General features: G+C 62.0%; 50 protein-coding genes (1 of these 50 cut by a window edge). 28 read left to right on the forward strand and 22 right to left on the reverse strand.

Annotation, left to right across the window (positions count from 1 at the left end):
- A protein-coding gene (locus J3A98_RS18885) for a multicopper oxidase family protein (protein ID WP_209967767.1) crosses the window boundary here: on the reverse strand, positions 1 to 2 show a 2-nt sliver of it. Its footprint begins 1,378 nt before the window's first position; a 2-nt sliver of its 1,380-nt coding sequence is all that appears in the window; only part of the start codon is in view: it crosses the left edge, with 2 bases visible at positions 1 to 2; the stop codon falls past the left edge of the window.
- Positions 3 to 301: 299 nt separating this feature from the next.
- Here J3A98_RS18885 and J3A98_RS18890 point away from each other — a divergent pair, with 299 nt between their 5' ends.
- Complete coding sequence (locus J3A98_RS18890; protein WP_176683689.1) at positions 302 to 2,182, forward strand: sulfatase-like hydrolase/transferase; 1,881 nt, start codon at positions 302 to 304, stop codon at positions 2,180 to 2,182.
- A gap of 93 nt (positions 2,183 to 2,275) precedes the next feature.
- Here the strand turns inward: J3A98_RS18890 and guaA are convergent, their stop codons facing one another.
- From guaA to J3A98_RS18910, 4 genes are all read right to left on the reverse strand, one after another.
- Positions 2,276 to 3,853 (reverse strand): glutamine-hydrolyzing GMP synthase, encoded by a 1,578-nt coding sequence (gene guaA / locus J3A98_RS18895; protein ID WP_021781918.1) that lies wholly within the window; start codon positions 3,851 to 3,853, stop codon positions 2,276 to 2,278.
- Positions 3,854 to 3,931: 78 nt separating this feature from the next.
- Positions 3,932 to 5,401, reverse strand: a complete 1,470-nt coding sequence (gene guaB, locus J3A98_RS18900) for an IMP dehydrogenase (RefSeq protein WP_003255025.1) — start codon at positions 5,399 to 5,401, stop codon at positions 3,932 to 3,934.
- A gap of 86 nt (positions 5,402 to 5,487) precedes the next feature.
- Entirely contained in the window at positions 5,488 to 6,045 is a 558-nt protein-coding gene (locus tag J3A98_RS18905) for a sugar ABC transporter ATPase (RefSeq protein WP_103463198.1), read from the reverse strand.
- A 47-nt stretch (positions 6,046 to 6,092) separates the two neighbouring features.
- Positions 6,093 to 6,848 carry a sulfite exporter TauE/SafE family protein gene (locus J3A98_RS18910; protein WP_209967769.1) on the reverse strand — a complete coding sequence of 252 codons (756 nt, stop codon included), beginning with the start codon at positions 6,846 to 6,848 and terminating at the stop codon, positions 6,093 to 6,095.
- A gap of 97 nt (positions 6,849 to 6,945) precedes the next feature.
- Here J3A98_RS18910 and J3A98_RS18915 point away from each other — a divergent pair, with 97 nt between their 5' ends.
- The 4 genes from J3A98_RS18915 to leuA all read left to right on the forward strand — a co-directional run bounded on the left by J3A98_RS18915 (position 6,946) and on the right by leuA (position 12,211).
- Positions 6,946 to 7,824: a LysR substrate-binding domain-containing protein gene (locus J3A98_RS18915; protein ID WP_209967771.1), complete on the forward strand. Its 879-nt coding sequence runs from the start codon at positions 6,946 to 6,948 to the stop codon at positions 7,822 to 7,824.
- Positions 7,825 to 7,904: 80 nt separating this feature from the next.
- Positions 7,905 to 9,284: an exodeoxyribonuclease VII large subunit gene (xseA, locus tag J3A98_RS18920; protein ID WP_004575640.1), complete on the forward strand. Its 1,380-nt coding sequence runs from the start codon at positions 7,905 to 7,907 to the stop codon at positions 9,282 to 9,284.
- A 3-nt stretch (positions 9,285 to 9,287) separates the two neighbouring features.
- Positions 9,288 to 10,115, forward strand: a complete 828-nt coding sequence (locus tag J3A98_RS18925) for a M23 family metallopeptidase (protein ID WP_209967773.1) — start codon at positions 9,288 to 9,290, stop codon at positions 10,113 to 10,115.
- Between the two features lie 422 nt (positions 10,116 to 10,537).
- Complete coding sequence (leuA, locus tag J3A98_RS18930) at positions 10,538 to 12,211, forward strand: 2-isopropylmalate synthase (RefSeq protein WP_209967775.1); 1,674 nt, start codon at positions 10,538 to 10,540, stop codon at positions 12,209 to 12,211.
- A gap of 401 nt (positions 12,212 to 12,612) precedes the next feature.
- Here the strand turns inward: leuA and J3A98_RS18935 are convergent, their stop codons facing one another.
- From J3A98_RS18935 to zwf, 3 genes are read right to left on the reverse strand one after another with little or no spacing between them, the layout of a single operon-like run.
- On the reverse strand, positions 12,613 to 13,293 hold the full coding sequence (locus J3A98_RS18935) for a bifunctional 4-hydroxy-2-oxoglutarate aldolase/2-dehydro-3-deoxy-phosphogluconate aldolase (protein ID WP_176683694.1): 681 nt from the start codon (positions 13,291 to 13,293) through the stop codon (positions 12,613 to 12,615).
- Positions 13,294 to 13,310: 17 nt separating this feature from the next.
- Positions 13,311 to 14,024, reverse strand: coding sequence for a 6-phosphogluconolactonase (gene pgl / locus J3A98_RS18940; protein ID WP_209967778.1), 714 nt, complete (start codon positions 14,022 to 14,024; stop codon positions 13,311 to 13,313).
- Entirely contained in the window at positions 14,011 to 15,480 is a 1,470-nt protein-coding gene (gene zwf / locus J3A98_RS18945) for a glucose-6-phosphate dehydrogenase (RefSeq protein ID WP_176683696.1), read from the reverse strand. Before zwf ends, pgl begins: the two co-directional genes overlap by 14 nt.
- Before the next feature lie 211 nt (positions 15,481 to 15,691).
- Between zwf and hexR the strand changes: the two genes are divergently transcribed.
- Positions 15,692 to 16,555, forward strand: coding sequence for a MurR/RpiR family transcriptional regulator (hexR, locus tag J3A98_RS18950; protein WP_209969915.1), 864 nt, complete (start codon positions 15,692 to 15,694; stop codon positions 16,553 to 16,555).
- On the opposite strand, the gene J3A98_RS18955 is transcribed toward hexR, so the two are convergent.
- The 11 genes from J3A98_RS18955 to edd all read right to left on the reverse strand — a co-directional run bounded on the left by J3A98_RS18955 (position 16,548) and on the right by edd (position 29,834).
- On the reverse strand, positions 16,548 to 17,402 hold the full coding sequence (locus tag J3A98_RS18955) for a D-hexose-6-phosphate mutarotase (protein WP_103463202.1): 855 nt from the start codon (positions 17,400 to 17,402) through the stop codon (positions 16,548 to 16,550). The genes hexR and J3A98_RS18955 overlap by 8 nt on opposite strands.
- A 117-nt stretch (positions 17,403 to 17,519) precedes the next feature.
- Positions 17,520 to 18,863: a carbohydrate porin gene (locus tag J3A98_RS18960; RefSeq protein WP_209967780.1), complete on the reverse strand. Its 1,344-nt coding sequence runs from the start codon at positions 18,861 to 18,863 to the stop codon at positions 17,520 to 17,522.
- A gap of 41 nt (positions 18,864 to 18,904) precedes the next feature.
- Positions 18,905 to 20,059 carry a sn-glycerol-3-phosphate ABC transporter ATP-binding protein UgpC gene (gene ugpC / locus J3A98_RS18965; RefSeq protein ID WP_209967782.1) on the reverse strand — a complete coding sequence of 385 codons (1,155 nt, stop codon included), beginning with the start codon at positions 20,057 to 20,059 and terminating at the stop codon, positions 18,905 to 18,907.
- Between the two features lie 3 nt (positions 20,060 to 20,062).
- Positions 20,063 to 20,908: a carbohydrate ABC transporter permease gene (locus tag J3A98_RS18970; protein WP_103470107.1), complete on the reverse strand. Its 846-nt coding sequence runs from the start codon at positions 20,906 to 20,908 to the stop codon at positions 20,063 to 20,065.
- On the reverse strand, positions 20,901 to 21,809 hold the full coding sequence (locus J3A98_RS18975; protein ID WP_021781907.1) for a sugar ABC transporter permease: 909 nt from the start codon (positions 21,807 to 21,809) through the stop codon (positions 20,901 to 20,903). The genes J3A98_RS18970 and J3A98_RS18975 overlap by 8 nt, the downstream gene beginning before the upstream one ends.
- Positions 21,810 to 21,942: 133 nt before the next feature.
- Positions 21,943 to 23,229, reverse strand: a complete 1,287-nt coding sequence (locus J3A98_RS18980) for an ABC transporter substrate-binding protein (protein ID WP_176683700.1) — start codon at positions 23,227 to 23,229, stop codon at positions 21,943 to 21,945.
- 104 nt (positions 23,230 to 23,333) lie between these two features.
- Positions 23,334 to 24,584, reverse strand: coding sequence for an AGE family epimerase/isomerase (locus J3A98_RS18985; protein WP_209967784.1), 1,251 nt, complete (start codon positions 24,582 to 24,584; stop codon positions 23,334 to 23,336).
- Positions 24,585 to 24,812: 228 nt separating this feature from the next.
- Positions 24,813 to 26,267, reverse strand: coding sequence for an ATP-binding protein (locus J3A98_RS18990; protein ID WP_209967787.1), 1,455 nt, complete (start codon positions 26,265 to 26,267; stop codon positions 24,813 to 24,815).
- A complete protein-coding gene (gene gltR / locus J3A98_RS18995) occupies positions 26,248 to 26,973 on the reverse strand; it encodes a response regulator transcription factor (protein ID WP_209967789.1) in 726 nt (241 codons plus the stop codon). Before gltR ends, J3A98_RS18990 begins: the two co-directional genes overlap by 20 nt.
- Positions 26,974 to 27,051: 78 nt before the next feature.
- Positions 27,052 to 28,011, reverse strand: coding sequence for a glucokinase (locus J3A98_RS19000; protein ID WP_209967791.1), 960 nt, complete (start codon positions 28,009 to 28,011; stop codon positions 27,052 to 27,054).
- Positions 28,008 to 29,834, reverse strand: coding sequence for a phosphogluconate dehydratase (gene edd, locus J3A98_RS19005; protein ID WP_176683705.1), 1,827 nt, complete (start codon positions 29,832 to 29,834; stop codon positions 28,008 to 28,010). Before edd ends, J3A98_RS19000 begins: the two co-directional genes overlap by 4 nt.
- A 264-nt stretch (positions 29,835 to 30,098) precedes the next feature.
- Here edd and gap point away from each other — a divergent pair, with 264 nt between their 5' ends.
- The 6 genes from gap to J3A98_RS19035 all read left to right on the forward strand — a co-directional run bounded on the left by gap (position 30,099) and on the right by J3A98_RS19035 (position 37,046).
- The gene (gap, locus tag J3A98_RS19010; RefSeq protein WP_019750573.1) at positions 30,099 to 31,100 is read left to right on the forward strand and encodes a type I glyceraldehyde-3-phosphate dehydrogenase; all 1,002 of its coding nucleotides are present in this window, start codon (positions 30,099 to 30,101) and stop codon (positions 31,098 to 31,100) included.
- 257 nt (positions 31,101 to 31,357) lie between these two features.
- Complete coding sequence (locus tag J3A98_RS19015) at positions 31,358 to 31,870, forward strand: sigma-70 family RNA polymerase sigma factor (RefSeq protein WP_021781899.1); 513 nt, start codon at positions 31,358 to 31,360, stop codon at positions 31,868 to 31,870.
- Positions 31,871 to 31,958: 88 nt separating this feature from the next.
- Positions 31,959 to 32,921 carry a FecR domain-containing protein gene (locus J3A98_RS19020; RefSeq protein WP_209967794.1) on the forward strand — a complete coding sequence of 321 codons (963 nt, stop codon included), beginning with the start codon at positions 31,959 to 31,961 and terminating at the stop codon, positions 32,919 to 32,921.
- A 126-nt stretch (positions 32,922 to 33,047) separates the two neighbouring features.
- Entirely contained in the window at positions 33,048 to 35,636 is a 2,589-nt protein-coding gene (locus tag J3A98_RS19025; RefSeq protein WP_176683708.1) for a TonB-dependent receptor, read from the forward strand.
- A gap of 348 nt (positions 35,637 to 35,984) precedes the next feature.
- Positions 35,985 to 36,578, forward strand: coding sequence for a biliverdin-producing heme oxygenase (locus tag J3A98_RS19030; RefSeq protein ID WP_176683709.1), 594 nt, complete (start codon positions 35,985 to 35,987; stop codon positions 36,576 to 36,578).
- Between the two features lie 54 nt (positions 36,579 to 36,632).
- The gene (locus J3A98_RS19035) at positions 36,633 to 37,046 is read left to right on the forward strand and encodes a YbaN family protein (protein ID WP_021781895.1); all 414 of its coding nucleotides are present in this window, start codon (positions 36,633 to 36,635) and stop codon (positions 37,044 to 37,046) included.
- On the opposite strand, the gene arcD (J3A98_RS19040) is transcribed toward J3A98_RS19035, so the two are convergent.
- Entirely contained in the window at positions 37,026 to 38,453 is a 1,428-nt protein-coding gene (gene arcD / locus J3A98_RS19040) for an arginine-ornithine antiporter (protein WP_021781894.1), read from the reverse strand. The two genes, J3A98_RS19035 and arcD (J3A98_RS19040), sit on opposite strands and share 21 nt — an antisense overlap.
- 435 nt (positions 38,454 to 38,888) lie before the next feature.
- Here arcD (J3A98_RS19040) and arcD (J3A98_RS19045) point away from each other — a divergent pair, with 435 nt between their 5' ends.
- The 6 genes from arcD (J3A98_RS19045) to J3A98_RS19070 all read left to right on the forward strand — a co-directional run bounded on the left by arcD (J3A98_RS19045) (position 38,889) and on the right by J3A98_RS19070 (position 45,851).
- Entirely contained in the window at positions 38,889 to 40,316 is a 1,428-nt protein-coding gene (gene arcD / locus J3A98_RS19045; protein ID WP_176683711.1) for an arginine-ornithine antiporter, read from the forward strand.
- Positions 40,317 to 40,349: 33 nt separating this feature from the next.
- Positions 40,350 to 41,603 carry an arginine deiminase gene (gene arcA / locus J3A98_RS19050; RefSeq protein ID WP_021781892.1) on the forward strand — a complete coding sequence of 418 codons (1,254 nt, stop codon included), beginning with the start codon at positions 40,350 to 40,352 and terminating at the stop codon, positions 41,601 to 41,603.
- A gap of 69 nt (positions 41,604 to 41,672) precedes the next feature.
- Positions 41,673 to 42,683, forward strand: a complete 1,011-nt coding sequence (locus tag J3A98_RS19055) for an ornithine carbamoyltransferase (RefSeq protein WP_003255074.1) — start codon at positions 41,673 to 41,675, stop codon at positions 42,681 to 42,683.
- Positions 42,684 to 42,847: 164 nt separating this feature from the next.
- On the forward strand, positions 42,848 to 43,777 hold the full coding sequence (gene arcC, locus J3A98_RS19060; protein ID WP_209967796.1) for a carbamate kinase: 930 nt from the start codon (positions 42,848 to 42,850) through the stop codon (positions 43,775 to 43,777).
- A gap of 56 nt (positions 43,778 to 43,833) precedes the next feature.
- On the forward strand, positions 43,834 to 44,202 hold the full coding sequence (locus tag J3A98_RS19065; protein ID WP_176683713.1) for a DUF5064 family protein: 369 nt from the start codon (positions 43,834 to 43,836) through the stop codon (positions 44,200 to 44,202).
- A 140-nt stretch (positions 44,203 to 44,342) separates the two neighbouring features.
- On the forward strand, positions 44,343 to 45,851 hold the full coding sequence (locus tag J3A98_RS19070; protein ID WP_021781889.1) for a sigma-54-dependent transcriptional regulator: 1,509 nt from the start codon (positions 44,343 to 44,345) through the stop codon (positions 45,849 to 45,851).
- Positions 45,852 to 46,181: 330 nt separating this feature from the next.
- Here J3A98_RS19070 and J3A98_RS19075 read toward each other — a convergent pair whose 3' ends face one another.
- Positions 46,182 to 46,823: a DUF1109 domain-containing protein gene (locus J3A98_RS19075; RefSeq protein ID WP_209967799.1), complete on the reverse strand. Its 642-nt coding sequence runs from the start codon at positions 46,821 to 46,823 to the stop codon at positions 46,182 to 46,184.
- Positions 46,813 to 47,397: a sigma-70 family RNA polymerase sigma factor gene (locus J3A98_RS19080; protein ID WP_021781886.1), complete on the reverse strand. Its 585-nt coding sequence runs from the start codon at positions 47,395 to 47,397 to the stop codon at positions 46,813 to 46,815. Before J3A98_RS19080 ends, J3A98_RS19075 begins: the two co-directional genes overlap by 11 nt.
- A gap of 224 nt (positions 47,398 to 47,621) precedes the next feature.
- Between J3A98_RS19080 and J3A98_RS19085 the strand changes: the two genes are divergently transcribed.
- The 10 genes from J3A98_RS19085 (at position 47,622) to J3A98_RS19130 (ending at position 57,364) form a co-directional block, all read left to right on the forward strand.
- Positions 47,622 to 47,909 carry a DUF2282 domain-containing protein gene (locus J3A98_RS19085; protein WP_209967801.1) on the forward strand — a complete coding sequence of 96 codons (288 nt, stop codon included), beginning with the start codon at positions 47,622 to 47,624 and terminating at the stop codon, positions 47,907 to 47,909.
- 16 nt (positions 47,910 to 47,925) lie between these two features.
- The gene (locus J3A98_RS19090; RefSeq protein ID WP_209967803.1) at positions 47,926 to 48,759 is read left to right on the forward strand and encodes a DUF692 domain-containing protein; all 834 of its coding nucleotides are present in this window, start codon (positions 47,926 to 47,928) and stop codon (positions 48,757 to 48,759) included.
- Entirely contained in the window at positions 48,756 to 49,529 is a 774-nt protein-coding gene (locus J3A98_RS19095; RefSeq protein WP_209967806.1) for a DNA-binding domain-containing protein, read from the forward strand. The genes J3A98_RS19090 and J3A98_RS19095 overlap by 4 nt, the downstream gene beginning before the upstream one ends.
- Positions 49,522 to 49,989 (forward strand): DoxX family protein, encoded by a 468-nt coding sequence (locus tag J3A98_RS19100; RefSeq protein ID WP_209967808.1) that lies wholly within the window; start codon positions 49,522 to 49,524, stop codon positions 49,987 to 49,989. The genes J3A98_RS19095 and J3A98_RS19100 overlap by 8 nt, the downstream gene beginning before the upstream one ends.
- Positions 49,990 to 50,291: 302 nt before the next feature.
- A complete protein-coding gene (gcvH, locus tag J3A98_RS19105; protein ID WP_003255087.1) occupies positions 50,292 to 50,675 on the forward strand; it encodes a glycine cleavage system protein GcvH in 384 nt (127 codons plus the stop codon).
- An 11-nt stretch (positions 50,676 to 50,686) separates the two neighbouring features.
- Positions 50,687 to 53,542: an aminomethyl-transferring glycine dehydrogenase gene (gcvP, locus tag J3A98_RS19110; protein WP_209967809.1), complete on the forward strand. Its 2,856-nt coding sequence runs from the start codon at positions 50,687 to 50,689 to the stop codon at positions 53,540 to 53,542.
- 150 nt (positions 53,543 to 53,692) lie between these two features.
- A complete protein-coding gene (locus J3A98_RS19115; protein ID WP_176683720.1) occupies positions 53,693 to 55,069 on the forward strand; it encodes an L-serine ammonia-lyase in 1,377 nt (458 codons plus the stop codon).
- A 27-nt stretch (positions 55,070 to 55,096) separates the two neighbouring features.
- Positions 55,097 to 56,218 (forward strand): glycine cleavage system aminomethyltransferase GcvT, encoded by a 1,122-nt coding sequence (gene gcvT / locus J3A98_RS19120; RefSeq protein WP_209967811.1) that lies wholly within the window; start codon positions 55,097 to 55,099, stop codon positions 56,216 to 56,218.
- A gap of 357 nt (positions 56,219 to 56,575) precedes the next feature.
- Entirely contained in the window at positions 56,576 to 56,785 is a 210-nt protein-coding gene (locus tag J3A98_RS19125; protein WP_014589840.1) for a cold-shock protein, read from the forward strand.
- A 90-nt stretch (positions 56,786 to 56,875) separates the two neighbouring features.
- Entirely contained in the window at positions 56,876 to 57,364 is a 489-nt protein-coding gene (locus J3A98_RS19130; RefSeq protein ID WP_003255094.1) for an RDD family protein, read from the forward strand.
- Positions 57,365 to 57,420: the final 56 nt, after the last annotated feature.

The following is a 57,420-nucleotide window of genomic DNA, read 5'->3' on the forward strand; positions in this document are numbered from 1 at the left end:
ATCGGTGCGGGTACCTCGTTTCTGCGCAATCAGTCTGCCAGCAGGGGCTGGCGATGAAGGGCGAATACGATACACCTGCATTTGCGAAAGATTAAGTGAAGTCTTGTCGCACGACCGGTTATTGGCCGCGATCGCCAGTGGCAACCCGCTCCCCCTCGGTACCAAACCAACGCCCTGGGGCTGACTTGCCGGATTCAGGGCGGGCTGCTTAAGTCTAAAAACGGGGTGCGCAGGTGCTGGCCTTCTGCCCGCCTATCGCTTCAGACAAGACGCCTGCTCTTTGAATGCGAAGGTAGACAGCATGTGGCACAAAAACTCATTACTGCATATCTCGCTCCTGCTCGCTGCAGGCCTGCTGCTGGCACCGAAGATCATCCTGATCGAGTTTTTCTCCCATCGATGGGTGGAGACGGGTATTTTCGATATTGCCCTGTACTTGCTTCAAGACGTGCTGCTTGTGGTCGCCCTCTATGTGATTGCCGCCAACACCATTACCAGAAACAAATTCAACTTCTATCTGTTGAGCATCGCCTCAGGCGCCTTGCTGCTGTTCCTGCTGGTGGACATGCGTGTTCGGGAGCTATGGCTGAAGCCACTGGACTGGCAACTGATAAGCTACAGCCTGCAAAACGCAAGCAACCTGACCTCCGGGGCCGAGGTGTTTCTCAAGCAAGCGGCCGGTTTCGGGCACACATTCAGGTTCATTGTCTTTGTGCTTTTTCTGGCTTACCTGGCGACCTGGTCTTTCGCTGGGCTGGCAACCTGCATCGCTTATAAAGAACAGCGCACCCGCACAGTAAAGAAAAGACAACACCTCTGGGCATCACTGCTGGTGATCGGCGCCCTGCTCTTCGGCTCCATCCATGCCAAAGATGCGCGCTATCACCTGAACGAAAACATTGTCATCAGCCCGCTGGTCACGACACTCAGAAACACCACTTCCTTGACCGCAGCTCCGCATAGACCGCCCCTGCCATTCGAACAACCCGCCTACCCGCTGACCAACGTCAACGAAATCCGAAAACTTCAATCTCACCCCACGCCAGACTTCAAGAACCTGGTCTTCATCGTTCTGGAGTCGGTGCGCTGGAACAGCGTTTTTGCTCCCGGCATCAAAACCGCCGAGCGGTACCCCACCTTCGATAAGCTCGCTCGGGAGGGCATGCTCTTCAAAGCGTACGTCTCAGTGCCTCACTCGTCCAAAGGCTACCACGCGATCCTGACGGGGCTGCATGCCTACCCAGACATTGAAATCAAAGAGGCCATGTACCTGCTACAACCCAGCGTCATCCATGAGCTGAAGAACAGGAAAAACATGGAAGCCGTCGCCTTCAGCTCGCTGTACCTGCAGTTCGAAAACATGGAGGGCTTCCTGAAATCCATCGGTGTGTCGAATGCTTACGCAGTTTCGGAGCTCATTCCCGCCGAGAGTCGCTCACGAAATGCCAGTAGCTTCGGTGAAAGTGATGAACAGCTGTTTTCGTCCAGCATCTCTTACCTGGAAAACATCAAAAAGAATGGCAAAGGTTTCATCGCGCTCTACTTCCCAAGCGCAGCCCACTACCCCTACCAATGCAGCCAAGGCCCCCCATTACGGAGCGAGCTGGAAAAGTATGAAGACTGCATAGCCAAAACAGACAGCGTGCTGGGTGAAATGCTGACATCCTTCGACAAGCAAGGCCTTCTGGACTCGACATTATTCGTGCTCGTGGGTGACCACGGTGAGTCATTTGGTGAGCACGGTCTGTTCATTCACAACGCGTCCATGCACGAAGAGGAAGTGAGCGTACCCCTGATTTTCTGGAGTAACGGAAAGTCACTGCCCAAACCCGCCTCAACCACCAGTCACCAGATCGATATTGCACCCACGGTTGCCGATTTTTTTGATGTGACCGAATCCCCCCTCTCTGTACAAGGCATCAGCTTGTTGAGGGAACAGGGGAAACGCACATTCTTCATGTCCACGTTCTTTGACCAACTGGCGTCAGCCTTGGTGGAGCACCCGTACAAATACATATACGAATTCAGTTCGGACACCCTGACTAAATACAATCTTGAGGATGACCCGCAGGAAAAGCACCCGCAACGCGTGGAGGGTGATGAGTTCATCGCAGTGAGGAGCAGGCTGCTTTCCTATAACGCCTACCAGAAAGCGCTATTTGCCAGAAAGCCAGAAGAATAAGCAATCTGAACGAACAAGAACCAGAAAGCCCGCAATCATGCGGGCTTTCTGGTGTATCCGTCCTGCGGGTGCCAGCCTGAGCTGGCTACCCGATCACTCCCACTCGATAGTGGCAGGCGGCTTGCTCGACACGTCGTAGGTAACGCGCGAGATACCGTCGATTTCGTTGATGATACGACCGCTGACGGTTTCCAGCAGCTCGTACGGCAGGTGTGCCCAACGCGCGGTCATGAAGTCCACTGTCTCGACGGCACGCAGGGCCACGACCCAGGCGTAGCGACGGCCGTCGCCGACGACGCCGACCGACTTGACCGGCTGGAACACCACGAACGCCTGGCTGGTCTTGTGGTACCAGTCGGCCTTGCGCAGTTCTTCGATGAAGATGTGGTCGGCGCGACGCAGGATGTCGGCGTATTCCTTCTTCACTTCACCGAGGATACGCACACCCAGGCCAGGGCCCGGGAACGGGTGGCGGTAGACCATGTCGTACGGCAGGCCCAGCTCCAGGCCGATCTTGCGCACTTCGTCCTTGAACAGTTCACGCAGCGGCTCGACCAGCTTGAGGTTCATCTCCTCCGGCAGGCCGCCGACGTTGTGGTGCGACTTGATCACGTGGGCCTTGCCGCTCTTGGCGCCAGCCGACTCGATCACGTCCGGGTAGATGGTGCCCTGGGCGAGGAACTGGATGTTTTCCAGCTTGCTGGCTTCGGCATCGAACACGTCGATGAAGGTGCGGCCGATGATCTTGCGCTTCTTCTCCGGGTCGGCTTCGCCGGCCAGGTTGTCGAGGAACTGCTTTTCAGCGTCGGCGCGGATCACCTTGACGCCCATGTTCTCTTTGAACATGGCCATCACCTGGTCGCCTTCGTGCAGGCGCAGCAGGCCGTTGTCGACGAATACGCAGGTCAGCTGGTCGCCGATGGCACGGTGCAGCAGCGCGGCAACCACCGAGCTGTCGACGCCGCCGGACAGGCCCAGCAGAACGTTGGCCGAACCGACTTGCGCACGCACCTGGGCGATGGCGTCTTCAACGATGTTGGACGCCGTCCACAGGGCTTCACAGCCGCAGATGTCCTGCACGAAACGGGACAGGATGCGACCACCCTGCTTGGTGTGGGTCACTTCCGGGTGGAACTGCACGCCGTAGTAGCCGCGGGCGTCGTCGTACATCCCGGCGATCGGGCAGCTTGGGGTGCTGGCCAGAATGCTGAAGTTGGAAGGCATCTGGGTGACCTTGTCACCGTGGCTCATCCACACGTCCAGGCCCAGCACGCCATCGTCGTCAACGTGGTCTTCGATGCCATCGAGCAGGCGGCTCTTGCCGACAACGTCCACGCGGGCATAACCGAACTCACGCAGGTCGGAACCTTCTACCTTGCCGCCCATCTGCTCGGCCATGGTCTGCATGCCGTAGCAGATACCCAGCACAGGCACATTCAGGTCAAACACGGCCTGCGGAGCGCGCGGGCTGTTGGCTTCGTGAACCGACTCGGGGCCGCCGGCGAGGATGATGCCGCGCGGGTTGAATTCGCGGATCGCTTCATCGTCCATGTCGAACGGGTGCAGTTCGCAGTACACGCCGATTTCGCGCACGCGGCGGGCGATCAGCTGGGTGTACTGGGAACCGAAATCGAGGATCAGGATGCGGTGAGCGTGAATGTCGAGGGCCATGACTCAATCTCGTCAGTGGAAATCGGAAACGACGCGGGGCTGTCATGACAGCCCCGCTTTATGTAGTAGCTGGAAGCCTCAGCCTACGCGGTAGTTAGGGGCTTCTTTGGTGATTTGCACGTCGTGCACGTGGGACTCGGCCATGCCGGCACCGGTGATACGCACGAACTCCGGCTTGGTGCGCATTTCTTCGATGGTTGCGCTGCCGGTGTAGCCCATGGACGAACGCAGGCCGCCCATCAGCTGGTGGATGATCGCGGCCAGGGCGCCTTTGTAAGGAACGCGGCCTTCGATGCCTTCCGGCACCAGCTTCTCGGCGCCGGCCGAGGAGTCCTGGAAGTAACGGTCGGACGAGCCCTGCGCCTGCGCCATGGCACCCAGCGAGCCCATGCCGCGGTAAGCCTTGTAGGAACGGCCCTGGAACAGTTCAACTTCACCCGGGGCCTCTTCGGTACCGGCGAACATCGAGCCCATCATCACGCAGGACGCACCGGCAACGATGGCCTTGGACAGGTCGCCGGAGAAGCGGATACCGCCGTCAGCGATCAGTGGCACGCCAGTGCCTTCCAGTGCTGCGGCGACGTTGGCGATGGCGCTGATTTGCGGCACGCCGACACCGGCAACGATACGGGTGGTGCAGATAGAGCCAGGGCCGATACCGACCTTGACCGCATCGGCACCCGCTTCGGCCAGGGCCTTGGCGGCAGCGCCGGTGGCGATGTTGCCGCCGATCACCTGCACTTGCGGGTAGGTTTCTTTCACCCAGCGTACGCGGTCGATCACACCTTTGGAGTGGCCGTGGGCAGTGTCGACGACGACGACATCAACGCCAGCCGCCACCAGGGCAGCAACGCGCTCGCCGGTGTCCTTGCCGGTGCCGACGGCGGCGCCGACGCGCAGACGACCCTGGTCGTCCTTGCTGGCCAGCGGGTAAGCCTTGGCCTTTTCGATGTCCTTGACGGTCATCATGCCCTTGAGGTTGAACTTGTCGTCAACGATCAGGACTTTTTCCAGGCGATGCTTGTGCAGCAGCTCGCGAACTTCGTTCTTGTCGGCGCCTTCGCGGACGGTGACCAGACGCTCTTTCGGCGTCATCACGTCGCGGACCTTGGCGTCCAGGCGATTTTCGAAGCGCACGTCACGGGAGGTGACGATGCCGACCAGGTCGCCGTTGGCCAGTACTGGCACACCGGAGATGTTGTTCAGGCGGGTCAGCTCGAACAGGTCGCGCACAGTGGCATCAGCGTCGATGGTGATCGGGTCCTTGACCACGCCAGCCTCGAACTTCTTGACCTTGCGCACTTCGCCGGCCTGTTGTTCGATGGTCATGTTCTTGTGGATGATGCCGATACCGCCTTCCTGAGCCATGGCAATGGCCAGACGCGCTTCGGTCACGGTATCCATGGCAGCGGAAACCAGCGGAATGTTCAGCTCGATGCCACGGGTCAAACGGGTCTTGAGACTGACTTCATTGGGCAGTACCTCGGAATAGCCAGGTACAAGGAGGATATCGTCGAAGGTCAGGGCTTCTTGGCTGATACGCAGCATCGCGGGGGCTCCCGGGCGGGAAAAATGGAAGCGCGCCATTATACTCATGCATGGCGCGCCGCTCAATGCAAAATAAGGGCCTTCGGTCAGGCTTGTGGCAGTTTTACCTGCACCACGGCCACTGGCTGGTCGAGCCAGTCGGCGAAGCTGTCGAGAAAGGCCTGGGTGAACCCGGCCTCGCCCCAGTTGTTGAAGATGAACCCCAGGTTGGAAAAGGCACATGGCTGCAGGTAAATGAAGCCATTGATGTCATCTTCGAAGCCGCACAGCGGGCAGGTAAAGTTGTCGCTCACCGCCGGCATCCACTCTTCCAGGCTTTCGAACAACGGCTCGCCCACCTCGCGCCGGCACTCCGGGCAACCGGCTTCTTCGAGGAAGCCTTCGGTGGGGGTGTAGATGCAGCGCTTGAGCATCACTTCCAGGCCGTTGACCGGCTCGCCGAAGGGCAGTTTTTCCGGGTGCAGGGCCACTTTGCGCGCCCCTGCCGCCAGGGCATGGCCCATGCGGTTGCCGGTGCGACCGCAGGTGGTCAGTTGCTCCTCGACGACTTTTTCGCGCACCAGCCAGCGCAGGATGGCGCGGGAGCGGGCTTCATGCACCGGGACGGTAGACAGCTTTGGAACGATGATGCTCTGGGTGTTCATGAACGGGACAAGCCTGAAAAACGCCGGTGATGACGCAATTCTACCGCTCAGGCGCTCAGGTAGCGACCAATCAACGCCAGGCCGCTGGCCAGCACCAGCCAGGTGACCAGCCGTACGAACGCTTCGCGGGACAACCGGTGGGTCAACCGACGCCCTACCCAAAGGCCAATGAACATGACAGGCAGCAGGCAGGCGGCGAGCAGCAGCAGACTTTGGTCGGCATAGACACCGGCGATAAGGAACAGCGACAGACGCACTATCGTACTGCAGCTGATCAGCGCGCTCTGGGTGGCGCGTACCTGTTCCTTCACCTCCAGCCGTGCACTCAGGTAAAGGGCATAAAGAAACCCGCCGCTGCCGAACAAAGCCCCGAACAACCCGCCTGCCGTGCCCATCGGCACCGCCCAGAAGCCGGACAGGCTGGCTGGCCTCACTTTCACTGCCAGCCCGTAAAGTGCATAGGCGGTCACGAATAGCCCCATCAACAGCAGCAACAGGTCGGACTTCAGCTGGAGCAGGAACACCACGCCCAACGTACAACCCAAGGCCATGAAGGGCAGCAGCCGCAGCAATTCACTGCGTACCACATCCCGGCGTGACGGCAGCAGGTTGCCGAAGGCGGCCGCGAAATCCAGCAGTACCAGCAGCGGGATGATGCGTGTCAACGGCATGAAGTGAATCAGCACCGGCCCGGCCACGAGTGCAGTACCGAAGCCGGCGATACCGAAAACGATGTAGGCCGCAGCGATGGCGAACAAGATCGGCAGCCAGTCAAGGCCGGAAAACGACAGTTGGGCAAGCATGGCAGCAGTTCCTGGGAAGACAGGCAAAGGTTAGCCAGCCATGAGCCATGCCGACTAATATGCCTTTATCCCAAGAGCCATCTCAAAAAGGCATAACATGACGTCGATCCGACAGTTGCGTTACTTCGTGGAAATCGCCGAGTGCGGCAGTTTCAGCAGCGCAGCCGAGCGACTGTACGTCGCCCAGTCGGCCCTTAGCCGGCAGATCAAGGAGCTGGAGCAGCAACTGGGCACGCCGCTGTTCGAACGCACGGCGCGCCTGCCTCGCCTGACGCTGGCCGGTCAGGCCTTTCTTGAACGGGCGCGACGCTTGCTGGCTGACCTGGCACAGGCTGAGCGGGTTACCCGTGACATTGGCCAAGGGTTGCAAGGCAGCTTGCGCCTGAATCATTCCAGCACCGTGCCGCTGACCGGCGGGCTTCTGGCTCGCCTGGGGAACTACCTGAAGCACAACCCAGGGGTTTCGCTGGAGATTGCGCAGCAGTCATCGGAGGCACAGCTGGAAGACATTGCTGCCGGACGGCTGGATATCGGTCTGTTGCGCTTGCCGGTGCTGCGCCAGCATGAAGGCGTGGTGCTGCATGAATTGTTCGACGAACCCTTGTTGCTGGCGGTCGCCGCTGGACACCCCTTGGCGGGTACTCAGCACGTGCAACTGGAGCAACTGAAGGAAGAACGCTTCATTTCCATCCCGCACCGGGATCGCGGTGGCTTGAGCTACCTGTCTGCCTCGTTGTGCATGGGGGCAGGATTCTTCCCGAAGGCGGCGCAGGTACTGTCGCGCAAGACCACGCAATTGCAGCTGATACAGGCGGGGTTTGGGGTGGCGTTGTTGCCAGCGTGCATGCGGCAGATCGCACCCGCTTCGGTCAGTTTCGTGGCGCTGCAAGGGGATTGCCAGAGCACAGTGGCGCTGGCCTGTCGCCGCGATGCGGGGCAGATAGCCAGGCAGTTCGTAACGGCCCTGCAGGGCTGAACCTTGTTCTTCGCCGGTGCACCCGCTCCAACAGGGCCCGGGACAGACAACCGGGGCCGATGTCATTTATGATGCCTGCCATGATCAAAGACCCTTTCGAACGACTCGGGCTGGACCGCGAGGTCCTTACCGTCAGCCAACTCAACGGCCGCGCCCGCGTGCTGCTGGAAGACGTTTTCCGCAGCGTGTGGGTGGAAGGCGAAATCTCCAACCTCGCCCGCCCGGCGTCCGGCCACATGTACTTCACCCTCAAGGACAGCGGCGCCCAGGTGCGTTGCGCGTTGTTCCGGCAGAACGCCACGCGGGTACGCCAGGCGCTGCGCGACGGCCTGGCGGTGCGGGTGCGTGGCAAGGTTTCGCTGTTCGAGGGGCGTGGCGACTACCAACTGATTCTCGACACCGTCGAGCCCGCCGGTGATGGCGCGTTGCGCCTGGCTTTCGAGGCCCTGAAGGAAAAGCTCGGTGCCGAGGGGCTGTTCAGCACCGAACGGAAGAAGCCGCTGCCGGCTCACCCGCAGCGCATCGGCATCATCACCTCGCCCACTGGCGCGGTGATCCGCGACATCATCAGCGTGTTCGGCCGCCGCGCGCCGCAGGTGGAGCTGAACCTGATCCCTACAGCGGTACAGGGCCGCGAAGCCATCGCGCAGATCGTACGCGCCATCCGCCTGGCCGACAGCCTCGGCTTCGATGCGCTGATCCTGGCGCGTGGTGGTGGCTCGCTGGAAGACCTGTGGTGTTTCAACGAGGAAGCCGTGGCGCGTGCCGTGGCCGCCTGCGTCACACCAATTGTCAGCGCCGTGGGCCATGAAACCGACGTGTCGATCAGCGACTTCGTGGCTGACGTGCGCGCGCCCACACCGTCTGCTGCCGCCGAGCTGCTGGCCCCTGACAACAGCGGCCTTCGGCAACGCCTGGATGGCCTGCAACGGCGCCTGCTGCTGCGCATGCAGAACCGCCTGACCCACGACCGCCTGCGCCTGGAGTCACTCACCCGCCGCCTGCGCCACCCAGGCGAGCGTTTGCGCCAGCAGGCCCAACGCCTGGACGACCTGGACATGCGCCTGCGCCGCGCGTTCATGCTCAACCTCAACCAGCGCCGCGAACGCCTGGCACGCCTGGACGCCCGCCTGGCCGCGCAGCATCCGGGGCGTAACCTGAAGCTGCTGAACCAGCGCCTGGACAGCCTGGCCGAGCGCCTGCCACGGGCCATGCGCGAGGTGCTCAAGGACCGTCGCCAGCGGTTCCAGGCCCAGCTGCAGACACTGCAAGTGGTCAGTCCGCTGGCCACCCTGGCCCGCGGATACAGCATTTTGCTGGATGAACAAGGCCAGGCCATTCGCAGCGCCGAACAGACCCGCAACGGCCAACGCCTGACCGCCCGCCTGAACGAAGGCGAGCTGCTGGTGCGCGTCGAAGACAACCACCTGACCCCGGTCACCCTCTCACTACTGGACTGACACATGCCCCGCATGCTCGCGCCCCTGCTTGCCCTTTCCCTGCTGCTGCTGGCCGGCGGCGCCCAGGGCAGCTACATCACCCGCACACTGAACAAACCGGTACCCGGCGGTGTGGCAGTCGTCGACCTGGGCCCTGCCGCCAACGCACCCAGCGCCCGTTTCGACGGCAAGCCGGTGCTGGTGGTGAAGGAGCAGGACAACTGGCTGGCCATCGTCGGCATCCCGCTGACCCAGAAGCCCGGCACCGCAGTGCTGAGCCAGGGCGGGCGCACCCTGCCTTTCAGCGTAGGCAGCAAGAAGTACCCTGAGCAGCGCATTACCCTGAAAAACACGCGCCAAGTCAACCCGAACCCGGCCGACCTCAAGCGCATCGAACGCGAGCTGGCCGAGCAGATCAAGGCCTACCGCAGCTTCAGCCCGAACCTGCCGAGCAACCTGATTCTCGACAAGCCGGTCAACGGCCCGCTGTCGAGCAAGTTCGGCGTGCGCCGCTTCTTCAATGGCGAAGAACGCAACCCGCATGCCGGGCTGGACTTTGCGGTGCCGGCAGGCACGCCGATCAAGACACCCGCCAATGGCAAAGTGATTCTGGTGGGGGATTATTTCTTCAACGGCCGCACGGTGTTCGTCGACCATGGGCAGGGCTTTATCAGCATGTTCTGCCACATGTCGAAGATCGATGTGCAGGTCGGGCAGCAACTGCGTCGTGGCGAGGTGGTCGGGCGCGTGGGCTCGACCGGGCGGGCGACCGGGCCGCATATGCACTGGAACGTCAGCCTGAACGATGCGCGGGTGGACCCGGCGATTTTCATTGGCGCGTTCCAGCCCTGAACGTTGCGCTGCCTGGGCCGGCCCATTCGCGGGTAAACCCGCTCCTACAAGGGGCCGCGTACCTGTAGGAGCGGGTTTACCCGCGAATGGGCCAGCACTGCTGGCATTAATTCGATTGTGTTGCGCCATCGAAAAATACCGCGCAAAAGCAACGAAGCACTCAGCCAAATAAAGCCATAAAATCTCGCTTTATGGCTTTTTTTAAGCATTCCTCTCAATTTTCCCCGAACGCTTGCCATCCCCCACCCCACTGGTTAAGTTTGAAGGCATGAAAACCTTCAGCACCCTCATCCTGCTCCGACAACATCGCAGCCTCTGCCTGGTCAGCGCCCGACTACCAGGCTGAATCGCGTCGCCTCGCCTCTTCATATCGTTATCGCTCGGCAGGCCCGATCTCGGCCGCACACAAAAGGATTGCTTCCATGACCATGCTCAAAGACCCTTCGAAGAAATACCGCGCTTTCCCGACCATCGACCTGCCTGACCGTACCTGGCCGTCGAAGACCATCACCCAGGCACCTATCTGGTGCAGCTCCGACCTGCGTGATGGCAACCAGTCGCTGATCGAGCCGATGGATTCGGAGAAGAAACTGCGCTTCTGGAAGACCTTGGTGCAGGTTGGCGTGAAGGAGATCGAAGCCTCGTTCCCGTCTGCCTCGCAAACCGATTTCGACTTCGTGCGCACCCTGATCGAGGACGGCCACATCCCGGATGACACCACCATCCAGGTGCTCACCCAGGCACGTGAAGACCTGATTGCCCGCACCTTCGAGTCGCTGCGCGGTGCGAAGAAGGCCATCGTCCACCTGTACAACGCCACCAGCCCGTCGTTCCGCCGCATCGTCTTCAATCAGGACAAGCAAGGCGTGAAGGACATCGCGGTGAACGCGGCCAAGCTGTTCGTCAAGTACGCCGCCCAGCAGCCGGAAACCCAGTGGACCTTCCAGTACTCGCCAGAAACCTTCAGCGCCACTGAAATGGAGTTCGCCAAGGAAGTCTGCGACGCGGTCATCGAGGTGTGGAACCCTACCCCTGAACACAAGATCATCCTCAACCTGCCGGCCACCGTGGAAGTGTCCACGCCAAATATCTACGCCGACCAGATCGAGTGGTTCTGCCGCAACATCAGCCGCCGCGACAGCGTGATCATCAGCCTGCACTGCCACAACGACCGTGGCACCGGTATCGCTGCCACCGAACTGGGCCTCATGGCCGGCGCCGACCGTACCGAAGGCTGTCTGTTCGGCAACGGCGAGCGTACCGGTAACGTCGACCTGGTGACCTTGGCTCTGAACCTCTACACCCAGGGCATCGACCCGTTGCTGGACTTCTCCGACATCGACGGCGTGCGCAAGGTGGTCGAAGAGTGCAACCAGTTGCCGGTACACCCACGTCACCCGTATGTGGGCGACCTGGTCCATACCGCGTTCTCCGGCTCGCACCAGGACGCCATCCGCAAGGGCTTCGCCAAGCAGCAGGATGGGGAACTGTGGGAGGTGCCTTACCTGCCAATCGATCCGGCCGACATCGGCCGCAGCTACGAAGCGGTAATCCGCGTCAACAGCCAGTCGGGCAAAGGCGGTATCACCTACCTGCTCGAGCAGGAATATGGCATCAGCCTGCCGCGTCGCATGCAGATCGAATTCAGCCAGGTGGTGCAGGGTGAGACCGACCGCCTGGGCCTGGAAATGACCGCCCAGCAGATCTACAGCCTGCTGCACAAGGAGTACCTCCAGGCCAACGCGCCATACGCACTGGTCAGCCATCGCCTGCAGGAAGAAAACGGCCACAGCGCCGTGGAAGTGGAAGTTGCCGGTGAAGGCGAAACCACCCTGCACTGGCGCGGCAAGGGCAACGGCGCCCTGGAAGCACTGGTGGCCGGCCTGCCGGTTGCCGTAGAGATCATGGACTACAACGAGCACGCCATTGGTGCGGGGACCAACGCCAAGGCCGCGGCCTACATCGAACTGCGCGTGGCCGGTGGCCGTCCGGTGCATGGCGTGGGTATCGATGAGAACATCACCACGGCCAGCTTCAAGGCCCTGTTCAGCGCGCTGAACCGCTCGCTGAGCCAGCAGGAAGCCAAGGCGGCCTGAAGCCTGGAATGAGGAACGAGAAAGCCCGCATCGTTTGATGCGGGCTTTTTTTGTGGGCCTGGACTGGCCTTTTCGCGGGTAAACCCGCTCCTGCAACGGCCTGCGCCCAATCACCAGTGTGTGTGTCCACCACCGATCAGGTGTAGGAGCGGGTTTACCCGCGAATACGGAGGCCACGGCAACGGTGAACGGCCAGGGATATTGGCCCGCAGACCCGGCCCATTCGCGGGTAAACCCGCTCCTGCAACGGCCTGTGTCCAACCCCCCGGTGCGTCCACCGCAGATCAGTGTGTAGGAGCGGGTTTACCCGCGAAAAGGCCAGCACAACCAATGCAAATATCCCAGGCAAAAAAAAGGGGCGCCGACCAAGCGCCCCACAAGCCGTAAAGCACACAACTGATTCAGTTGGCGTCCAGCAGCGCCATCGCCTCAGCACTGCACGCTTCGATCCGCGCCCAGTCACCGTTCTTGATCCAACTGCTGTCGAGCATCCAGGTCCCCCCGACGCACATCACGTTTGGCAGTGCCATGTAGTTGCGCACGTTGGCCGGGTTTACACCGCCGGTGGGACAAAAACGAATATCGCCGAATGGGCCACCAAAGGCCTTGATCGCCGCTACGCCGCCACTGATCTCCGCCGGGAACAACTTGAACCGGCGGTAACCCAAGGCATAGCCCATCATGATTTCGGACGGCGTACTGATGCCCGGCAACAGCGGAATTTCACTGTCCACGCCCGCTTCGAGAATGTCCTGGGTAATGCCTGGAGTAACGACGAACTGCGCGCCCGCAGCTTCAACCGCTGCGAACATGCTGCGGTCGAGCACGGTACCGGCACCGACACACAGCTCCGGGCGCTGCTCGCGCAGCACCTGAATGGCCTTGAGGCCATGCTGTGAGCGCAGGGTCACTTCCAGGGTACGGATGCCGCCGGCGGCCAGGGCGTCAGCCAGCGGCAGGATGTCTTCCTCACGAGCAATGGTGATTACCGGCAGGATGCGCGCATTTTTGCAAATGGCGTCGATCCGCGCGGCTTTATCAGCCATCGAGAGCTTGGGCTGTGGGCGTTCAAGGGTGGTCATGACTGTGGATCCTTGGCTCATGGGCACCAGTAGATGTCCAGGGGGTCGTGAAGAAAAGCGCGAATCGGCATTTCAGTAAGGTCGTTGCCCGCCAGCGCGGCGCGCAGGGTAGCGAGTTTGCTCTGGCCTTGCACAGACAGCGCGATGAAGGCAGCACTGGCCAGCAGCGAACGGGTCATCGACAGGCGCTGGTGCGGCACGCTCGGCGCCAGCAACGGCAGGCAGCGGCGTGGGCCGGCCGGGTCCAGGCCTGCTTCCAGGTTGGGACTGGCGGGGAACAGCGAGGCGGTATGGCCATCGTCGCCCATGCCCAGCACCAGCACGTCGATCGGCGGTAGCTCGGCCAAGGCCTGGTCAGCTTTGAGCGCAGCTGCATCGAGGTTCTCCGCCTGCTGATACAGGCCAACGAAACGGGCCTTGGCCGCTGCGCCCTTCAACAGGTGGCGGACCAGCAGGCCGGCATTGCTGTCGGCGTGCTCTACCGGCACCCAGCGTTCATCAGCCAGGCTGACGATGACCTTGGACCAGTCCAGGTGCTCGCTGGCCAGCTTCTCCAGGAAAGGCACCGGGCTGCGACCGCCAGACAACACCACACAGGCCTGCCCCTTGGCGGCAATCGCGCCACGCAGGCGCTCAGCCACATCATGAGCCAAGGACACGGACAGTGCCTTGGCATCCGCCAGTTCATGAGCCTTCACGGCCGCTGGCAGTTTCAATTCAGATATCCCCATACCACGCCCTCCCATCGCGTGTGATCAGTGCAATCGAGCTCATCGGCCCCCAGGAGCCCGCCGCGTATGGCTTGGGCGCGTCGCCCGCATTACGCCAACCGGCGATCAACTGGTCGCACCACTTCCAGGCATACTCGATTTCGTCCTTGCGCACGAACAGGTTCTGGTTGCCACGCATCACTTCGAGCAACAGCCGCTCGTAGGCATCCGGAATTCTTGCACTGCGCCAGGCATCGGAAAAATTCAGCTGCAATGGGCCACTGCGCAGTTGCATGCCCTTGTCCAGGCCCTGCTCCTTGGTCATCACCCGTAAAGAAATGCCTTCGTCCGGTTGCAGGCGGATGATCAGCTTGTTACCGATCTGCAAACGCTGTTCCGGGGCGAAGATGTAGTGCGGCGTTTCCTTGAAGTGAATGACGATCTGCGACAGTTTTTGCGGCATGCGCTTGCCGGTTCGCAGGTAGAACGGCACGCCCGACCAGCGCCAGTTACGGATGTCGGCGCGCAGGGCGACGAAGGTTTCGGTGTCGCTCTGGGCGTTGGCGTTGTCTTCTTCCAGGTAACCGGGCACCGGCTTGCCTTCGCTGTAGCCGGCAATGTACTGGCCGCGCACCACACTGGTGCTCAGGCCGTCGCCGGTGATCGGTGCCAGGGCCTTGAGCACTTTCACCTTCTCGTCACGGATGGCATCGGCAGACAGTTCGCTGGGCGGGTCCATGGCGATCAGGCACAGCAACTGCAGCAGGTGGTTCTGGATCATGTCGCGCAGCTGGCCGGCCTTGTCGAAATAGCCCCAACGGCCCTCGATACCGACCTTTTCCGCCACGGTAATCTCCACATGGGAGATGGAATTCTGGTTCCACTGGGTTTCGAACAGGCTATTGGCGAAGCGCAGGGCAATCAGGTTCTGCACCGTCTCTTTGCCCAGGTAGTGGTCGATGCGGTAGACCCGGCTTTCTGGGAAGAACCGCGCCACGGCATCGTTGACCCGGCGCGACGACTCCAGGTCGTGGCCAATGGGTTTCTCGAGCACTACCCGGGTACGCGCAGCCAGCCCGACCTTGTCGAGGTTTTCGCAGATGGCCCCATACACCGCCGCCGCCGTGGCGAAGTAGGCGATCAGCGGCAGCTCGCCCGGCAGTTGCTCGGCAAGGGCCTGATAGCCCTCGGGCTGCAGGAAGTCCAGATGCTGGTAATTCAGGCGGGCGAGGAAGCGACCCAGCGCGGCAGGCTCGATATCGGCCTCGGGCACGTGCCGGCGCAGGTGGGCTTCGATGCTGTCCAAGTGCTCCTGCGCACTGCCGGCCTCGCGGGCCAAGGCCAGCAGGCGGGTGTCCGGGTGCAACAGGTTGGCCCGGTCGAGCTGGTAGAGCGCAGGAAACAGCTTGCGCAATGCCAGGTCGCCGAGGGCGCCAAACAGGGCAAAGGTGCAAGGTTCGACACTGATTGCAGCCATGATGTTGGTTCTTTCCTAAAGTTGGTCTAGGAATACCGCTTTCACACACGGTTTTCAAGGGATAATGTAGTAAAAACCACAACATTACACACAAGTGTTACAGACAAGTGGTACGCCAACCGCACCGACAGTACGATAGACGACCGTGCAAAAAGCCTGCTGCTCCCACAGCCGGCTGTCTTCCCGACCCAAGGACACACCCATGGACCGCGTGCGAAACCTCCTGGAACAGATCCAGGGCCGCCTCGACGAGCTGAACAAGGCCGAACGCAAAGTCGCCGAAGTCATCCTGCTCAACCCGCAACAAGCCACCCGTTTCAGCATCGCTGCGCTGGCCCAGGCGGCCAAGGTCAGCGAACCGACCGTCAACCGCTTCTGCCGCTCGTTCGGCGTCAGCGGCTACCCCGAGCTCAAACTGCAACTGGCGCAGAGCCTGGCCAGTGGTGCCGCCTATGTCAGCCGCGCGGTGGAGGCCGACGATGACCCGGCCGCCTACACCCAGAAAATCTTCGCCAGCGCCATCGCCTCGCTTGACAGCGCCTGCCAGCAACTGGACCCGCAGCAGGTCAGCCGCGCCGTGGACATGATGATCCAGGCCCGACAGATCCACTTCTTCGGCCTCGGAGCCTCGGCCCCGGTGGCCCTGGATGCGCAGCACAAGTTCTTCCGCTTCAACCTGGCCGTGTCGGCCCACGCCGATGTGCTGATGCAGCGCATGCTGGCCTCGGTCGCCCACACCGGCGATCTGTTCGTGATCATTTCCTACACCGGGCGCACCCGCGAACTGGTCGAAGTGGCGCGCGTGGCGCGTGAAAACGGCGCTTCGGTGCTGGGCCTGACCGCCGCAGGCTCGCCACTGGCCAATGCCTGCAGCCTGAGCCTGCACATCCCGCTGCCGGAAGATACCGACATCTACATGCCGATGACCTCGCGGATCATCCAGCTGACCGTGCTCGATGTGCTGGCCACCGGCATGACCCTGCGCCGCGGCGTGGACTTCCAGCCCCACCTGCGCAAGATCAAGGAAAGCCTCAACGCCAGCCGCTACCCGATCGAGGACGACGAACTCAATTGAGCCGGTGCGCCTGCAAACGTAGGTGCGCACGTTGCCCAGGCGCCAGGCTCAGGCCTTCGCCACTGCCGCTGGTCGCCTCGACGCAGACAAAACGCTGCGACTCGCGGCCAGTCACCCCCATCAGCGGGCGATTGCCAGGGTGCCAGACCACGGTGTCGTCGCTGTCACCGGTGTCGATGCACAGCTCGCGCTGCCAGGCCGGGTCCTGCAATTGCACCCGTGGCGTACCGGGGTAGACCTTCTGACAGCCGCCCTTGAGCTTCAGCGCGCCATCTTCACGGCAAGCCTGGCGGTTGAGGCGGTCGTAGCCTTCAATGTCTTCCAGCCCGGACAGCGCTATCTCGGACACATCACTGATGCGCCAGTACGCCAGCAGCGCATGGCTCAGCTGGCAGGGTTCGCTGTCCTGATGTTCGGTGCTCAGGCTCAGTTCCATACGGCTACCTAGCCGGGCATGCAAGTCGACCTGCCAGTCGCACAGGTCCAGCCGCCATTTCAGGGTCACGCCCTCCTCGTCCTCACGGCTGTCCACCAGTTTCCAGTCCAGCAGCCGCGCCCAGCCATGGTCCGGCCACAGGTCTTCGCTGGGATGGCAGCCATACCAGGGCCAGCACACCGGTACACCACCGCGGATCGCCCCCACCTGCGGCCACTGTTCGGCGCACCACAGCCACGGCCGTTCACCCGCCGGTTGAAAGTGCAGCAACTGCGCGCCCTGGCGGCTGAACACCGCCTGGCAACGGGGGTGATCGATGATCAGCACATCGCGCTGCTGGTAACGCTCCCATTCGAATGTCGGCCGTGGCCGCTGCGAGGAAAAGAAGCGATGGAGCGGATGTTCGGGCATGGTTCAGAGCTCTTGTTGTTCGAGATAGCGCTGTCTCGGCCTTTCCCCGACACCCACTGCAGACCAGTGGGTGCCGAGAACCGAAAATGGATTGGCGTAAATTTACAACAAGTGCCCTCAGAATGACGACTGAATCTTCAAGCCAGCGACCAGCGCGTTATCCACCTCGTCCACCCCGCCAGGGCTCTTGATGTACTGCAGGTTAGGCCGCACGGTCAGCCAGTTGGTAACGTGGAAGCCGTAGTAGAGCTCTGCGTTGTACTCGGTGCGCTGCAGCGGCACGAAACCAGGGTTGTCGTAATCGTTGATGCCGCTCTGGCCGTTGAGCAACTCGGCGCGCTTCTTCACGTCGTCATTCACATGAATACGCGCAACACCGAAGCCGATGTCATCTTTGGGCCGAGCGTCGAAAGCGCCTTTGTAGACCAACCCCACCTGCTGGTAGTTGTCGACCACGTTGGTGGCCTTGTCATGCACGGTAAAGTTGGCGAACAGGCTGAGGCCACGGTTGACGTCGCCGCCGTGGGCGGTGACCTGCTGCTGCGCCACCACCCACCATCCGTGCTTGCTGGAGTGCGACTTGAAGGCTTCACCTGTCAGCGCCTGCGGGTTGCCGTTGACGTCGTCGAACACATCGTCAGCCTTGGCCGTGCTGTAGTAGTAACCCAGGCGGTACTCGCCCGGCAGGCCATTGACCTTGGGCGACCACACCGCTTCCACCGGCAAGATCGCACCCTTGGTACCACTGCCGCTGAGCTTGAAGCCGTTGCCGGTTTCCAGGTTGGAAGGGTTCTGCTCGAAGGCCCCGACCTGTACGAAGAACTCCGGGGTGATGTTGTACTTCACCCGCAGCGCCCACTGGCTGACCGGCCAGTTGTACCAGATGCCGCCCACCCAGTTGCCCACCTGCGAGCCGCAGAAGGCCAGGTTCTGGAAGTCGCAAGGGAAGCTGTTGAAGTCCTCGCCCTCGCCAAAGCGGCCAAATTTCACGTCCAGTGCGCCGTCGAAGTACTTCTGCTTGATCCACATCTGGGTCAGGCGCCAGGTCTGGCCACGGCCCCACACCTCCTGCACCGAGCTGAACTGCCCGGCGCGCGGGTCGCTGATGCGGTCGTTGGACAGGTTGCGACCGCTTCGCTCGGTGATTGCCAGCTTGAACTCGGCATCATGCCAGCCCAGTATCTTCTGCAAGTCCAGATGCGCGCCGAGGGCGAACTGGTCGCTGTAGCGTGCGGTCTTGTCGTCGTTGTAGCCGCCATGCAGGTTGCCAGCCACCTCGCCCACATAATCGAGGGTGAAGTCATAGCCCTTGTCCAGCAGCTCGGTCCGGGTGCCGCCCCAGTCGCCGGTCATCCATTTTGATTCGCTGGAAAAAGCCTCGGCAGCCTGTGTACCGCTGCTGCCTACAAGTGCAAGCAAGGCCAACGATCCCAGTGTATTGATGCGTTTGCGCTGTTCCATCCCTTTGCGTCCTCTTTTTTCTTATTGATGGTGTAGACGAGTCAACGGCCTTTGAAGTGAGCCACGTTGTCCTTTGCAGTTGCGCCAGTGCTGGCCAGGTGCAGGCGCTCGCCATTGTCGGCGTCGAACAGCAGCACCCGGGCCGGGTCGAATTGCAGGTTGAGGGTGTCACCCACCCGGCACACCACATCCGGTGCAAGGCGGCAGCACACTTTTGTCTGGTTGAGCGTGACGAACACCAGCAGGTCCGGCCCGGTGGGCTCTGTGACCTGCACCTCGGCGCGGATACCCGGCAAACCATTGCCATCAGCAGCGCCCAGGGCGATCTGCTCAGGGCGGATGCCGAGGATGATCTCGCGCCCCTCCAGCTCGTCAGCAGCCAGCCCCAAAGGCAGCTCGCAGCGTGCCTGGCCGCTGTCGAGCATCGCCAGCAAGCGGCCATCGTGCCTGGCCAGACGCACCGGAATGAAGTTCATCGGCGGCGAACCGATGAAGCTGGCCACGAACTGGTTGGCCGGGTCGTTGTAGATCTGCTGCGGGGTGCCGAACTGCTGGATGATGCCGTCCTTCATCACCGCCACCTTGTCGCCCAGGGTCATGGCTTCGATCTGGTCATGGGTGACATACACCGTGGTGGTTTTCAGGCGCTGGTGCATCAACTTCATTTCGGTGCGCATTTCGACCCGCAGCTTGGCATCGAGGTTGGACAGGGGCTCATCGAACAGGTAGATCTTGGGTCGCCGCGCCAGCGCCCGGCCCATGGCCACGCGCTGCTGCTGGCCGCCGGACAGTTGCGCCGGCTTGCGCGCCAGCAAGTGTTCGATCTGCAGCAACTTGGCCACCCGCGCCACTTCCTCGTCGATGGCGGCCTGGGGCAGCTTGCGGATCTTCAGGCCGAACTCGATGTTCTCGCGCACGCTCATGGTGGGGTACAGCGCATAGGACTGGAACACCATGGCGATATCGCGGTCCTTGGGGCTCATGCCACTGACGTCCTGCTCGTCGATGAGGATGGCGCCGCCGGTGATCTGCTCCAGGCCGGCGATACAGTTCATCAGGGTCGACTTGCCGCAGCCCGACGGCCCCACCAGGATCAGGAACTCGCCATCCTTGATCGACAGCTGGATGTCCTTGAGGGTGTCCGGCAGGCCGCTGCCGTAGGTTTTGTTCACATTGCGAAGTTCGAGCGTTGCCATGGCTTACCCCTTGACCGCGCCGGCCGTCAGCCCGCGCACGAAATATTTGCCTGCCACCACGTAGACCAGCAGGGTTGGCAGGCCAGCGATCATCGCTGCCGCCATGTCGACGTTGTATTCCTTGGCCCCGGTGCTGGTATTGACCAGATTGTTCAGGGCTACGGTGATCGGTTGCGAATCGCCGCTGGAGAACACCACGCCGAACAGGAAGTCGTTCCAGATCTGGGTGAACTGCCAGATCAGGCAGACCATGATGATCGGCGTGGACATCGGCAGGATGATGCGGCGGAAAATGGTGAAGAACCCGGCACCGTCCAACCGTGCGGCTTTGACCAGCGCGTCGGGGATGCTCACGTAGAAGTTGCGGAAGAACAGCGTGGTGAAGGCCAGGCCGTAGACCACATGCACCAGCACCAGGCCGCTGGTGGTGCTGGCCAGGCCAAGCTTGCCGAGGGTGAACGAGGCCGGCAGCAGCACGGTCTGGAACGGCAGGAAGCAGCCGAACAGCAGCAGGCCGAAGAACAGTTGCGAACCCCGAAAGCGCCACATCGACAGCACATAGCCGTTCAGTGCACCAATAGCTGTGGAGATCAGCACCGCTGGCACGGTGATCATGATCGAGTTCCAGAAGTAACCGCTGACCGCTGCCCAGGCCTTGGCCCAGCCTATGCCGGTAATCACCGCAGGCCAGCTCAGCAGGTTGCCGGTGCTGATGTCTTCGGGGGTCTTGAAGCTGGTCAGCAGCATCACCACCAGCGGCACCAGATACAGCAGCACGGCGATCAGCAACACGGCATGGATGGCCATACGGCTGAGGCTGAGCACCGGCTTGTCGACAGGACTATGCATGGCGTTTGCTCCGCAGCTCCGAGTACAGGTAAGGCACGAGGATCGCCAGGATCGCCCCGAGCATGAGGATGGCGCTGGCCGAGCCTATGCCCATCTGGCCGCGGCTGAAGGTGAACGAATACATGAACATTGCTGGCAGGTCGGACGAGTAACCCGGGCCGCCGGCCGTCATTGCCGCCACCAGGTCGAAGCTCTTGATGGCAATGTGCGAGAGGATCATCAGCGCGCTGAAGAACACTGGGCGCAGGCTGGGCAGCACTACAGTCCAGTAGATGCGCGGCAAGCTGGCACCGTCGATCTGTGCGGCGCGGATGATCGATTGGTCAACGCCGCGCAGGCCGGCGAGGAACATCGCCATGATAAAGCCCGATGCCTGCCACACGGCGGCGATCACCAGGCAGTACACGACCCGGTCAGGGTCGATCAGCCAGTCCAGGCGAAAGCCCTCCCAGCCCCAGTCACGCAACAGCTTGTCCAGGCCCATGCCGGGGTTGAGCAGCCATTTCCACGCAGTGCCGGTGACGATCATCGACAACGCCATGGGGTACAGGTAAATGGTGCGAATGAAGCCCTCACGGCGGATGCGCTGGTCCAGCAGCACCGCCAGCAACACACCGATGGCCAGGCTGATGGCAATGAACAGGCCGCCGAACAGAAGCAGGTTCTTGCTCGCCACCCACCAGCGGTCGTTGTCGAACAGACGGGCGTATTGCGCAAGGCCCGCCCACTTGTAGGTGGGCAGAAAGGTCGAGGTGGTGAAGGACAGCACGAAGGTCCAGAGGATGTAGCCGTAGAAGCCCACCAGGACGATGAACATGCTGGGTGCCAGCACCAGCTTGGGCAGCCAGCGCTGAAGCGCGTCCAGGGGTGAGGCCCGCAGTTGGGCTGTGGTTGTGCTCATGTATTGAATCCCGAGGTAGTGGCGGTGCTGCGCACCGCTTCGCGGGCAAGCCCGCTCCCACAGGTCCGGCGTCATGACCAGGAACAGTGGTGAGCAGGGCCCATCTGGGAGCGGGCGTGCCCGCGAACAGCCGTTACTGGGCAGCCTTGATAGCCGCCGCCAGCTTCTTCGCCGCATCGGCCGGGTCGGCCTTGGGGTCGTTGATGTAGTTGGTCACCACATCGAAGAACGCGCCCTGCACAGCCAGCGTGGTGGCCATGTTGTGCGCCATGCTCGGTTGCAGGCCGCCCGTTTTGGCGTCGGCCAGGAAGTCCTTGGCGGAGGTTTGAGCACAGGCATCGAAACCATACTTGCCCATGTCGGCAAGCATGTCGTTGCGTACCGGGATCGACCCCTTGTTGGTGCTGAAGACCTTCTGGAAATCCTCACCCAGCACCTTGCGGGCAATGTCCTGCTGGCCAGCAGAGGTGCCAGCGTTGTTCTGCTTGAACACCACCAGCGAGTCGATGTTGTACAGGAAGGCCTTGTCGGTGCCGGGGAACGGCACGCACTGGTAATCCTTGCCGGCGGTTTTCTTCGCCAGGGTCCATTCGCTCTTGGCCCAGTCGCCCATGATCTGCATGCCGGCCTTGCCGTTGATGACCTTGGCGGCTTCCAGGTTCCAGTCCTGGCCCTTGCCGTCCGGGTCCATGTAGGTGGCGACCTTCTTCAGCTCGGTCAGCGCCTTGACCATGTCCGGGCCGGTCAGGGCCGTGTTGTCGAGGTCGACCAAGGCCTTCTTGTAGCCATCGACGCCCATCACCGACAGCACCACGCTTTCGAACACGGTGCTGTCCTGCCAGGGTTGGCCACCATGGGCGAGCGGGATGAAACCGGCAGCCTTGAGCTTGTCGGCGGCGGCGTAGAATTCGTCGAGGGTGGCGGGCGCCTTGTCGATGCCGGCCTTCTTGAACACTTCGGGGTTGATCCACAGCCAGTTGATGCGGTGGATGTTCACCGGTACGGCAACGTAGTCACCGTCGTACTTCACGGTGTCGGCCACTTTCTTGTCGAGCAGCGAGTCCCACTTTTCGTCCTTGGCCACATCCTTGAGCACATCGGTGTCGAGCAAGCCGGTGGCCGCCCAGTCCTGGATGTCGGGGCCTTTGATCTGCGCGACACCGGGCGGATTGCCTGCGACGGCGCGGCTCTTCAGCACGGTCATGGCCGTGGCACCACCGCCACCGGCGACGGCGCCGTCCTTCCAGATGAAGCCGTCTTTTTCGACCTGGGCCTTGAGCACATCGACCGCCGCTTTTTCACCACCGGAGGTCCACCAGTGCACCACTTCGACGCTGCCTTTGGCGTCAGCAGCCTGGGCACCCAGGGGGATCAAGGAGGCAAAAGAAATTGCGGCAGCGAAACGGAGCGTGGAATTCATCGAGGCACCTTTCTTGTTGTTATGCCATGCAAGTCGATCGCTTGCGTTGCATGAAGTCTAAACAGCGCGCTCGCCTCGTCAGGTAACGAAGCGATGCGTGAATGTCATCGTTTGGTTACATTGCCGCCCAGGTTGCTGGCCAAGCTGGGTGCCAGGGGCAAACCTGGCAACAGCAGCGCCTGGTAGGCGTGATAGAGGTCGGGCTTGCCCGGCCAGAGGGTGCCCGCCGGTTGATTGTGCGCATCGAGTTCGTGGTGCCAGCTGCCGCCGACGGGGTCGATGAAATGATTGGCGATAAAGCCCCAGCAGCAGCGGTACCACTGTTCGTAATGCGCCTCGCCGGTGCGTTGCAACAGGGCTGCCGCAGCGGCGCAGGCCTCGGCGTGCACCCAGTGCAGTCGTGCATGCACCACCGGGCGATCAGCCCAGTCCAGCGTATAGACGAAACCCGGGGCGCCATCGACGCCCCAGGCCTGTTGGCAGGCCGTGTCGAACAATGCGCGGGCACTGTCCGGCAACCATTGCGGGGCGTACAGGCCGGCCCGTTCAAGGCTGGCTTCCAGGTGCAGCAGCAACCGCGCCCACTCCAGCGCATGCCCGGGTGTAGTGCCATAAGGCCGGAAGGGGTCGGCCGGGTGTTCGAGGTTGTAATCCGGCATCGGCTGCCAATGGGGATCGAAATGTTCGATCACCCGATAACTGTTGGCGGCAGCATGGCCATGGATGATGCGTTCGGCAATGCGCAGGGCGCGTTGCAGCCACAGGCCGTTGCCGGTGGCATCTGCCAAGGCCAGAAAGGCCTCGGTCGCGTGCATGTTGCTGTTGGCGCCCCGGTACGGCTCGGGGAGCTGCCAGGCGCGGGAGAAGGTTTCCCGCAGGGCACCTTCTTCTTCGCTCCAGAAATGCGCTTCGATCACCTGGGTTGCGTCTGCCAGTAGCGTGCTAGCGTCGACAGCGCCCGCCACCGCCGCCGAGCTGGCGGCCAGAGCGACGAAGGCATGCAGGTAGGCCGCCTTGCCGCTATCGTCGTGGCCGTCGGGGTGGGCGAACCAACCGCCGTGGGTGGCATCCTGCATGGCACCACGCAGTGCTGCCACACCGTGCTCGGCATAGGCCAGGCTGCCAGGAATGCCCTGCAGGTGGGCCAAGGCGAAGCAATGGGTCATGCGGGCGGTGTTCATGGTTTCGGCACGGGCACCGGGGGCGAGTTGCCCGTTGGCATCCAGGTTACCGAAACCGTCGGGTAGTTTCGCGGCCTTGGCAAAGGCCAGCAAGCGCTGTGCTTCGGCCAGGCGCCAGGCGTGGTGGGCCGGGGCATTGAGCCAACTGTTAACGGACAGGTTGAGGGGGGTCATGGGCCAGCTTGATCCTTGCCAGTCTTTTGCGAATTCTAGCCAGTGGGGTCATGGCGGATGTCACGAAGGACGGCGGGATTGTCACCGGGCAGTGACATTTCGGGTGGCTGTACGGGCCTCTTCGCGGGTGAACCCGCTCCCACAAAGACCGCACAGCCTTCCAAGTTTACGCTGTACCTGTGGGAGCGGGCTTGCCCGCGAAGAGGCCCGCACAGGCCCCCAAAAAACTCAATCCATACCCCGCGGCAGATAGAGGGTCACCCGCAGCCCGCCCTCGCGCAGGTTCAGCAAGCTCACCTCGCCCCCATGGCTATGGGCGATGTTGCGCGCAATGCCCAACCCCAGCCCATACCCCTGCTGCTGCCCGGCCAGACGGAAATGCGGCTCGAACACCTGTTCCAGCTGCTGCTGCGGTACCCCGGGCCCCTGGTCATCCACCTGCAGCACAAAGCCCTCCGCCCCGTCGATGATGCGCAGCCGCGCCCGTTCGCCGTACTTGATGGCGTTGTCGATCAGGTTGCCGATGCAGCGACGCAATGCCAGCGGCTTGCCCGGGTAAGGCGCCAGCGCCTGGCCCTCGACGGTGATGCGACCATCGCCCAGGTAAGGCTCGGCCAGAATCTCCAGCACCTGATTAAGGTCGACCGGCTCGATGTTTTCGTGGATGTCGGTGTCCTTTACACACTGCAAGGCGCCTTTGACCAGCAACTCCAGCTCATCCAGATCCTGACTGAACTTGGCCTGAAGGCGCTCGTCCTCCAGCAGTTCCACACGCAGACGCAGGCGGGTGATCGGCGTGCGCAGGTCATGGGAAATGGCGCTGAACAGCTGACTGCGTTCGGTCAGGTAGCGGCTGATTCGCTCTCGCATACTGTTGAACGCCCGGCTAACCTCGACCACTTCACTGCCACCCGCTTCAGCCAACGGCGCCACATCGGCGCCCAGCGACATTTCCCGCGCGGCCCGCGCCAGCCGTTTGAGCGGCCAGCTTTGCCAATGCACCAGCAAGCCGATGAACAGCAGCAGCAAGGTTGTGGTGAGCACGATGAAACCAATCTGCTGCCGAGGCAGGCGTTCGGCCTCCAGGCTGGTATAGGGTTCGGGCAGCAACGAGGCGATGTACAACCACTCCCCCTCACCCAGACGGATCTGCGTCACCAGCACCGGCGGGTTGAGTGGTTCCAGGGTCAGCGAGTAATGCGCCCAGGAGCGCGGTAGCTCGTCGAGCTTCAGGCCACTGTTGAAGATACGCAGGTCGTCGGGGGCGACGAACGCCACGGAAACTTCCATCTGCGAACCCAGGCGCTCGTGCAGCACCTGCTGGAACACATCGATCACTGCCTGCTTGCGTGGGGTGTCAGGCAGTAACGGCATGTCCAGCGGCCTGGCATTGAGTGACACGAAAAAACGCGTGCCCCCCATGCTGCGCAGTTGGTCGAGCACCATTGGCCGATAGGCGACCGGCAGCGAGCGGAAGTAACTGACACTCGCGCTCATCGAATGGGCCAGGCTGCTGGCGCTGGCGCGCAGGCCCTGCAACTGGCTGGCACGCAACTGGGCAACCCAGATGATGCTCGACAAGCCCTGGGCCAGCAGCACCACCAGCAGGGTCAGCAGCAACATGCGCCCCAGTAGCGAGCGCGGCAGCAGGCGCCAGCGCCGCTCAGGGTGCACTGCAGACATGCGCCGCCAACAAGTAGCCACTGCCACGCACGGTGCGGATCAGCCGGGGAGGTTTGTCGGTATCGCGCAGGCGCTGGCGCAGACGGCTGACCGCCATGTCGACGATACGGTCCAGCGGCATCGGTTCGCGGCCACGGGTGGCGTTGCCGATGGTGTCGCGGTCGAGAATCTGCTGCGGATGGTCGAGGAACAGCTTGAGCAGGGCGAAGTCGGCACCGGAAAGAATCACCTCTTCGCCGTCGTGATGGAACAGGCGGTGGCTGACCGTGTCCAGGCGCCAGTCGTCGAAGGCCAGCACGGCGCTGCCCGGCGCCGTCTGGCCGAACTCGGTGCGGCGCAACAAAGCCTTGATTCGCGCTTGCAGTTCGCGGGGGCTGAACGGCTTGCCCAGATAGTCATCAGCGCCCAGTTCCAGGCCAATGACCCGGTCAGCCTCGTCGGAGCTGGCGGTGAGCATGATGATAGGTACGCGCGCCTGGCGTGGGTGCTGGCGTACCCAGCGGCACAAGCTGAAGCCGTCTTCGTCGGGCAACATGACGTCAAGAATGACCAGGTCGCAGGGCGTGGTTTCCAGCGCACGGCGAAAGCCCTTGCCGTCAGCCTCGGCATGCACCTGGAAGCCGGAGCGGCTCAGGTAGGTTTGCAGCAGTTCACGGATTTCCTGGTCGTCGTCGACCATCAGGATCGATTTGCCGGCAGTGCTCAAGGTGGTCCTTCCTCTTGTTGATTACAGGTCTTTTTGCCTGCTGTCGGGTATTGCCATCGGGGCCGCCAAGTGGCCCCATCAGTGATCCAACGCCTGCTGCAACGCTACACCGGCCCCCTCCAACCCGGAAAACTCCGCCGTCACCAGCCACACCGGCACCCCGGCAAAATAGCCACTCATACACCCCTTGTCGGCAAAACTCGCGGCAAACCCGCTACGCAAGAACAGCTCGGCAAAGCGCGGAATCACACCGCCAACAATATAGACCCCGCCTCGCGCGCCCAGCGTCAGCACATTGTTACCCGCCACTCGCCCAAGGAAACGGCAGAACTGCTCGACCACCGCCAGCGCCCGTGGCTCACCGCCCAGTGCCGCATCGGTGATATGCGCCGGGGTCTTGTGCCTGGGCGTGTCGCCGTCCAGCGCACAGATCGCCTGGTACAGCCGCACCAGGCCACCACCACTGAGCACGGCCTCGGCGCTGACATGACCGATCTGACTGTGGATCTGCTGGTGGATTGCCGCTTCGCGAGCATTGCCTACCGGCAGGTCAACATGCCCGCCTTCACCCGGCAGGGCCTTCCAGTGCTGTTCGCCCAGACGCAGCAGCGAGCCTACCCCCAAGCCAGTACCTGGGCCGATCACCAGTGCCGGCCTCGAGGGGTCGGCCTGGCCGGGGCACACTTCGCGAAACTCCCCTTCGCGCAGACGGGTCATGCCCAGCGCCATCGCGGTGAAATCATTGATCAACAACAGTCGCTCGACCTGCAAGGTCTTGCAAAATGCCGTGCGGCTCAGGCGCCAGTGATTGTTGGTGAAGCGGAATTCATCGCCATCGACCGGGCCGGCCACCGCCAGGCACACCGCCGCCAGGCCGCCACGGACGATACCCTGGCTCTCCATGTAAGCCTCGATGGCCTGCTCAGGGTTGGTGTAGTCCGCGGTGGCGAAAACGTTTACCTCATGCAGCTGGTTGTCACGCCACAACGCAAAACGGGCATTGGTGCCGCCAATATCACCAACCAGCAGGTGCTTCATTTGAGGTGCTCCAGGGCCGAAGTAAAGGCACTGGCGCCCTGCTCTGCCGGGCTGAACGCCATGCGCATGAAGCCGAACAGCTCGCGCCCACACCCCAGGTCGTTGCCCTGGGGCGCAGGCGGCAGCTCACGGCTGGCCAGTTCTTCAGCCGACACCATGATCCGCAACGTGCCTTCGACACCGTCGACTCGCACAATATCACCATCACGCACCCGCGCCAGCGGGCCGCCGTCGTATGCCTCCGGGCAAACGTGAATGGCCGCGGGGATCTTGCCCGAGGCACCGGACATGCGCCCGTCGGTAACCAGCGCAACCTTGAAGCCACGGTCCTGCAGCACACCGAGGAACGGGGTGAGCTTGTGCAGTTCCGGCATGCCATTGCAACGCGGGCCCTGGAAGCGCACCACCGCGACAAAGTCGCGCTCCAGCTCGCCGGCCTTGAACGCGTCGGCCAGCGACTGCTGGTCCTGGAACACCCGCGCCGGGGCCTCGACCACCTGGTGCTCGGGGGCGACGGCAGACACTTTCATCACGCCACGGCCCAGGTTGCCTTCCATCACCCGCAGGCCGCCTTCGGCCGAGAATGGCCGCGACACCGGGCGCAGGATGCTTTCGTCCAGGCTCTGTTGCGGCCCTTCGCGCCACACCAGCTTGCCATCGTCGAGGAAGGGTTCCTGGGTGTAGCGGCGCAGGCCATGGCCGGCTACGGTGTTGACATCTTCGTGCAGCAGGCCGGCGTCGAGCAGCTCACGAATCAGGAAGGCCATGCCGCCGGCAGCCTGGAAGTGGTTGATGTCGGCCTTGCCGTTGGGGTACACGTGCGACAGGGTCGGCACCACTTCGGAGAGGTCGGCCATGTCCTGCCAGGTCAGCTGGATACCTGCAGCCTGGGCGATCGCCGGGATGTGCAGGGTGTGGTTGGTCGAGCCGCCGGTAGCGTGCAGCGCGACGATGGAGTTGACCAGCGCCTTCTCGTCGACGATTTCGCCCAGCGGCATGAAGCTGCCGCTGGCCTTGGTCATGCGCGTCACCTGCTGCGCAGCCTCGGCGGTGAGTGCGTCACGCAGCGGCGTGTACGGGTTGACGAACGAGGCGCCCGGCAGGTGCAGCCCCATCACTTCCATCACCAACTGGTTGGTGTTGGCGGTGCCGTAGAAGGTGCAGGTGCCGGGGCTGTGGTAGGAATTCATCTCGGACTCCAACAGCTCTTCGCGGCTGGCCTTGCCTTCGGCATAGCGCTGGCGCACATCGGCCTTCTGCTTGTTGGAGATGCCGGAGACCATCGGCCCACCCGGGACGAAGATGGTCGGCAGGTGGCCGAAGCGCAACGCGCCCATCATCAGGCCGGGGACGATCTTGTCGCAGATGCCCAGCATCAGTGCTGCGTCGAACATGTTGTGCGACAGCGCTACCGCCGTGGACATCGCGATCACTTCACGGCTGGCGATAGCCAGCTCCATGCCCGGCTCGCCCTGGGTCACACCGTCGCACATGGCCGGCACGCCACCGGCAAACTGGCCGACCGAACCGACCTCGCGTAGGGCCTGCTTGATCTGCTCGGGAAAATGCAGGTACGGCTGGTGGGCAGACAACATGTCGTTGTAAGCCGAGACGATGGCCACGTTGGCCGCGTTCATCAGGCGCAGAGTCTGCTTGTCTTCGCTGCCGCAACCGGCCACGCCGTGGGCGAAGTTGGCGCACTGCAGGCTGGCACGCATGGGGCCTTCACTGGCCGCGCCACGAATCAGCTGCAGGTAACGTTCGCGGGTGGCTCGGCTGCGTTCGACCAGCCGCTGGGTGACCTCAAGGATGCGCGGATGCATGTACTGGACTCCAGGCTAATTGTAAGGGCGGTTTACCGGGCATTTCCCCTCCAAACGATTGCGGCCTAGGCTCATGGTTAGGAGCCCGCTGCATCGGTGGAGGCACGACGCCCAACCACTCGTTGTATATTTAAACAAAATACTGCCACTAAAAAGGCTTGTTTTCTATCAGCCAGTGAATAATCTTGTAATTCCAACAACAAAACCGTTTCAGTGAAGCTCCTTTGTGCCACAGGTTTCACTCGAACTGCCAGAGGTACTGCCATGACCCTTCGCATCGCCATCAATGGATTCGGCCGAATCGGGCGCAATGTCCTGCGCGCACTGTATACCCAAGGCTACCGCCAGGACCTGCAGGTCGTCGCCATCAACGACCTGGGCGACAGCGCCATGAATGCCCACCTGCTCAAGTACGACAGTGTCCACGGCATCTTTGACGCGACTGTCGAGGCCGACCACGAAAGCCTGACGGTCAACGGTGACCGTATCGCGGTCAGTGCCATCCGCAATCCGGCCGAACTGCCCTGGAAGGCCGAGGCGATCGACGTAGTGTTCGAATGCACCGGGCTGTTCACCGACCGCGCCAAAGCTGCTGCGCACCTGGCCGCCGGGGCGGGCAAGGTGATTGTCTCGGCACCGGCCAAGGGTGCCGATGCCACCGTGGTATACGGGGTCAACCACGATATCCTGCGCGCCTCGCACCAGGTCATTTCCAATGCCTCCTGCACCACCAACTGCCTGGCACCGATCGCCCAGGTGCTGCACCGGGAGTTCGGCATCGAGCAAGGCCTGATGACCACCATCCACGCCTACACCAACGACCAGGTGCTGACTGACGTGTACCACAGCGACCCGTACCGCGCGCGTTCAGCCACCCAGTCGATGATCCCGAGCAAGACCGGTGCCGCCGAGGCCGTGGGCCTGGTGCTGCCGGAACTGGCCGGCAAGCTGACCGGCATGGCGGTGCGGGTGCCCGTCATCAACGTGTCGCTGGTGGACCTCACCGTCAACCTCAAGCGCGAAGCCACGGCGGAGCAGGTCAACCAGCTATTCCTCGAGGCCAGCAAACATTCCAAGGTATTGGGCTATAACGCCCTGCCATTGGTTTCCTGCGATTTCAACCACAACCCGCTGTCGTCGATCTTCGATGCCAACCATACCCGGGCCAACGGACGGATGCTCAAGGTGCTGGCCTGGTATGACAACGAATGGGGGTTCAGCAACCGCATGCTGGATAACTGCCTGGCGCTGCACCGGGCTGGCTGACGCGACCCGTGTGGGAGCGGGCTTGCCCGCGAAGCCAACGCCGTGGTGGATGGCACGGGCTTCGCCCGTGTTCGCGGGCAAGCCCGCTCCCACAGGGATGGCGCCAGCTTTTAGAAATTGAGCAAGACAGTTGCTCCCACAAAAAAGCAAACGACATCCAGCGACTACAATCTTTACCTTTTCCTGATAATTCCACACTTGACCTGCCGCACGGATGATAAGCATTATCATTAACCTTTCGTCGGCCAGGTCCCCCCGTGAGTCAGTCCCGGTTCAACTCCGTCTTCCTCGTGCAGCGCCTAACCCTGCTGCGTACCCTGCAGCGCATGGTCGGTAATCCCAGCACGGCCGAAGACCTGCTGCAGGAAACCTACCTGCGGGTGTCCCGCGCGCTGGGCGAGCGGCCCATCGAGCATATCGAGCCGTTCGTGTTTCAGACCGCGCGCAACCTGGCGCTGGACCACCTGCGCGCACGCCGGGTGCAGGCACGCATGCTGGTCGACGATGTGCCCGACGAAGTGCTGCACAGTGTGGCCGCGCCCGCCACCAGCAGCGAGGATGCCGCCCACGCCGAGCAGTTGCTCAAGCACCTCAGCGTCAGCCTCAATCAACTGAGCGAACGCCAACAGCGCATTTTCATCCTCAGCCGCCTGCATGGCGCCACCTATCTGGAAATCGCCGAACAACTGAGTGTTTCGCCCAGCACGGTACAAAAGGAACTGAAACTGATCATGGCAATCTGCATGGGTGTTGCCGACCGACTCAAGTAAGCTGAGCGCAGGCGAACGGCGACGCAAAGCCCTTGCCACACCCCGTCTTAGCCTTGATCATTCGCAAAAAACCATTCAAGGATTCACCGTGACCGACCGCCCTGCCCCTCGCCCGTCACCTGCCCGGCTCAGCGCCCGAGCTCGTGCCATGGACGAGGCGCTGGACTGGCTGGTGCGCCTGCAATGCGCAGATGCCGCAGACACCCAGGCCTTTGAAGCCTGGCTGAGCGCCGCGCCAGAAAACGCCGAGGCCTATGTCGAAGCCGAGGCGCTGTGGAACGGTACACCGTTGCACAAGGTGGCCACGCACATGCACCAGCAGCAACGCCGCTCATGGCGCGGGCGCCTGCGCAGCCACTGGAAACCCCTGGCCACCGCAGCGCTGCTGGTGGTCGGGCTGTTCACCGTCGGTAACCTGCCCATGCGCCTGCAAGCGGACCACCTGACCGTGGTCGGCGAGCGCCAGCGCCTGCAACTGGAAGACGGCGCAAAAGTGCTGCTCAACACCAATTCGGCATTTGCCAGCGAACGCCAGGACGGCCGCCAGGTCGCCCGCCTGCTGCAGGGCGAGGCTTATTTTCAGGTTCCCGACGGCGCGCATCTGCCGCTGGAAGTGAAAGCCGGGCCTTTGCGCGCACAGGTGCGCGACACCGACTTTGCCGTGCGCTACCTTGACGGCGAGGCCCAGGTGCGGGTGCAACGCGGCGATGTCGACCTGCAGGGGGAGCGCGACCAGCGCATCCGCCTGAGTGCCGGCGACAGCATCAGCGTCGGCCCCCAGGGCTTTGGCCAACGCCAGCGCCCCGACATGCACAAGGACCTGGCCTGGATCGACGGCCGCCTGGTGTTCGAGAACTGCCCGTTGAGCCAGGTCCTGGCCGAAGTACAGCGGTACTACCCGGGCTGGATCATCAACCGCAATGCGCAGTTGGAAAACGTCGCCGTCACCGGTAACTACCGTCTCGACCAGCCGCTGGAAACCCTGCGCGCACTGGCCCACATCACCTCGGCACAACTGCATGAGTACCCGGCGCTGGTCATCCTGAACTGACCCCTGAATTATTTTTACGCGATCGCACTCGCCCGCCCGTCTCGTTATAGCCAATGCAACTGATTCTTGTTTAGAGACGAGAACAGCCATCACCTATAACAGCCCGCGCGTCTGGGAGCGCTTCCGATGTCCACTGGTCCTACCCGCTCGTCCAACCTTCCCCGCCGTACAGGACAACTGTCCCTGTTGACCCTTGCCCTGCTCGCCAGCGGTGCCTGCAGCCTGCCGGCGCTGGCCGCCGAGCCGGCACAGGCCAGCAGCCCGCGTATGGGCGACTACCGCTTCAGCATCGGCCAGCAACCGCTGGTGTCGGCGATCAACGCCTTCAGCCAGGTCACCGGCTGGCAGGTCGGCTTCAGCGCCGAGCTGGCCGACGGCGTGGCTTCGCCAGGCGTACAGGGTTCGCTGCCGCCAGATGCTGCCCTCAAGCGCCTGTTGCGGGGTACCGGGCTGAGTTTTCGCAAGATCAGCAACGGCAATGTGGTACTGGAGCGCCAAACCGCAAGCAACGTGATCGCCCTGCAGCAGGTGACCGTCAGCGCCACCCGCAGCGCACAGGACGTCAGCCAGGTACCGAGCACTGTCAGCGTGCAGACCCGTGAGCAACTGGACCGGCAGAACGTGAACAATATCCAGGATCTGGTGCGCTACGAGCCGGGGGTGTCGGTATCCGGAACCGGCCAACGCAGCGGGCTGAACGGCTACAACATCCGGGGTATCGACGGCGAGCGGATCCTCACCCAAGTCGACGGCGTGTCGATCCCCGACAGCTTCTTCTACGGCCCCTACGCCCAGACCCAGCGCAACTATGTCGACCCGGAAATCGTCAAGCGTGTGGAAATCCTCCGTGGCCCGGCCTCGGTGTTGTATGGCAGCAACGCCATCGGCGGTGCGGTGAGCTACTTCACCCTCGACCCGGACGACATCATCAAGCCCGGCAAAGACGTGGGTGCACGCCTGAAAACCGGCTACAGCTCGGCCGACGAAAGCTGGCTGACCTCCGCCACCGTCGCCGGCCGCCAGGGTGACTTCGACGGCCTGCTGCACCTGAGCCAGCGCAACGGCCACGAGACCGAAACCCACGGCAGCCACAGTGGCGACGGCCTGTCGCGCACCGAAGCCAACCCGATGGACGTGCGCACCACCAACGTGCTGGCCAAGCTGGGCTGGAACTACGCCGACGACGCGCGCCTGGGGCTCACCTACGAGCGCTACAAGGATGACCGCGACCAGAACATCCTCAGCGCGGTGGGTGGGCCGTTCATTCCGGGCTTCGGTGGCATGAACTCGTACCGCATGCGCCAAGGCAACGACACGATCACCCGTGAACGCTTCGGTCTCAATCATGAATTCGACCTCGATAGCGTGGTCGCAGATCACGTCAAATGGAGCCTCAACTACCAGATCGCGAAGACCGACCAACGTACCGATGAGCTGTATGTCGCCTCGGGACGCCAAGTGTTTCGGGACCGGCAGACGACCTACAAGGATCGCCAGTGGGTATTCGACGCCCAATTCGACAAGGCCTTCAGCATCGGCCAAACCGATCACCTGTTCACCTACGGCACCACACTCAAACAGGAGAAAGTCACGGGTTCACGGAGCGGCACCGGCACTTGTCTGAACATCGGTGGTACCTGTACCGCCATCGGACAGGACAGCGCGCGTGACGGACAGGCCTTGGTCAGCGACTTCCCGGACCCCACCGTGAATACCTACAGCCTGTTCGCGCAGGATGAAATCCGCTGGAACAACTGGACCTTCATGCCCGGCGCGCGCTACGACTACACCCGTATGGAGCCCAAGTTCACCGAGGCATTCCTGCGTGGTCTGGAGTCCAGCGGTACGGCGCCTGCCTCCCAGGATGATTCGGACAAGAAGTGGCACCGCGTCTCGCCCAAGTTCGGCCTGACCTACGCCTTCAACGACAACTACACCTGGTACGGCCAGTATGCAGAAGGCTTCCGCACTCCGACCGCCAAAGCCATGTATGGCCGCTTCCAGAACCTGGACCAAGGCTACCGCGTGGAGGGCAACCCGGACCTTGAGCCTGAAAAGAGCAAAAGCTATGAAACCGGCCTGCGTGGCAACTTCGACGCCGGCAACTTCGACGTGGCAGTGTTCTACAACAAGTACCGTGATTTCATCGACGAAGATGCCGTGCAAAGCGCCAACCTGGAGCAGACCTTCCAGGCCAACAACATCAAGCACGCCACCATCAAGGGTGCCGAATTCAAGGGCCGCCTGAACCTCGACCACTTCGGCGCAGCGCAGGGCCTCTATGCCCAAAGCTCGATTGCCTACACCTATGGTCGTAACGATGACACCGGTCAACCGTTGAACAGTGTCAACCCGCTCAAGGGCGTATTCGGCCTGGGCTACGAGCAGCAGCACTACGGTGGCTTGCTGAGCTGGACGCTGGTCAAGCGCAAGACCCGTGTCGACGACAGTACCTTCTATTCGCCTGACGGTTCCACCTCGAAGTTCCGCACCCCGGGCTACGGCGTGCTGGACCTGACCGGCTACTACAAGGTCACCGACGACGTCACCATCAACGCAGGGCTGTACAACCTGACCGATAAGAAATACTGGCAGTGGGATTCGGTGCGCAGCTACGACGGCCAGGGTGAGGCGGCTGTGACCCAGCCGGCCAACATCGACCGCCTGACCATGCCGGGGCGCAACTTCGGTATCAATGTGGTTTGGGATATCTGATCGCTTTAAATGTGCATTGGTTGTGAGATCGAGCGCCGCCCGCGCGGCGCATCGCGAGCGAAGCTCGCTCCTACATCTGTTTCGGGCCAGTTATTCCTGCGCCTTATGCGCGCGGCCCCTTGGTGTCCGACTCTGTATTGTGTCGAACCAACAAGGCGGTCGCGCGCGCGGTCACAGGTGTTATTGGCCCGAAACAGATGTAGGAGCGAGCTTCGCTCGCGATGCGCCGCGCGGGCGGCGCTCGATCTCTCAGGCGCTGCAATAACCAATCTGAAAAAAACCTTTTTTACTGTCCCGCCCCCGCTGTTTCGTCTTGTATCTAGACGCCCCCTCTCCAAGGACTGCCCCATGACCGAACGCCCAGCCCTGCGCTCCCAGCGCCTGAACCAGATCACCCACGCCCCGCACGCCGAGCTGGATGCCCTGGTCAAATCCCACGCGCCTTTTGACAGCCGCGAAAGTTTCGCCCGCTTCGTCGTCGCCCAGTACCTGTTCCAGTCCGAACTGCAGGCCCTGTACAACGACCCTCAACTGATCGCCATCGTCCCTGATCTGGCTGAGCGCTGCCGTGCCGACCAGGCCCGCCTGGACCTCGCCGACCTCGACACCGAAGTACCGGCGGCGGTGCCGGGCGCCGTGGGCAAGCCGAGCCTGGGCGAGGCAATGGGCTGGATCTTCGTCTCCGAAGGCTCCAAACTGGGCGCTGCGTTTCTGATCAAGCGTGCCGTGGCCCTGGAACTGTCCGACAGCTTCGGTGCCCGTCACCTGGGCGAGCCCGTCGGTGGCCGTGCCGAAGGCTGGAAGCAGTTCACCCGCATCCTCGATGGCCTGGCGCTCTCGCCTGAAGAGGAAGCGGCTGCCGAACGCGGTGCAGTGGCCGCCTTCGAGCGCTTCACCGAGTTGCTCAAGCACGCCTACGCTGCGGATGCCGCGCTGGTCTGATACGCCGTAGCCGGCCACCCCTTCGGTGGCCGAACCGTTTTATGCAGTGAGAACATGACCCAACCAGCCCGCTCGAAACTCGCCCGCCTGTTGTATGGAATCCTGGCCTACGTGAGCCTCGGGGTGGGCCTGGTCGCCATTGTGATTCCTGGTTTGCCGACCACCGAGTTCATCCTGCTGGCCGCCTGGGCCGCCACGCGCAGTTCACCGCGCCTGTCGGCATGGCTGGAGAACCACCGGCTGTTCGGGCCAATTCTGCATAACTGGCGCAACGGCAAGGTGATTCAGCGCCGGGCCAAGGTCAGCGCAACCATCAGCATGCTGCTGTGTGCGGGCCTGATGCTGACCTTTCTGGAACACCACTGGCCGGTATTCCTGGCAATCGCCGGGATGACCTTGGGCAACCTGTGGATCTGGTCACGCCCGGAGCACGCCTGCCCTGCCCCGTCACAAGCTCAGCAGCCCTGAATACAGGGCATAGGCCGCCAGCGCGGCACCCACCAGCACGGCGGCGAAAATCAGCTTTTCCCAGGCAGTGAACAACGTCTGCCCCTGCTCATGCTTGGCCCTCGCGAACAAGATGACGCCGGGGGCGTACAGCAGCGCCGAAAGCAGCAGGTACTTGAGCCCGCCGGCATACAGCAGCCACACGGCATACAGCAGGGCAACCAGCGCCACCAACAAGTCCTTGCGCCGCAACCTCGGCTGCCCGGCATAGGTTTCTGCGCGCATCGCCAGCAGCACGGCATACGCCGCAGACCACAGATAGGGTACCAGGATCATCGACGAGGCCAGGTAGATCAGACTGGTGTACGTACCGGCCGAGAACAGCGTAATCAGCAGGAAACCCTGAATCATGCAGTTGGTCAGCCACAGGGCATTGGCCGGCACATGGTTGGCGTTTTCCTTGGCCAGAAAGCGCGGCATGGTCTTGTCCCGCGCCGTGGCGTAAAGGATCTCGGCACACAGCAGCGCCCAAGACAGCAATGCGCCAAGCAGCGAGACCGCCAGGCCGAGGCTGATCAGCAAGGCGCCCCAGGGGCCGACGATATGCTCCAGCACCGAGGCCAGTGAGGGGTTCTGCAGCCCGGCCAGTTCCGGTTGGGTCATGATGCCCAGCGACAGCACGTTGACCAACACCAGCAGCGCCAGCACACCCAGAAAACCGATGACCGTGGCCTTGCCCACGTCTGACCGACGCTGAGCGCGCCCGGAATACACGCTTGCGCCTTCTATGCCGATGAACACGAATACGGTCACCAGCATCATATTGCGCACCTGCTCCAGCACGCTGCCGAATTGTGGGTTGCTCAAACCCCAGATATCCCGGGTGAAGATATCGGCGCGGAAGGCAAATGCAGCGATCACCACGAAAATCAGCAACGGCACCACCTTGGCCACTGTGGTGACCTGGTTGATGAAGGCCGCCTCCTTGATGCCGCGCAACACCAGAAAATGTACCGACCACAACAGTAGCGAGGCACAACCGATGGCGATGGGTGTGTTGCCTTCGCCGAACACCGGGAAGTAGAAGCCCAGCGTGCTGAACAGCAGCACGAAATAACCGACGTTGCCCAGCCAGGCGCTGATCCAGTAGCCCCAGGCCGAGGAAAAGCCCATGTACTCACCAAAGCCGGCCTTGGCGTAGGCATACACCCCCGAGTCCAGTTCCGGCTTGCGGTTGGCCAGGGTCTGGAACACGAAGGCCAGGGCCAGCATGCCGACCGCGGTGATCGCCCAGCCGATCAGCACGGCGCCCACATCGGCACGCGCGGCCATGTTCTGCGGCAGCGAGAAGATACCACCGCCAATCATCGACCCGACCACCAGCGCGATCAACGCGCCCAGGCGCAGCTTCTGTCCCGGTTCGCTCATGAGCCTCCCTTTTTCAAACCTTGTCATGCGTTTGAAACAGCCTTGCGGGCTATATCAATATGGTTACTTATACTGAAGCCGTACATTCAACCTCTATCACTAATAACTGCTTTGTCTATGTACCTGCTCTCTCAAAACTAGCAGCAGTCTGGCAACTGGAAAAGAAACTGATAAAACTCGAATTTCTGGTGAAAAATTTGCGAAAGCGACAAAAGCGGCTAATTTCAAGCATCGCAGGCTGAACAGAGCGTTTGCTCTAAAAGGACATGGAGGTGCCAGCATTCAAGGCCTGCAGCTCAAGCTGTCGGCACTCTCCAGGAGCACCCGTGAAGGAAATTTCCTTCCTTTACGGCGCCTTAAACTGACGCAAGTCAGCTCAAGGCAAAGGCGTCGGATCTATTCTGTCGTCAACTTTCTCCTGGCAGGAGTTGTTAAATGTCTGATTCATCCGGAAAACTAAAGCTCGGCGCGTTAGTTGCACTTGTCGTCGGCTCGATGATTGGCGGCGGTATCTTCTCGCTGCCGCAAAACATGGCCGCCAGCGCAGGGGTCGGGGCCGTGCTGATCGGCTGGGCGATCACTGCGGTCGGCATGCTGACCCTGGCCTTTGTGTTCCAGACCCTGGCCAACCGCAAGCCTGATCTGGATGGCGGGGTGTATGCCTATGCCAAGGCCGGCTTCGGCGACTACATGGGCTTTTCCTCGGCCTGGGGCTATTGGATCAGTGCCTGGCTGGGCAACGTCGGCTACTTCGTGCTGCTGTTCAGCACCTTGGGCTACTTCTTCCCGATTTTCGGTGAAGGCAACACCCCGGCCGCCATCATTGGCGCGTCGATCCTGTTGTGGGCGGTGCACTTCCTGGTACTGCGCGGCATCAAGGAAGCGGCCTTCATCAACCTGGTCACCACGGTGGCCAAAGTGGTGCCGCTGGTGCTGTTCGCCCTGATCTGCCTGTTCGCCTTCAGGCTCGACATCTTCACCGCCGATATCTGGGCGGTGGGCACGCCAGAGCTTGGCAGTGTCATGAACCAGGTGCGCAACATGATGCTGGTCACCGTGTGGGTGTTCATCGGCATCGAGGGCGCGAGCATCTTCTCGGCGCGGGCGGAAAAACGCACCGACGTGGGCAAGGCAACGGTGATCGGCTTCGTGACCGTGCTGCTGTTCCTGGTGTTGGTCAACGTGCTGTCGCTGGGCATCATGACTCAACCGGAACTGGCCAAGCTGCAGAACCCGTCGATGGCTGCCGTGCTGGAGCATGTGGTCGGCCACTGGGGGGCGGTGCTGATCAGCGTCGGCCTGGTCATCTCGCTGCTCGGGGCGCTGCTGTCGTGGGTGCTGCTGTGCGCCGAGATCATGTTCGCCGCCGCCAAGGACCACACCATGCCGGAGTTCCTGCGCCGCGAGAACGCCAAACAGGTACCGGCCAACGCCCTGTGGCTGACCAACGCCATGGTGCAGATCTTCCTGGTCATCACGCTGTTCTCAAACAGCACCTACCTGTCCCTGATCTACCTCGCCACCTCGATGATCCTGGTGCCCTACCTGTGGTCGGCAGCCTATGCGTTCCTGCTGGCATTGCGCAGCGAAACCTACGAACAGGCCCTGGCCGAACGCAAGAAGGACCTGCTCATCGGTGGTATCGCCCTGCTGTACGCCGTCTGGCTGCTGTACGCCGGTGGCGTGAAATACCTGCTGCTCTCGGCCCTGCTCTACGCACCTGGCGCGATCCTGTTCGCCAAGGCCAAGCGTGAGGTGGGCCAACCGGTCTTCACCAACGTGGAAAAGCTGATCTTCGCAGCCGTGGTCATTGGCGCCCTGGTGGCAGCCTTTGGTCTGTATGACGGCTTCCTGACCCTTTGACCCACGTCTTCGATCAATTGGAGGAATGAAACCATGTCCGCTGAAAAACAGAAGTACGGTGTCCACTCCGAAGCCGGCAAACTGCGCAAAGTGATGGTTTGCGCCCCGGGCCTGGCGCACAAGCGCCTGACACCGAGCAACTGTGACGAACTGCTGTTCGACGATGTGATCTGGGTCGACCAGGCCAAGCGTGACCATTTCGACTTCGTCACCAAGATGCGCGAGCGTGGCGTGGATGTGCTGGAGATGCACAACCTGCTGACCGATATCGTTCAGAACAAAGAGGCGCTCAAGTGGATCCTCGACCGCAAGATCACCCCTGACACCGTCGGCGTAGGCCTGACCAACGAAGTGCGCAGCTGGCTCGAAGGCCTGGAGCCACGCCACCTGGCCGAGTTCCTGATCGGCGGCGTGGCAGGTCAGGACCTGCCGCAGAGCGAAGGCGCCGAAGTCGTGAAGATGTACAACGACTACCTGGGCCACTCCAGCTTCATCCTGCCACCACTTCCCAACACCCAGTTCACGCGCGACACCACCTGCTGGATCTACGGCGGCGTGACGCTGAACCCGATGTACTGGCCGGCGCGTCGCCAGGAAACCCTGTTGACCACCGCCATCTACAAGTTCCACAAGGAGTTCACCGAGGCCGACTTCCAGGTGTGGTATGGCGACCCGGACAAGGACCATGGCAATGCCACGCTCGAAGGCGGTGATGTGATGCCGATCGGCAATGGCATCGTGCTGATCGGCATGGGCGAGCGCACCTCGCGCCAGGCCATCGGCCAACTGGCGCAAAACCTGTTCGCCAAGGGCGCCGTCAAGGAAGTGATCGTCGCCGGCCTGCCAAAATCTCGCGCCGCCATGCACCTGGACACTGTATTCAGCTTCTGCGACCGCGACCTGGTCACGGTCTTCCCGGAAGTGGTGAAAGAGATTGTGCCATTCATCATCCGCCCGGACGAAAGCAAGCCTTACGGTATGGATGTACGCCGCATCAACAAGTCGTTCATCGAAGTGGTGGGCGAGCAGCTGGGCGTCCAGCTGCGCGTGGTCGAAACCGGCGGCAACAGCTTCGCCGCCGAGCGCGAACAGTGGGATGACGGTAACAACGTGGTGGCCATCGAGCCGGGCGTAGTCATTGGCTACGACCGCAACACCTACACCAACACCCTGCTGCGCAAGGCCGGCATCGAGGTCATCACCATCAGCGCCGGCGAACTGGGCCGGGGCCGGGGCGGCGGCCACTGCATGACCTGCCCGATCGTGCGCGACCCGATCGACTACTAACGACCATCACGCCCGGCCGCACCCATGAAGTGCCGGCCGGGACATCACCGAACTCAAGGAGAAACTGTCATGGCGTTCAATATTCACAACCGCAACTTGCTCAGCCTGGAACACCACACCACCCGTGAGTTGCGCTACCTGCTGGACCTGTCCCGCGACCTCAAGCGGGCCAAGTACACGGGCACCGAGCAGCAGCACCTGAAGGGCAACAACATTGCCCTGATCTTCGAAAAAACCTCCACCCGTACCCGTTGCGCCTTCGAAGTTGCGGCCTATGACCAGGGCGCCAACGTCACCTACATCGACCCCAACTCTTCGCAGATCGGCCACAAGGAAAGCATGAAGGACACCGCCCGTGTGCTCGGGCGCATGTATGACGCCATCGAGTACCGTGGCTTCAAGCAGGAAATCGTCGAAGAGCTGGCCAAGTTCGCCGGCGTACCGGTGTTCAACGGCCTGACCGACGAATATCACCCAACCCAGATGATCGCCGACGTGCTGACCATGCGTGAGCACAGCGACAAGCCGCTGCACGACATCAGCTACGCCTACCTGGGCGATGCCCGCAACAACATGGGCAACTCGCTGCTGCTGATCGGCGCCAAGCTTGGCATGGATGTGCGCATCGCCGCGCCCAAGGCACTGTGGCCACACGACGACCTGGTCGAGCGCTGCAAGCAGTACGCTGAAGAAAGCGGCGCACGCATTACCCTCACCGAAGACCCGAAAGCCGCGGTCAAGGGGGTCGACTTTGTCCATACCGACGTGTGGGTATCGATGGGCGAGCCGATCGAAGCCTGGGGTGAGCGCATCAAGCAGCTCAAGCCTTATCAGGTGAATGCCGAACTGATGAAGTCCACCGGTAACCCACGGACCAAGTTTATGCACTGCCTGCCGGCATTCCACAACTCCGACACCAAGGTAGGCAAGCAGATCGCCGAACAATACCCGGACCTGGCAAACGGTATCGAAGTGACCGACGACGTGTTCGAGTCGCCAGCGTGCATCGCCTTCGAGCAGGCGGAAAACCGCATGCACACGATCAAGGCGATCCTGGTATCGACCCTGGCTGATCTATAAGTAGCCCGCAGTCCCTGTGGGAGCGGGCGTGCCCGCGAAGGCGTCAGCCGCATCATCGATGATGTCAGGTCTGGCCTCTTCGCGGGCATGCCCGCTCCCACAGCGAACTCCGCAGCCTCCGTGCAGCGACAGTCCATTCATTCTTTCGCTAAAGGACATTCCACATGCGTATCGTTGTTGCATTGGGCGGCAACGCCCTGCTACGTCGCGGCGAGCCCATGACCGCTGACAACCAGCGCGCCAATATCCGCACCGCCACCGAACAGATCGCCAAGATTCACCCTGGCAACGAACTGGTCATCGCCCACGGCAACGGCCCTCAAGTGGGTCTGCTGTCGCTTCAGGCCCTGTCGTACAAGCCAGACGAGGCCTACCCGCTGGACGTGCTGGGTGCAGAGACCGAGGGCATGATCGGTTACATGATCGAACAGGAACTGGGCAACCTGCTGGCCTTCGAGGTGCCCTTCGCCACCTTGCTCACCCAAGTGGAAGTGGACGCCAACGACCCGGCCTTCAAGGATCCGACCAAGTTCATCGGCCCGGTCTATAGCAAGGAAGAGGCCGAGCGCCTGGCCAAGGAAAAGGGCTGGGTGGTCAAGGCCGACGGCGACAAGTACCGCCGCGTGGTAGCCAGCCCGAAACCCAAGCGCATCTTCGAAATTCGCCCGATCAAGTGGCTGCTGGAAAAAAGCAGCATCGTGATTTGCGCAGGCGGTGGCGGCATCCCCACCATGTACGATGAAAACCACAAGCTCAAAGGCATCGAGGCGGTGATCGACAAAGACCTGTGCTCGGCGCTGCTGGCCGAGCAATTGGAAGCCGACCTTCTGATTATCGCCACCGACGTCGATGCAGCCTACATTGACTGGGGCAAACCGACGCAGAAGGCCATCGCCCAGGCCCACCCGGACGCGTTGGAAACGCTGGGGTTTGCCGCCGGCTCCATGGGGCCGAAGGTGCAGGCCGCCTGCGACTTTGCCCGCAACACCGGCAAGGTGGCGGTGATCAGTTCGCTGGAGAACATCGAAGGCATCGTCAAAGGCAAAGCCGGCACTCGGGTTTCCACCGAGAAGCCGGGCATCAGCTACCGTTGAATGCAGCAGGCGGGCTTACGCGGCCCGCCATTTTCAACCTTCCAAAGGAGATAGCCATGGCCCAGTATCACTCCGGTCATGTACACATCGAGCGCACTGCGCTGAACCACGCCGACCACAGCTATGACCTGAACATCGAGTACGAGGCCGTGTCGGACCCCAAGGAAGGCAGAGGCATTCAATTCCACATGCATGGCAGCATCGAAGGCAAGACGGTGGAAGAAAAGTTCTTCCTCGCCAAGGACCAGGTCTTGCCCAGCTTCCTCATGCTACTGACCCGCAAGGCGCAGTCGTATCTGGCGCCGCCGAAGAAATTCGAGACCCTGAGCTCGCCGCACAAGCTCTATGACCATATGTTTGCGGACATTCGCGAAAAGCTCGATGTGAAATCGGGCGACCCGATCAAGCCTGAACATCTGGAGTGACCCTTTTCGCGAGCAAGCCCGCCCCTACAGCAGCAATCCTGTGGGAGCGGGCGCGCCCGCGAATGCGCCACCGCCAACCTTGGGCCTGACCCCCGTCTCAGGGCATACTGACGACCTCCGTCGCCAACTGTTCGAACCCCATGCGCATCCACGTCAGCTTCATCGACCGCGTCGGCATCACCCAGGAAGTCCTCGCCCTGCTCGGTGCCCGCAACCTCAACCTGGACGCCGTGGAGATGGTCCCGCCGAACGTCTACATCGACGCCCCTACCCTCAGCCCCGCCGTACTCGAAGAACTGCACGACGCGCTGTTCGAAGTACACGGCGTGCAATCGGTGGACGTGGTCGACATCCTCCCAGGCCAGCGCCGCCACCTGCAACTCGATGCCCTGCTGGCCGCCATGAGCGACCCGGTGCTGGCGGTGGACAGCGCAGGCCTGGTGCTGTTGGCCAACCCGGCGCTGATCGAACTGTGCGGTCGCGAATCTGCCGGGCGCTCGGTGGGTGAACTGTTTGGCGACCCCGCACTGCTGCAAGCGCTGCTGGACAACAACTTCCACCTGCCCATGCGCGAAATGCAGCTGAACGGCCATAGCCTGCTGCTGGACGCCATGCCGATCACCAACGCCGGCGGCCTGCTGACGCTGTACCCACCCTCGCGCATGGGCGAACGCCTGTCGGCCCTGCACCACGATCACGCCGAAGGCTTCGATGCCTTGCTGGGCGAGTCGCCGGCCATCCGCACCCTCAAAGCCCGCGCCTTACGCGTGGCGGCGCTCGATGCGCCGCTGCTGGTGCATGGCGAGACCGGCACCGGCAAAGAACTGGTAGCCCGCGCCTGCCATGCTGTCAGCAGCCGCCACGCGGCCCCGTTCCTGGCCCTGAACTGCGCCGCGCTGCCCGAGAGCCTGGCCGAAAGCGAACTGTTCGGCTATGCACCCGGGGCCTTTACCGGCGCGCAACGAGGTGGCAAGCCTGGGCTGATGGAACTGGCCAACCAAGGCACCGTATTCCTTGATGAAATTGGTGAGATGTCGCCATACCTGCAGGCCAAACTGCTGCGTTTTCTCAGCGACGGCAGCTTCCGCCGGGTGGGTGGCGACCGCGAAGTGAAGGTGGATGTGCGCATCATCAGCGCCACCCACCGCGATCTGGAGCGCATGGTCGCCGAAGGCAGCTTCCGCGAAGACCTGTTCTACCGTCTGAACGTGCTTAACCTGGAGGTACCGCCGCTTCGCGACCGTGGCCAGGACATCCTGATGCTGGCGCACTTCTTCATGCAGCAGGCGTGCACACAGATCCAGCGCCCAGCCTGCCGGCTGACCCCATCCACCCATTCGGCACTGCTGGCCAACCCTTGGCCGGGCAATGTGCGCCAGTTGCAGAACGTGATCTTCCGCGCTGCTGCCATCTGCGAGGGTAACCTGGTGGATATCGGCGACCTGGACATCGCCGGCACCTCGGTGGCACGTGGGCAAGATGGCGAAGTGGCCAGCCTGGAACAGGCCGTGGGTAATTTCGAGCGCGAACTGTTGCAGCGCTTGTATGCCAGCTACCCGTCAACACGGCAACTGGCCGGACGCTTGCAAACTTCGCACACGGCTATTGCCCAGCGGCTGCGTAAATATGGAATACCCGGAAAACCATGACGGCTGTGGTCAAAACCCGTAATTGAATCGGAATTTTCCTGGCCGCTCAGCCGCATTTGACTGGTGTGCTCTCCGTAAAAGGGTGACATTGTAATTTCACATGTCACCCTGAACTAAGAGCCCCCGATGTTTGAACTGGTGAAGGGTTTGCCAATGGTTCAGAACACCATGGGTATCGGCCAGGCAACAAGACTGGGGCTCGCCCCACTGATGGGCCTACCCTGGCATTACCCTGGTTCATTGCGGGTTAAGCAATTTCAAAAGTCCCTTGAGTGACAGGGCAGGCAATCAGAAAGTCGTTCTGAGTTGTGTGGGGCCTGCCAGTACAGCCTACCAACGCAGCATGCGGGGCCCCCACCAGGCACCGATCACCGTCGGAACAAGCATGCCAAGGACATACCACACACCCCAGAACGGTACGCCCATTTCCGGACAATGCAGGCAGTAGACCACCGTTGCAGTCGAACCCGCCAGCAGGCCACCAGCAGCACCCGCTAACCGTAACCGGGTGGGCGCCAGGCCTTTCAGCTCCCAGAACACGGTGACAAAGGTCGGCACCGACAGCAATGCGATATTCAGTGCGCAGGTACGCCATGTGCGCCCGAACAACAGGTCGGCGCGCGCATCCACAGGCGCCCCAGCGATACTGATGGCCGCCCCGCACCAGACCAGCAGCAGTGGCAAGCCAAGCATCGTCCAGCCTGCAGCGCCCTTCCCTCCTGGCCTGGCCAAGCGGCTCGTCAACCACAGCCCGATCAACGCCAAGCTGGTCGGAAAGGCGACTTTGCCCCAGAACAGCGGGGTTTGTGCGACCTCTGTGATATCACTGCGTACACCGTAAAGGGTAATAGTCAGCAGCAGTGCTGCGGTCAGCCCGCCCAGCACAGCCACTGCCATCCGCCTGCCAACGGCGTGGCGCGGCACTGGCCCTTCGCCTGCGGCCAGCAAGGCAATCAAATCGTCAGTCTTCATGGTTGTTGGCTCCTCCAATCAGCCTGGATAGCGCTTTCAGACCTCGATGTATCCCAACCTTTACCGCTGAACTGGAAAGCCCGGTAAGTTGTGCCGTCTCTTCGACAGACAACCCCTCCAGCTTGACATGAACAATCGGCAGTCGTTGCCGCTCTGGCAGTTGCTTGAGCAGCTTGGTCAGGTCTCGGCTGGCCTCGGCTGATTCAACCTCCGAGATGGCAAACAGTTGCGCATCATCGTCCAGAACATCATGCCGGGCTTCGCGACGTGAAACACTTCGCAGATGATCCGCCAGTTTGTAACGGGCGATCGCATGCACCCAGGCCGTCAAAGGCTGCTGTGCCTGGTAAGTGTGACGCGCGTTATGCACTGCCAGCAGCACATCCTGCACCATGTCCTCTATCTCGGCCGGCCGCCTGCTCAGACGGCTGCGCAGAAACGCACGTACATGCAGCGCAAGCGTGCCGAGAAAATCCTGATAGGCCAGCTGGTCGCCTGTCAGCCCTCGAAGCAACAGTGCTTTCAACCGGGCCTCGCGAGCCTCGAGCTCATCCTGTGAGTTAGTTCGCTGCATGGGCCGCCTGGGTTACACCCTGAATACAATTGACTTGATTCATCCGCTCCCGGCGTGTGGCACGCAGGTGCTGCAAATATGCCATGCCCTTGGCTTCGACATCAGCTTGGGAAGACACGCCCTGAAAAAAATTCGCCCAAGGCTGTAACCCTTTTTACGCGAGGCACGAATTACTCCATGAGCCGCCGGTATAGACCACGGCCACACTCTCAGGAGATTGACCCATGAAAACCCTCGCCCTCACCACCGCAGCGCTCGCTCTTGCCTCGCTTGCAGGCGTCGCCATGGCGGCCGACAGCACGCAACCCGCAGGCAGTGGCACTGCCATGGAAAAATGCTACGGCGTCGCCATGGCAGGAAAGAACGATTGCAAGGCCGGCGCCGGCACCAGCTGCGCCGGCAGTGCGAAGAAAGACTACGACGGCATGCACTGGAAAAACGTCCCCGCCGGCACCTGCACATCGATCAAGACACCTGCCGGCATGGGCTCGCTGACACCTATCAAATCTTGATCAGGGGAAACCGACCATGAACGCAGACGCACGAATGGGCGCCGGAATCAGCCTGAAGGCCGAGCACTACGACCAGGCGCTGGCGTGCAATCTCGAAGGGCTCTGGTTTGAAGCTCACCCGGAGAACTACATGGTCGGTGGCCCTCGCCTTGCCTGGCTGAACCGCATCGCAGAGCAGCACCCGGTCTCATTGCATGGTGTGGCACTTTCGCTGGCGGCTGACGCGCCCCCTGATCAGGCGCATCTGCAGCGTCTGCGCGCACTGTGCGATCAAATCGAACCGGTACTTGTATCAGAGCACCTGGCCTGGTCCACCTGGCAGGGGCACTACCATCCAGACCTGCTGCCATTTCCGCGCAGCAACGAGGCTCTGAACCGCATCGCTGAAAACATCCAGCGATGCCAGGAGGTATTGGGCCGGCGGATATCCATCGAAAACCCCAGTCATTACCTGCAACTGCAGGGCCATGACTGGGACGAGATCGACTTTCTTGGCGAACTGACACGCCGCACGGGTTGTGGTCTGCTGCTGGACATCAACAACGTCTATGTGAGTGCTCACAATCTGGGGTTCTCGGCAACTGCCTACCTGGACCGCTTTCCAGCGCAAACCATCACAGAAGTTCATCTGGCCGGGCACAGCGATGATGACCAAGGCAGCCTGTTGATCGACTCTCATGATGCGCAGGTGGCGGAGCCTGTGTGGGCGCTGTACCGCCAACTGGTTTCCCGTGTCGGCCCGCGCCCGACACTCATTGAACGTGACGACAAGCTTCCCCCGTTCACCGAACTGCTTGCTGAACGGTCCATCGCACAGTCGATCATGACTTGCCCAGGTGCATTGCCATGAACCTTTCCCTTGGTCAGTTCCAGCACGCATTCATCGAGGCACTCTATTCCCGCCCTGCTCCCCAGCTTTCGGGAGTGGCCGAACAAGCGGCGTTCGCGGTTTATCGCAACACGGTGCTGGCCGGCTGCGTGGAAGCACTGCGCGCGAACTTTCCGAGCGTGTGCACACTCGTCGGGCGCGCCTGGATGGATGAGACCGCGGCAGTCTATGCGCGGCAATTTCCCCCCAGCGATCCCCGGCTGATCTGCTACGGCGCAACCTTTCCGGATTTCCTCGAAGACATTCAGTCACAGCATGCTGTGCCGTATCTGGCGGATGTCGCGCGCCTGGACCTGCGTTGGACAGAAGCCTTCAGCGCGCTGAACGAACCGTGCCTGAACCTTGTCGAGCTGGCAGGCATGACCCCCAGCGATCTGGATCACGGTTGCCTGGCCCCCCGTGCCAGTGCCCGCTGGTACTGGTGCGAAGCGCATCCTGTGTACACCCTGTGGCGCTGCGCCCGCGAGCAGCTTGCCTGGCCCCAAGACCAGCCATGGGTGGGCGAAGGGGTACTGTTTGTCGGCACCGCTGATGGCGTATGCCATCAGCCGCTGGGGAAAGGTGGCCATGCGTTCCTCAAGGCCTGTGCGGCCGGACAGTCGCTGATGCAGGCCTCCGACCTGGCGCGACACGCTGAAACCGACCTGGACTTCACCGAGATGCTCGGGCGCCTGATGACAGCCCAGGCTTTTCGCCCACTCGCCTTCACAGGAGAACACCACCATGGCTAGTGCCGATTTCACGCCCCCGGCCAGCAGCCTGCGGCGCGCCTGGAACCACGTTGCGCAGAGCATCGAGCGCCGGTTGAGCGATGACCTGTTGTGCCTGGTCGCCCGGCTCGGGATCGCCTCGATATTCTTTCTTTCCGGGCGCACCAAAGTGGAAGGTTTCCTCACCCTCACACCCGGCACCTACGAACTGTTCCGCACCGAGTACGCGCTGCCGCTACTCTCGCCCTGGCTTGCAGCGCACCTGGCCGCCTACGCTGAGCACTTGTTCCCGCTATTGCTGGTGCTCGGGCTGATGACCCGGCTATCGGCGCTGGCACTGCTGGGCATGACGTTGGTGATCGAAGTGTTCGTCTACCCCGATGCGTGGCCCACCCACCTGACTTGGGCAGGGCTCTTGCTGCTCCTGATCGCCCGTGGCGCCGGTGCGCTTTCGCTGGATCATCTGCTGAAAATGAAATGACCGAAGGCCAATGGGCACCTGCCCTGTTCATGCATCAACCGTATCGTTTTCGCTACGATGTAGCGAAAACGATACAGTCCCGCCTCGACGTGGGTGCACAAGGGTTTGATGCTCAAACCCTTTTCCTCCGATGAGCACCTGTAACGATATCATTCCACAGAAAAGATAAGGCTTTACCCGATATTCACGTAACATATTGATAAACAAGCATTTTTGTAGATTGGCCGCATTATTGCTAAAGGAATCCTACCCTAAGAGCGCGGCGCCACCGCGCCCAACGCCCTGCTTCCCGAGGATTCCCCATGAGCGAGTTGCGTTTCACTGAAGATCACGAATGGCTGCGCGTCGAAGCCGATGGCAGCGTCACCGTGGGCATCACCGCCTACGCCCAGAATGCCCTTGGCGACGTGGTTTTCGTGCAACTGCCAGAGTTGCAGCAGTATGAGAAAGGCAGCGAAGCGTCCACCGTCGAATCGGTCAAGGCCGCCAGCGGCGTGTACATGCCACTGACGGGTGAAGTGGTCGAGGTCAACGGCCAGCTTGAAGACAGCCCTGAACTGGTCAACGAAGACCCGATGGGCGAAGGCTGGTTCTTCCGCTTCATCCCTGCCGATGCAGAAGCCGTGACCGCTCTGCTCGACCAGGACGCCTACGACCGCCTGCTCAAAGCCAACGACGACGCCTGAGGACACCCGCCATGACCATTAACCTCGGCACCGCCAACGAATTCATCGCCCGTCACATAGGCCCGCGCGCCGCTGACGAACAGGCCATGCTCACTGCACTGGGCTTCGACTCGCTGGACGCCATGACCGCTGCGGTCATCCCCGACAGCATCAAAGGCACCAGCGTGCTTGGCTCGCACGACGGCCAGAGCGAGGCCGATGCGCTCGCTGCACTCAAGGCCATCGCTGGCAAGAACCAGCTGTTCAAAAGCTACATCGGCCAGGGCTACTACAACACCCACACTCCGGCACCGATCCTGCGCAACCTGCTGGAAAACCCGGCCTGGTACACCGCCTACACCCCGTACCAGCCAGAAATTTCCCAGGGCCGCCTGGAAGCGCTGCTGAACTTCCAGACCCTGATCAGCGACCTCACCGGCCTGCCGATCGCCAACGCCTCCTTGCTCGACGAAGCCACCGCTGCGGCCGAGGCCATGACCTTCTGCAAGCGTCTGTCGAAGAACAAGTCCAGCCATGCCTTCTTTGCCTCCGTGCACTGTCACCCGCAAACCCTCGACGTGCTGCGCACCCGTGCCGAGCCGCTGGGTATCGAGGTTGTGGTTGGCGACGAGCGCGAGCTGGGCGATGTCAGCGCCTTCTTCGGCGCCCTGCTGCAATACCCGGCCAGCAACGGTGAAGTGTTCGACTACCGCGAGGTCGTGCAGCGTTTCCACGCTGCCAACGCTCTGGTCGCCGTAGCGGCAGACCTGCTGGCCCTGACCCTGCTGACCCCACCGGGCGAATTCGAGGCCGACGTGGCCATCGGCAGCGCCCAGCGCTTCGGCGTGCCACTGGGCTTCGGTGGCCCGCACGCGGCTTACTTTGCCACCCGCGACGCGTTCAAGCGCGACATGCCTGGCCGCCTGGTCGGCGTGTCGATCGACCGCTTCGGCAAAACCGCCCTGCGTCTGGCCATGCAGACCCGCGAGCAACACATCCGCCGTGAAAAGGCCACCAGCAACATCTGCACCGCCCAAGTGCTGCTGGCCAACATCGCCAGCATGTTCGCCGTGTACCACGGCCCTGCCGGCCTCAAGCGCATTGCCGAGCGTACCCATGCGCTGACCGCGATCCTCGCCGCCGGCCTGAAGGCGCTGGGCGTACAGGTGGTAGGTGCCAGCGCCTTCGACACCCTGACCCTGGCCACCGGCAGTGCCACTGCCAGCCTGCATGACAAGGCACGCGCCCAGGGCATCAACCTGCGTCAGATCGATGCCGCCCATGTGGGGCTGTCTCTGGACGAAACCAGCACTCAGGCTGACGTCGAGTCGCTGTGGCAGCTGTTGGGTGGCGAGCAGGCACAGCCTGACTTCGCCGCACTGGCCACCAGCACCGGTTCCCTGCTGCCTGCTGCCCTGCTGCGCCAATCGGCCATCCTCGAACACCCGGTGTTCAACCGCTACCACAGCGAAACCGAGCTGATGCGCTACCTGCGCCGCCTGGCCGACAAGGACCTGGCGCTGGACCGCAGCATGATCCCGCTGGGCTCGTGCACCATGAAGCTGAACGCCGCCAGCGAAATGATCCCGGTCACCTGGGCCGAGTTCGGCAACCTGCACCCGTTCGCCCCCGCCGAGCAGAGCCAGGGCTACCTGCAGATGACCACCGAACTGGAGGCCATGCTGTGCGCGGCCACCGGCTATGATGCCGTGTCGCTGCAGCCCAACGCCGGCTCGCAGGGCGAATATGCCGGGCTGTTGGCGATCCGCGCCTACCACCGCAGCCGTGGTGAAGGCCACCGCGATATCTGCCTGATCCCGTCGTCGGCCCATGGCACCAACCCGGCCACCGCACACATGGCTGGCATGCGTGTAGTGGTTACCGCCTGTGACGCCCGTGGCAACGTCGATGTCGAGGACCTGCGCGCCAAAGCCATCGAGCACCGCGAACGCCTGGCTGCAATCATGATCACCTACCCGTCGACCCACGGTGTGTTCGAGGAAGCGATCGGCGAAATCTGCGCGATCATCCACGACAACGGCGGCCAGGTGTACATCGACGGCGCGAACATGAATGCCATGGTCGGGCTGTGCGCGCCAGGCAAGTTCGGCGGCGACGTTTCCCACCTGAACCTGCACAAGACCTTCTGCATTCCGCATGGTGGCGGCGGCCCGGGCGTTGGCCCGATTGGCGTCAAGTCGCACCTGGCGCCGTTCCTGCCAGGCCATGCACAGCTGGAAAACACCCAGGGCGCGGTATGCGCTGCGCCGTTCGGTAGTGCCAGCATCCTGCCAATCACATGGATGTATATCCGCATGATGGGCGGTGCCGGCCTCAAACGTGCCTCGCAAATGGCAATCCTCAACGCCAACTACATCGCCCGCCGCCTGGAAGAGCACTATCCTGTTCTGTATACCGGCGGTAACGGCCTGGTGGCTCACGAGTGCATTCTCGACCTGCGCCCACTGAAGGACACCAGCGGCATCAGTGTCGACGACGTGGCCAAGCGGTTGATCGACTTCGGCTTCCACGCCCCGACCATGTCCTTCCCGGTGGCTGGCACGCTGATGATCGAACCGACCGAAAGCGAGTCCAAAGAAGAACTGGACCGCTTCTGCAACGCGATGATCCAGATCCGCGAAGAAATCCGCGCGGTAGAGGACGGTAGCCTGGACAAGGACGACAACCCGCTGAAAAACGCACCGCACACTGCGGCTGAGCTGGTTGGCGAATGGACCCATGGCTACAGCCGCGAGCAGGCGGTATACCCGCTGGCGAGCCTGGTGGAAGGCAAGTACTGGCCGCCGGTCGGCCGGGTCGACAACGTGTTCGGCGACCGCAACCTGGTATGCGCCTGCCCGTCGATCGAGAGCTATCAGGACGTCTGATAGCCCCTCCCCGCCACCTGGCTTTGGTGGCGGGCTCTGTGTAGGAGCGGGTTTACTCGCGAATGCGATGGTGGCTGTACCGCCGCATTCGCGGGTAAACCCGCTCCTACAGGGCTCAACGTCCGCCCAACAACCTGGTAGGAGGTCCACATGTCACTGAGCGTCTTCGACCTGTTCAAGATCGGCATCGGTCCCTCCAGCTCCCACACGGTCGGCCCGATGCGTGCCGCTGCGCGGTTTGCCGAAGGGCTGCGCCGTGATGGCTTGCTTGCCGGCACCGCCAGCGTCAGGGCCGAGCTGTATGGCTCATTGGGCGCCACAGGCAAAGGCCACGGCAGTGACAAAGCCGTGCTGCTGGGCCTTGAAGGCGAACACCCGGACATTATCGACACCGACAGCATTCCCGCCCGGCTGCAGGTCATCCGCGACAGCGGACGCATCAACCTGCTGGGCGAGCACAGCATTGCGTTCATCGAAAAGCAGCACCTGGCGATGATCCGCAAGCCGTTGGACTACCACCCCAATGGCATGATCTTCCGCGCATTCGACGACGCAGGCCTGCAAATCCGAAGCCGCGAGTACTACTCGGTAGGCGGTGGTTTCGTGGTCGACGAGGACGCTGCCGGCCACGACCGCATCGTCGAGGACACTACGGTGCTGGCCTATCCGTTCAAGACCGCCAAGGAGCTGCTCGGCCACTGCACCGCGCATGACCTGTCGGTGAGCCAGGTCATGCTGGCCAACGAGACCGCCTGGCGTCCGGAAGCAGAAACCCGAGCCGGGCTGCTGCGCATCTGGCAGGTGATGCAAGATTGCGTCACAGCAGGTTGTCAGCATGAGGGCATATTACCGGGAGGGCTCAAGGTCAAACGCCGCGCGCCGGCCCTGTACCGCCAACTGAGCGGCCACCCGGAAGCCAGCCTGCGTGACGCCCTGTCAGTGCTCGACTGGGTCAACCTCTACGCCTTGGCGGTGAACGAGGAAAACGCCTACGGCGGTCGTGTGGTTACCGCCCCAACCAACGGCGCAGCGGGCATCGTCCCGGCAGTCCTTCACTACTACATGCGCTTCGTGCCGGGTGCCAGCGAGGACGGGGTGGTGCGCTTTCTGCTCACCGCTGCAGCCATCGGCATCCTGTACAAGGAAAACGCCTCCATCTCCGGCGCCGAAGTGGGCTGCCAGGGCGAGGTCGGCGTGGCCTGCTCGATGGCCGCCGGGGCGCTGTGCGAAGTGATGGGCGGCAGCGTGCAGCAAGTGGAGAATGCCGCCGAAATAGGCATGGAACACAACCTGGGCCTGACCTGCGACCCGATCGGCGGCCTCGTACAGGTGCCCTGCATCGAGCGCAATGCCATGGGCTCGGTGAAGGCCATCAACGCGGTACGCATGGCCCTGCGCGGCGACGGGCAGCACTACGTGTCGCTGGACAAGGTCATCCGCACCATGCGCCAGACCGGCGCCGACATGAAAAGCAAATATAAAGAGACCGCCCGTGGCGGCCTGGCCGTCAACATCATCGAATGTTGACCCGACAATGACAGCAAGGAGTCATCGATGTCCGAAACACTGCTCAAGACCCCACTGCACGCTCTGCACCTGGAACTGGGTGCGCGCATGGTGCCGTTCGCTGGCTACGACATGCCGGTGCAGTACCCGCTGGGCGTGCTCAAGGAACACTTGCACACCCGCGAGCAGGCCGGCCTGTTCGACGTCTCGCACATGGGCCAGATCATTCTGCGTGGCGCTGACGCTGCCAAGGCGCTGGAAAGCCTGGTACCGGTGGATATCATCGACCTGCCGGTGGGCATGCAGCGCTATGCCATGTTCACCAATGAGCAAGGCGGCATTCTCGACGACCTGATGGTTGCCAACCTGGGCGACGATGCCCTGTTCCTGGTAGTCAACGCCGCCTGCAAGGAGCAGGACCTGGCTCACTTGCAAACGCACATCGGCAGCCGTTGCGAGGTGCAGCCGCTGTTCGAGGACCGTGCCCTGCTCGCCCTGCAAGGCCCGGCGGCAGTCAACGTGCTGGAACGTCTGGCTCCAGAAGTGGCCGGCATGACCTTCATGCAGTTCCGCCGGGTAAAGCTGCTGGACGTGGACTGTTTCGTCAGCCGCTCGGGTTACACCGGCGAAGATGGCTACGAGATCTCGGTACCGGTGAGCGCTGCCGACGCCTTGGCCCGCCGCCTGCTGGCCGAACCGGAAGTACAGCCGATCGGCTTGGGCGCACGCGACTCGCTGCGTCTGGAAGCCGGCCTATGCCTGTATGGCCACGACATGAACGGCGAGACTACGCCGATCGAAGCCAGCCTGCTGTGGGCGATTTCCAAGGTGCGCCGTGCCGAGGGTGCACGTGCTGCCGGCTTCCCTGGTGCCGAGGCGATCTTCGCCCATCTGCGCGATGGTGTGGCGCGCAAACGTGTTGGCCTGTTGCCACAGGAGCGTACGCCTGTTCGTGAAGGTGCGGAAATTGTCGACGCAAACGATAAACCGGTAGGTAAAGTATGCAGTGGGGGCTTTGGCCCGACACTCGCTGCACCTGTCGCAATGGGTTATATCGATAGTGAACATGCTGCACTCGACACTGCACTGTTTGCCGTGGTGCGTGGAAAGAAGGTGGCCTTGAAAGTCAGCAAAATGCCTTTCGTGACACCACGTTACTACCGTGGCTGAAACGGCTTTGTGAAGGTTTTGGGCAGCGTCGACATATTCGTTTTCGAACCTGCCCAATAACTTTTGAACATGGCGCCAGGCCAGGCGCCATGCCGTTTCCGACAAATCGGTCGGTTATTGGCAAACGGCCAGTTTTCCATACGACCAAGGGCTTGTTTTTCGCTCGGCAGTTGGCGTAGAGTCACTGCACTGTGTTTGCATGGGTCGCAACAGTTCGTGACCTGGGCCAGTAGCCGAGATTTGCTACAACCCGTTCGACGTCTCTTACTTCCTGCAACCCAGCCCAGTAATCTTTCGCTTACAAAAAAGTGCGAAAGAAACTGTCATCAAAATTTAAGTTTCATAGGAAATAAGACAATGGCTGAGCGTCAGAAGGGTACCGTCAAGTGGTTCAATGACGAAAAAGGTTACGGCTTCATCACCCCAGAAAGCGGTCCGGATCTCTTCGTGCACTTCCGCGCTATCGAAGGCAACGGCTTCAAGAGCCTGAAAGAAGGCCAGCAAGTAACTTTCGAAGCAGTCCAGGGCCAGAAAGGCATGCAGGCTGACAAGGTTCAACCTGTCTGAATCCAGCACCAGACTTTGAAAAGCCCCTGCCAAGTGCAGGGGCTTTTTTTTGCCCGTAGAATAGTAGGCTCGTCTTTCGGAGCGTCCTGCATGTCAAAGCCTCTACTCACACCCCAGGGGGATTTTCCGCCGGTCGGCCTGGGCCGGCGCCTGGCAGCGATGTTCTATGACTTTTTACTGTGCACCGCGTTGCTGATCGTGACCGCCGGCGCCTACAAGATGATTCAGATGTCGATCATCGGTGAAGCACGCATGCGCGAGCTGACCGAGGCTGGCGCACTGGATGGCGACCCACTGCTGTCTACGGTATTGCTGTTTGCGCTGTTCGGCTTCTTTGCCAAGTTCTGGACCCACGGTGGGCAGACGCTCGGTATGCAGGTATGGGGCGTTCGGGTGCAGAATGCCGATGGTTCGGCCATCAGCCTGTGGCAGGCGCTATTGCGGTTCGTCGTATCGATCGCCTCGTGGCTGTGCCTGGGGCTGGGTTTTTTCTGGGTGCTGATCGACAAGCGCAAGCGCGGTTGGCATGACATCTATTCGGAAAGCCAGCTGGTGCGGGTGCCTAAACAGAAGAAATAAGCCAGAGGATTGGCGTTGCCGGTTCGGGCCCTTTCTTGATGCTTGCGCGGTACCTG

It is taken from the genome of Pseudomonas sp. BP6 (genome assembly GCF_017875935.1).
In the GTDB taxonomy this organism is placed as follows: domain Bacteria; phylum Pseudomonadota; class Gammaproteobacteria; order Pseudomonadales; family Pseudomonadaceae; genus Aquipseudomonas; species Aquipseudomonas putida_Y.

Excerpts from the sequence above, each read along its gene's own strand:
- J3A98_RS18890 (WP_176683689.1), top strand. The coding sequence starts at position 302 with ATGTGGCACAAAAACTCATTACTGCATATCTCGCTCCTGCTCGCTGCA.
- guaA (WP_021781918.1), bottom strand. The coding sequence starts at position 3,853 with ATGGCCCTCGACATTCACGCTCACCGCATCCTGATCCTCGATTTCGGT.
- guaB (WP_003255025.1), bottom strand. The coding sequence starts at position 5,401 with ATGCTGCGTATCAGCCAAGAAGCCCTGACCTTCGACGATATCCTCCTT.
- J3A98_RS18905 (WP_103463198.1), bottom strand. The coding sequence starts at position 6,045 with ATGAACACCCAGAGCATCATCGTTCCAAAGCTGTCTACCGTCCCGGTG.
- J3A98_RS18910 (WP_209967769.1), bottom strand. The coding sequence starts at position 6,848 with ATGCTTGCCCAACTGTCGTTTTCCGGCCTTGACTGGCTGCCGATCTTG.
- J3A98_RS18915 (WP_209967771.1), top strand. The coding sequence starts at position 6,946 with ATGACGTCGATCCGACAGTTGCGTTACTTCGTGGAAATCGCCGAGTGC.
- xseA (WP_004575640.1), top strand. The coding sequence starts at position 7,905 with ATGATCAAAGACCCTTTCGAACGACTCGGGCTGGACCGCGAGGTCCTT.
- J3A98_RS18925 (WP_209967773.1), top strand. The coding sequence starts at position 9,288 with ATGCCCCGCATGCTCGCGCCCCTGCTTGCCCTTTCCCTGCTGCTGCTG.
- leuA (WP_209967775.1), top strand. The coding sequence starts at position 10,538 with ATGACCATGCTCAAAGACCCTTCGAAGAAATACCGCGCTTTCCCGACC.
- J3A98_RS18935 (WP_176683694.1), bottom strand. The coding sequence starts at position 13,293 with ATGACCACCCTTGAACGCCCACAGCCCAAGCTCTCGATGGCTGATAAA.
- pgl (WP_209967778.1), bottom strand. The coding sequence starts at position 14,024 with ATGGGGATATCTGAATTGAAACTGCCAGCGGCCGTGAAGGCTCATGAA.
- zwf (WP_176683696.1), bottom strand. The coding sequence starts at position 15,480 with ATGGCTGCAATCAGTGTCGAACCTTGCACCTTTGCCCTGTTTGGCGCC.
- J3A98_RS18955 (WP_103463202.1), bottom strand. The coding sequence starts at position 17,402 with ATGCCCGAACATCCGCTCCATCGCTTCTTTTCCTCGCAGCGGCCACGG.
- J3A98_RS18960 (WP_209967780.1), bottom strand. The coding sequence starts at position 18,863 with ATGGAACAGCGCAAACGCATCAATACACTGGGATCGTTGGCCTTGCTT.
- ugpC (WP_209967782.1), bottom strand. The coding sequence starts at position 20,059 with ATGGCAACGCTCGAACTTCGCAATGTGAACAAAACCTACGGCAGCGGC.
- J3A98_RS18970 (WP_103470107.1), bottom strand. The coding sequence starts at position 20,908 with ATGCATAGTCCTGTCGACAAGCCGGTGCTCAGCCTCAGCCGTATGGCC.
- J3A98_RS18975 (WP_021781907.1), bottom strand. The coding sequence starts at position 21,809 with ATGAGCACAACCACAGCCCAACTGCGGGCCTCACCCCTGGACGCGCTT.
- J3A98_RS18980 (WP_176683700.1), bottom strand. The coding sequence starts at position 23,229 with ATGAATTCCACGCTCCGTTTCGCTGCCGCAATTTCTTTTGCCTCCTTG.
- J3A98_RS18985 (WP_209967784.1), bottom strand. The coding sequence starts at position 24,584 with ATGACCCCCCTCAACCTGTCCGTTAACAGTTGGCTCAATGCCCCGGCC.
- J3A98_RS18990 (WP_209967787.1), bottom strand. The coding sequence starts at position 26,267 with ATGTCTGCAGTGCACCCTGAGCGGCGCTGGCGCCTGCTGCCGCGCTCG.
- J3A98_RS19000 (WP_209967791.1), bottom strand. The coding sequence starts at position 28,011 with ATGAAGCACCTGCTGGTTGGTGATATTGGCGGCACCAATGCCCGTTTT.
- edd (WP_176683705.1), bottom strand. The coding sequence starts at position 29,834 with ATGCATCCGCGCATCCTTGAGGTCACCCAGCGGCTGGTCGAACGCAGC.
- gap (WP_019750573.1), top strand. The coding sequence starts at position 30,099 with ATGACCCTTCGCATCGCCATCAATGGATTCGGCCGAATCGGGCGCAAT.
- J3A98_RS19025 (WP_176683708.1), top strand. The coding sequence starts at position 33,048 with ATGTCCACTGGTCCTACCCGCTCGTCCAACCTTCCCCGCCGTACAGGA.
- J3A98_RS19030 (WP_176683709.1), top strand. The coding sequence starts at position 35,985 with ATGACCGAACGCCCAGCCCTGCGCTCCCAGCGCCTGAACCAGATCACC.
- J3A98_RS19035 (WP_021781895.1), top strand. The coding sequence starts at position 36,633 with ATGACCCAACCAGCCCGCTCGAAACTCGCCCGCCTGTTGTATGGAATC.
- arcD (WP_021781894.1), bottom strand. The coding sequence starts at position 38,453 with ATGAGCGAACCGGGACAGAAGCTGCGCCTGGGCGCGTTGATCGCGCTG.
- arcD (WP_176683711.1), top strand. The coding sequence starts at position 38,889 with ATGTCTGATTCATCCGGAAAACTAAAGCTCGGCGCGTTAGTTGCACTT.
- arcA (WP_021781892.1), top strand. The coding sequence starts at position 40,350 with ATGTCCGCTGAAAAACAGAAGTACGGTGTCCACTCCGAAGCCGGCAAA.
- J3A98_RS19055 (WP_003255074.1), top strand. The coding sequence starts at position 41,673 with ATGGCGTTCAATATTCACAACCGCAACTTGCTCAGCCTGGAACACCAC.
- arcC (WP_209967796.1), top strand. The coding sequence starts at position 42,848 with ATGCGTATCGTTGTTGCATTGGGCGGCAACGCCCTGCTACGTCGCGGC.
- J3A98_RS19065 (WP_176683713.1), top strand. The coding sequence starts at position 43,834 with ATGGCCCAGTATCACTCCGGTCATGTACACATCGAGCGCACTGCGCTG.
- J3A98_RS19070 (WP_021781889.1), top strand. The coding sequence starts at position 44,343 with ATGCGCATCCACGTCAGCTTCATCGACCGCGTCGGCATCACCCAGGAA.
- J3A98_RS19075 (WP_209967799.1), bottom strand. The coding sequence starts at position 46,823 with ATGAAGACTGACGATTTGATTGCCTTGCTGGCCGCAGGCGAAGGGCCA.
- J3A98_RS19080 (WP_021781886.1), bottom strand. The coding sequence starts at position 47,397 with ATGCAGCGAACTAACTCACAGGATGAGCTCGAGGCTCGCGAGGCCCGG.
- J3A98_RS19085 (WP_209967801.1), top strand. The coding sequence starts at position 47,622 with ATGAAAACCCTCGCCCTCACCACCGCAGCGCTCGCTCTTGCCTCGCTT.
- J3A98_RS19090 (WP_209967803.1), top strand. The coding sequence starts at position 47,926 with ATGAACGCAGACGCACGAATGGGCGCCGGAATCAGCCTGAAGGCCGAG.
- J3A98_RS19095 (WP_209967806.1), top strand. The coding sequence starts at position 48,756 with ATGAACCTTTCCCTTGGTCAGTTCCAGCACGCATTCATCGAGGCACTC.
- J3A98_RS19100 (WP_209967808.1), top strand. The coding sequence starts at position 49,522 with ATGGCTAGTGCCGATTTCACGCCCCCGGCCAGCAGCCTGCGGCGCGCC.
- gcvH (WP_003255087.1), top strand. The coding sequence starts at position 50,292 with ATGAGCGAGTTGCGTTTCACTGAAGATCACGAATGGCTGCGCGTCGAA.
- gcvP (WP_209967809.1), top strand. The coding sequence starts at position 50,687 with ATGACCATTAACCTCGGCACCGCCAACGAATTCATCGCCCGTCACATA.
- J3A98_RS19115 (WP_176683720.1), top strand. The coding sequence starts at position 53,693 with ATGTCACTGAGCGTCTTCGACCTGTTCAAGATCGGCATCGGTCCCTCC.
- gcvT (WP_209967811.1), top strand. The coding sequence starts at position 55,097 with ATGTCCGAAACACTGCTCAAGACCCCACTGCACGCTCTGCACCTGGAA.
- J3A98_RS19125 (WP_014589840.1), top strand. The coding sequence starts at position 56,576 with ATGGCTGAGCGTCAGAAGGGTACCGTCAAGTGGTTCAATGACGAAAAA.
- J3A98_RS19130 (WP_003255094.1), top strand. The coding sequence starts at position 56,876 with ATGTCAAAGCCTCTACTCACACCCCAGGGGGATTTTCCGCCGGTCGGC.